This window comes from Azospirillum mesophilum (assembly GCF_053470405.2).
On the sequence record NZ_JBPXMQ020000021.1, the window covers coordinates 1 to 55,970 of the forward strand.

General features: G+C 68.8%; 48 protein-coding genes, 5 tRNA genes and 1 rRNA gene (1 of these 54 running past the window's edge). 27 read left to right on the plus strand and 27 right to left on the minus strand.

Annotation, left to right across the window (positions count from 1 at the left end):
• Window positions 1–103: ribosomal RNA gene (locus ACSVC7_RS19760) — 23S ribosomal RNA — on the plus strand; the annotation flags it as partial.
• Window positions 104–301: 198 nt separating this feature from the next.
• Here ACSVC7_RS19760 and ACSVC7_RS19765 read toward each other — a convergent pair.
• From ACSVC7_RS19765 to ACSVC7_RS19815, 11 genes are all read right to left on the minus strand, one after another.
• Window positions 302–1,408 (minus strand): GNAT family N-acetyltransferase, encoded by a 1,107-nt coding sequence (locus ACSVC7_RS19765; RefSeq protein WP_483508555.1) that lies wholly within the window; start codon window positions 1,406–1,408, stop codon window positions 302–304.
• Entirely contained in the window at window positions 1,405–2,412 is a 1,008-nt protein-coding gene (gene nadE, locus ACSVC7_RS19770; RefSeq protein WP_448206191.1) for an NAD(+) synthase, read from the minus strand. Before nadE ends, ACSVC7_RS19765 begins: the two co-directional genes overlap by 4 nt.
• Window positions 2,413–2,482: 70 nt before the next feature.
• A complete protein-coding gene (gene asnB, locus ACSVC7_RS19775; RefSeq protein WP_448206190.1) occupies window positions 2,483–4,498 on the minus strand; it encodes an asparagine synthase (glutamine-hydrolyzing) in 2,016 nt (671 codons plus the stop codon).
• Window positions 4,499–4,627: 129 nt separating this feature from the next.
• Entirely contained in the window at window positions 4,628–6,196 is a 1,569-nt protein-coding gene (locus ACSVC7_RS19780; RefSeq protein WP_448206189.1) for a class I adenylate-forming enzyme family protein, read from the minus strand.
• Between the two features lie 35 nt (window positions 6,197–6,231).
• Window positions 6,232–6,525 carry an acyl carrier protein gene (locus ACSVC7_RS19785; RefSeq protein WP_448206188.1) on the minus strand — a complete coding sequence of 98 codons (294 nt, stop codon included), beginning with the start codon at window positions 6,523–6,525 and terminating at the stop codon, window positions 6,232–6,234.
• A gap of 633 nt (window positions 6,526–7,158) precedes the next feature.
• The gene (locus tag ACSVC7_RS19790) at window positions 7,159–8,070 is read right to left on the minus strand and encodes a polysaccharide deacetylase family protein (protein WP_448206187.1); all 912 of its coding nucleotides are present in this window, start codon (window positions 8,068–8,070) and stop codon (window positions 7,159–7,161) included.
• A gap of 53 nt (window positions 8,071–8,123) precedes the next feature.
• Window positions 8,124–9,260, minus strand: coding sequence for a glycosyltransferase family 4 protein (locus ACSVC7_RS19795; RefSeq protein WP_448206186.1), 1,137 nt, complete (start codon window positions 9,258–9,260; stop codon window positions 8,124–8,126).
• 225 nt (window positions 9,261–9,485) lie between these two features.
• Window positions 9,486–10,670 (minus strand): glycosyltransferase family 4 protein, encoded by a 1,185-nt coding sequence (locus ACSVC7_RS19800; protein ID WP_448206185.1) that lies wholly within the window; start codon window positions 10,668–10,670, stop codon window positions 9,486–9,488.
• A gap of 14 nt (window positions 10,671–10,684) precedes the next feature.
• Entirely contained in the window at window positions 10,685–11,617 is a 933-nt protein-coding gene (locus ACSVC7_RS19805; protein WP_448206184.1) for a glycosyltransferase family 2 protein, read from the minus strand.
• A 71-nt stretch (window positions 11,618–11,688) separates the two neighbouring features.
• Window positions 11,689–13,020, minus strand: coding sequence for an O-antigen ligase family protein (locus ACSVC7_RS19810; protein ID WP_448206183.1), 1,332 nt, complete (start codon window positions 13,018–13,020; stop codon window positions 11,689–11,691).
• Between the two features lie 261 nt (window positions 13,021–13,281).
• On the minus strand, window positions 13,282–14,727 hold the full coding sequence (locus ACSVC7_RS19815; protein ID WP_448206182.1) for an exopolysaccharide biosynthesis polyprenyl glycosylphosphotransferase: 1,446 nt from the start codon (window positions 14,725–14,727) through the stop codon (window positions 13,282–13,284).
• A 636-nt stretch (window positions 14,728–15,363) separates the two neighbouring features.
• Here ACSVC7_RS19815 and ACSVC7_RS19820 point away from each other — a divergent pair.
• Entirely contained in the window at window positions 15,364–16,845 is a 1,482-nt protein-coding gene (locus tag ACSVC7_RS19820; protein ID WP_448206181.1) for a lipopolysaccharide biosynthesis protein, read from the plus strand.
• A 325-nt stretch (window positions 16,846–17,170) separates the two neighbouring features.
• Here the strand turns inward: ACSVC7_RS19820 and ACSVC7_RS19825 are convergent, their stop codons facing one another.
• Entirely contained in the window at window positions 17,171–19,678 is a 2,508-nt protein-coding gene (locus ACSVC7_RS19825) for a cellulase family glycosylhydrolase (protein WP_448206180.1), read from the minus strand.
• 424 nt (window positions 19,679–20,102) lie between these two features.
• Between ACSVC7_RS19825 and ACSVC7_RS19830 the strand changes: the two genes are divergently transcribed.
• Window positions 20,103–20,498, plus strand: coding sequence for a hypothetical protein (locus ACSVC7_RS19830; protein WP_448206179.1), 396 nt, complete (start codon window positions 20,103–20,105; stop codon window positions 20,496–20,498).
• 77 nt (window positions 20,499–20,575) lie between these two features.
• Here ACSVC7_RS19830 and ACSVC7_RS19835 read toward each other — a convergent pair whose 3' ends face one another.
• Window positions 20,576–23,752, minus strand: a complete 3,177-nt coding sequence (locus ACSVC7_RS19835) for a carbohydrate-binding domain-containing protein (RefSeq protein ID WP_448206178.1) — start codon at window positions 23,750–23,752, stop codon at window positions 20,576–20,578.
• Window positions 23,753–23,984: 232 nt separating this feature from the next.
• On the opposite strand from ACSVC7_RS19835, the gene ACSVC7_RS19840 reads away from it, so the two are divergent.
• Window positions 23,985–24,458 (plus strand): RT0821/Lpp0805 family surface protein, encoded by a 474-nt coding sequence (locus ACSVC7_RS19840; RefSeq protein ID WP_448206177.1) that lies wholly within the window; start codon window positions 23,985–23,987, stop codon window positions 24,456–24,458.
• Between the two features lie 182 nt (window positions 24,459–24,640).
• Here the strand turns inward: ACSVC7_RS19840 and ACSVC7_RS19845 are convergent, their stop codons facing one another.
• On the minus strand, window positions 24,641–25,963 hold the full coding sequence (locus tag ACSVC7_RS19845) for a protein arginine N-methyltransferase (RefSeq protein ID WP_448206176.1): 1,323 nt from the start codon (window positions 25,961–25,963) through the stop codon (window positions 24,641–24,643).
• Window positions 25,964–26,169: 206 nt separating this feature from the next.
• Here ACSVC7_RS19845 and ACSVC7_RS19850 point away from each other — a divergent pair.
• From ACSVC7_RS19850 to ACSVC7_RS19880, 7 genes are all read left to right on the plus strand, one after another.
• A tRNA-Thr gene (locus ACSVC7_RS19850) sits at window positions 26,170–26,244 on the plus strand.
• A 1-nt stretch (window position 26,245) separates the two neighbouring features.
• Window positions 26,246–26,321, plus strand: a tRNA-Ala gene (locus tag ACSVC7_RS19855).
• Between the two features lie 115 nt (window positions 26,322–26,436).
• Window positions 26,437–26,513 (plus strand) — tRNA-Asp (locus ACSVC7_RS19860).
• Window positions 26,514–26,537: 24 nt separating this feature from the next.
• Window positions 26,538–26,612: transfer RNA gene (locus ACSVC7_RS19865), tRNA-Val, on the plus strand.
• Between the two features lie 3 nt (window positions 26,613–26,615).
• Window positions 26,616–26,689, plus strand: a tRNA-Gln gene (locus ACSVC7_RS19870).
• Window positions 26,690–26,858: 169 nt separating this feature from the next.
• Window positions 26,859–28,505 carry a sensor domain-containing diguanylate cyclase gene (locus ACSVC7_RS19875; protein ID WP_448206175.1) on the plus strand — a complete coding sequence of 549 codons (1,647 nt, stop codon included), beginning with the start codon at window positions 26,859–26,861 and terminating at the stop codon, window positions 28,503–28,505.
• A 172-nt stretch (window positions 28,506–28,677) separates the two neighbouring features.
• Window positions 28,678–28,938 carry a hypothetical protein gene (locus tag ACSVC7_RS19880; protein WP_448206174.1) on the plus strand — a complete coding sequence of 87 codons (261 nt, stop codon included), beginning with the start codon at window positions 28,678–28,680 and terminating at the stop codon, window positions 28,936–28,938.
• 9 nt (window positions 28,939–28,947) lie between these two features.
• On the opposite strand, the gene ACSVC7_RS19885 is transcribed toward ACSVC7_RS19880, so the two are convergent.
• A complete protein-coding gene (locus ACSVC7_RS19885) occupies window positions 28,948–29,163 on the minus strand; it encodes a SlyX family protein (protein ID WP_448206173.1) in 216 nt (71 codons plus the stop codon).
• Between the two features lie 147 nt (window positions 29,164–29,310).
• Between ACSVC7_RS19885 and ACSVC7_RS19890 the strand changes: the two genes are divergently transcribed.
• From ACSVC7_RS19890 to ACSVC7_RS19900, 3 genes are all read left to right on the plus strand, one after another.
• Entirely contained in the window at window positions 29,311–29,529 is a 219-nt protein-coding gene (locus ACSVC7_RS19890; RefSeq protein WP_448206172.1) for a hypothetical protein, read from the plus strand.
• 46 nt (window positions 29,530–29,575) lie between these two features.
• Complete coding sequence (locus tag ACSVC7_RS19895; RefSeq protein ID WP_448206171.1) at window positions 29,576–30,007, plus strand: hypothetical protein; 432 nt, start codon at window positions 29,576–29,578, stop codon at window positions 30,005–30,007.
• A gap of 105 nt (window positions 30,008–30,112) precedes the next feature.
• Window positions 30,113–30,475 carry a Gas vesicle protein V gene (locus ACSVC7_RS19900; protein ID WP_448206170.1) on the plus strand — a complete coding sequence of 121 codons (363 nt, stop codon included), beginning with the start codon at window positions 30,113–30,115 and terminating at the stop codon, window positions 30,473–30,475.
• A 44-nt stretch (window positions 30,476–30,519) separates the two neighbouring features.
• Here the strand turns inward: ACSVC7_RS19900 and ACSVC7_RS19905 are convergent, their stop codons facing one another.
• Window positions 30,520–31,299, minus strand: a complete 780-nt coding sequence (locus ACSVC7_RS19905) for an HNH endonuclease family protein (RefSeq protein ID WP_448206169.1) — start codon at window positions 31,297–31,299, stop codon at window positions 30,520–30,522.
• 402 nt (window positions 31,300–31,701) lie between these two features.
• Here ACSVC7_RS19905 and ACSVC7_RS19910 point away from each other — a divergent pair, with 402 nt between their 5' ends.
• From ACSVC7_RS19910 to ACSVC7_RS19920, 3 genes are all read left to right on the plus strand, one after another.
• Window positions 31,702–32,883, plus strand: a complete 1,182-nt coding sequence (locus ACSVC7_RS19910; protein ID WP_448206168.1) for a GNAT family N-acetyltransferase — start codon at window positions 31,702–31,704, stop codon at window positions 32,881–32,883.
• A 64-nt stretch (window positions 32,884–32,947) separates the two neighbouring features.
• On the plus strand, window positions 32,948–34,144 hold the full coding sequence (locus ACSVC7_RS19915) for a carboxylate--amine ligase (protein ID WP_448206167.1): 1,197 nt from the start codon (window positions 32,948–32,950) through the stop codon (window positions 34,142–34,144).
• On the plus strand, window positions 34,144–34,962 hold the full coding sequence (locus tag ACSVC7_RS19920; RefSeq protein ID WP_448206166.1) for a metallophosphoesterase family protein: 819 nt from the start codon (window positions 34,144–34,146) through the stop codon (window positions 34,960–34,962). Before ACSVC7_RS19915 ends, ACSVC7_RS19920 begins: the two co-directional genes overlap by 1 nt.
• Before the next feature lie 455 nt (window positions 34,963–35,417).
• Here the strand turns inward: ACSVC7_RS19920 and ACSVC7_RS19925 are convergent, their stop codons facing one another.
• Complete coding sequence (locus tag ACSVC7_RS19925) at window positions 35,418–35,594, minus strand: YqaE/Pmp3 family membrane protein (protein ID WP_448206165.1); 177 nt, start codon at window positions 35,592–35,594, stop codon at window positions 35,418–35,420.
• Between the two features lie 36 nt (window positions 35,595–35,630).
• Complete coding sequence (locus ACSVC7_RS19930) at window positions 35,631–37,850, minus strand: helicase-related protein (RefSeq protein ID WP_448206164.1); 2,220 nt, start codon at window positions 37,848–37,850, stop codon at window positions 35,631–35,633.
• Between the two features lie 124 nt (window positions 37,851–37,974).
• Between ACSVC7_RS19930 and ACSVC7_RS19935 the strand changes: the two genes are divergently transcribed.
• Window positions 37,975–38,424 carry a hypothetical protein gene (locus tag ACSVC7_RS19935; protein ID WP_448206163.1) on the plus strand — a complete coding sequence of 150 codons (450 nt, stop codon included), beginning with the start codon at window positions 37,975–37,977 and terminating at the stop codon, window positions 38,422–38,424.
• A 6-nt stretch (window positions 38,425–38,430) separates the two neighbouring features.
• Here the strand turns inward: ACSVC7_RS19935 and ACSVC7_RS19940 are convergent, their stop codons facing one another.
• Window positions 38,431–38,559 (minus strand): hypothetical protein, encoded by a 129-nt coding sequence (locus ACSVC7_RS19940; RefSeq protein ID WP_448206162.1) that lies wholly within the window; start codon window positions 38,557–38,559, stop codon window positions 38,431–38,433.
• 124 nt (window positions 38,560–38,683) lie between these two features.
• On the opposite strand from ACSVC7_RS19940, the gene ACSVC7_RS19945 reads away from it, so the two are divergent.
• Both ACSVC7_RS19945 and ACSVC7_RS19950 read left to right on the plus strand, forming a co-directional pair.
• Window positions 38,684–39,175, plus strand: a complete 492-nt coding sequence (locus tag ACSVC7_RS19945) for a hypothetical protein (protein ID WP_448206161.1) — start codon at window positions 38,684–38,686, stop codon at window positions 39,173–39,175.
• A gap of 231 nt (window positions 39,176–39,406) precedes the next feature.
• A complete protein-coding gene (locus ACSVC7_RS19950; protein ID WP_448206160.1) occupies window positions 39,407–39,697 on the plus strand; it encodes a hypothetical protein in 291 nt (96 codons plus the stop codon).
• Between the two features lie 120 nt (window positions 39,698–39,817).
• On the opposite strand, the gene ACSVC7_RS19955 is transcribed toward ACSVC7_RS19950, so the two are convergent.
• From ACSVC7_RS19955 to ACSVC7_RS19975, 5 genes are all read right to left on the minus strand, one after another.
• The gene (locus tag ACSVC7_RS19955) at window positions 39,818–40,531 is read right to left on the minus strand and encodes a hypothetical protein (RefSeq protein WP_448206159.1); all 714 of its coding nucleotides are present in this window, start codon (window positions 40,529–40,531) and stop codon (window positions 39,818–39,820) included.
• 315 nt (window positions 40,532–40,846) lie between these two features.
• Window positions 40,847–41,092 (minus strand): hypothetical protein, encoded by a 246-nt coding sequence (locus ACSVC7_RS19960; RefSeq protein ID WP_448206158.1) that lies wholly within the window; start codon window positions 41,090–41,092, stop codon window positions 40,847–40,849.
• Window positions 41,092–41,520, minus strand: a complete 429-nt coding sequence (locus tag ACSVC7_RS19965; protein ID WP_448206193.1) for a Fur family transcriptional regulator — start codon at window positions 41,518–41,520, stop codon at window positions 41,092–41,094. Before ACSVC7_RS19965 ends, ACSVC7_RS19960 begins: the two co-directional genes overlap by 1 nt.
• A 115-nt stretch (window positions 41,521–41,635) precedes the next feature.
• Window positions 41,636–42,460 (minus strand): 4-helix bundle domain-containing protein, encoded by an 825-nt coding sequence (locus ACSVC7_RS19970; RefSeq protein WP_448206157.1) that lies wholly within the window; start codon window positions 42,458–42,460, stop codon window positions 41,636–41,638.
• Window positions 42,461–42,614: 154 nt separating this feature from the next.
• On the minus strand, window positions 42,615–43,301 hold the full coding sequence (locus ACSVC7_RS19975) for a helix-turn-helix transcriptional regulator (RefSeq protein ID WP_448206156.1): 687 nt from the start codon (window positions 43,299–43,301) through the stop codon (window positions 42,615–42,617).
• Window positions 43,302–43,395: 94 nt separating this feature from the next.
• Here ACSVC7_RS19975 and ACSVC7_RS19980 point away from each other — a divergent pair, with 94 nt between their 5' ends.
• From ACSVC7_RS19980 to ACSVC7_RS19990, 3 genes are all read left to right on the plus strand, one after another.
• Window positions 43,396–43,716, plus strand: coding sequence for a hypothetical protein (locus tag ACSVC7_RS19980; protein ID WP_448206155.1), 321 nt, complete (start codon window positions 43,396–43,398; stop codon window positions 43,714–43,716).
• Window positions 43,717–43,779: 63 nt separating this feature from the next.
• On the plus strand, window positions 43,780–45,009 hold the full coding sequence (locus ACSVC7_RS19985) for an MFS transporter (protein WP_448206154.1): 1,230 nt from the start codon (window positions 43,780–43,782) through the stop codon (window positions 45,007–45,009).
• Between the two features lie 134 nt (window positions 45,010–45,143).
• Window positions 45,144–46,781 (plus strand): Na/Pi cotransporter family protein, encoded by a 1,638-nt coding sequence (locus ACSVC7_RS19990; RefSeq protein ID WP_448206153.1) that lies wholly within the window; start codon window positions 45,144–45,146, stop codon window positions 46,779–46,781.
• A gap of 32 nt (window positions 46,782–46,813) precedes the next feature.
• Here ACSVC7_RS19990 and ACSVC7_RS19995 read toward each other — a convergent pair whose 3' ends face one another.
• The gene (locus tag ACSVC7_RS19995) at window positions 46,814–47,743 is read right to left on the minus strand and encodes an NAD-dependent epimerase/dehydratase family protein (RefSeq protein WP_448206152.1); all 930 of its coding nucleotides are present in this window, start codon (window positions 47,741–47,743) and stop codon (window positions 46,814–46,816) included.
• A gap of 296 nt (window positions 47,744–48,039) precedes the next feature.
• On the opposite strand from ACSVC7_RS19995, the gene ACSVC7_RS20000 reads away from it, so the two are divergent.
• The gene (locus ACSVC7_RS20000) at window positions 48,040–48,276 is read left to right on the plus strand and encodes a hypothetical protein (protein ID WP_448206151.1); all 237 of its coding nucleotides are present in this window, start codon (window positions 48,040–48,042) and stop codon (window positions 48,274–48,276) included.
• Window positions 48,277–48,413: 137 nt separating this feature from the next.
• Window positions 48,414–50,069, plus strand: a complete 1,656-nt coding sequence (locus ACSVC7_RS20005) for an ATP-binding response regulator (protein WP_448206150.1) — start codon at window positions 48,414–48,416, stop codon at window positions 50,067–50,069.
• A 9-nt stretch (window positions 50,070–50,078) separates the two neighbouring features.
• On the opposite strand, the gene ACSVC7_RS20010 is transcribed toward ACSVC7_RS20005, so the two are convergent.
• Entirely contained in the window at window positions 50,079–50,828 is a 750-nt protein-coding gene (locus tag ACSVC7_RS20010; RefSeq protein WP_448206149.1) for a glycosyltransferase family 2 protein, read from the minus strand.
• A gap of 69 nt (window positions 50,829–50,897) precedes the next feature.
• Between ACSVC7_RS20010 and ACSVC7_RS20015 the strand changes: the two genes are divergently transcribed.
• The gene (locus ACSVC7_RS20015) at window positions 50,898–52,583 is read left to right on the plus strand and encodes a tetratricopeptide repeat protein (RefSeq protein WP_448206148.1); all 1,686 of its coding nucleotides are present in this window, start codon (window positions 50,898–50,900) and stop codon (window positions 52,581–52,583) included.
• 224 nt (window positions 52,584–52,807) lie between these two features.
• Here the strand turns inward: ACSVC7_RS20015 and ACSVC7_RS20020 are convergent, their stop codons facing one another.
• Window positions 52,808–54,973 carry a tetratricopeptide repeat protein gene (locus ACSVC7_RS20020; RefSeq protein WP_448206147.1) on the minus strand — a complete coding sequence of 722 codons (2,166 nt, stop codon included), beginning with the start codon at window positions 54,971–54,973 and terminating at the stop codon, window positions 52,808–52,810.
• Window positions 54,974–55,109: 136 nt separating this feature from the next.
• Here ACSVC7_RS20020 and lptF point away from each other — a divergent pair, with 136 nt between their 5' ends.
• On the plus strand, window positions 55,110–55,970 hold the 5' portion of the coding sequence (gene lptF / locus ACSVC7_RS20025; protein ID WP_448206146.1) for an LPS export ABC transporter permease LptF. Its footprint extends 288 nt past the window's final position; 861 of the gene's 1,149 nt are visible here — the first part of the coding sequence; its start codon is at window positions 55,110–55,112; its stop codon lies off the right edge, out of view.

A 55,970-nucleotide genomic window follows, 5' to 3' on the forward strand; every position in this document is an offset into this window, starting at 1 on the left:
TTCCCTTGAGAGCCGTGGTAGACCACCACGTCGATAGGCCGGGTGTGGACGGGCGGCAACGCCTGAAGCTGACCGGTACTAATCGCTCGATCGGCTTGATCCCCGCGCCGGAAACGGCGCGAAAAACCGAACGTCGCGTGCAGCGGCAAGCCGCTCATGCGCATCGCAGAATGCATCCTCCTTATCTCGACTTTGTCCACGAACACATGCAAACAGGGCGTCCGGACAACGGGCGCCCTGTTTGCGTTTGCCCCCTCCCTAACCCTCCCCCGCGCTGCGGGGGAGGGGATTGAGTTTGCATTTATTCGCCGAGTTCCTTGAAACCCATGTCGCTGTCGGCCGCGGTGACGAACCAGTTGCGGGGGTCGCCAAGAAGGGGGACCAGCTCCGTCCGGTCGGCGGCCGTGCGGACCATCATGCGGGTCGGCTGGCGCAAGCCGTTTTTCAGGCACAGGAAGCCCATCATCGACAGGGGGCGGGCCGCCAGCGGGTTGAGCGTGCGGCAGAGCAGGGCGGCCATCCATTCCCGTCTTGCGCGCTCGACGATCAGGGCGAAGGCGGGCGTCAGCCACCCCGGTCGGGCGAGATAGTCGCACACCACACCGACGTCCTCGCCGCGCCAGCGGTCCACCCGCAGCACCACGTAGGCCATCAGCAAATCCCCGCGCATCACGTAGAAGCGGCGGTGCCGGGCCGCGGAGGGGACGGCGTCGAAGCGCCAGTTCAGGAAGGCGTGGTCGCGGCGCGCGATGCAGAGATGCTGCGGCGCGGCGGCCTCCCACAGGCCGTCGACTCGCTTGTCGAACCGGTCCACCTCGACCAGACGGCCGCCGAATACGCGCGCCGCCGCGTTGAAGGCCAACGCGCCACCGATCATCGCCGGCTTTCCCAGCAGTGCCACCATGCGGGCAACCCCGCCGTCGTAAGGGCTGACGCGCAGGCAGCGAGGCGGGTCGAGCACGCGCAGATAAGTCGGGACGCTGCCCAGGTCCAGCCAGCCGGCCCGCTTGTAGGATTTGAAGGCGGCGTCGGTCATGCCCAGCGAGATGGAAACGTCGCTGGCCGCCGCGTGCATTTCCGACAGCCCCGGACCGACCCCGCGCAGGCGCCATTGCTGAGCGACCATAAGGTCGATCGCCCAGGAGGCCCGGCGCACCTCATCGCCGACCTTCAGCGCAAAGGGAATGCCGGCCTGCTGGCCGACGATCTCCCCCTTGCGCTTGCAGACCCAGAGCTGCATCCCGTCCGGGTCGCGCTCCGGCGTATCCTCGAACAGCCAGCGGAAGTGGGCGTCGTCGCGCTGAAGCGACTCCGCCCCGAAGGTCTCGCGCTGGAAGGCTTCCAGCGCGGGACGATCTTCCGGCTCGAACCGAGCGACTCCGCGCTGGGTCCAAGGCATGATGGTCATGCGTCGTTCCCGTCAACCTCCACGGGCTGAACGAGCGCGGCGTTGCGGAGGATGCGCGAGGAGGTGCGCCGCTTCAGCACGATGTCCTTGTAGACGCGCCGCACCTGTTCCGGCGACAGGTCGAGGGCGACCGCCGCTTCCTCCTCCGACACGCCGCGCCCGTAGGCACAGAGCGCCAGGTCCAGCTTGTCGTAGGGGATGGCGTAGTAGAACTCCTCCTGCGACTGGGGCAGGGTGTAGGTGTCGGTGCTCGGCGACTGGTTCTGGATGTCCTCCGGCAGGCCGAGGTGGGCCGCCATCTGGTAGACCTGGGACTTGTACAGGTGGGCGATCGGCTTCAGGTCGGCCAGACCGTCGCCGCCGCGCACGAAGAAGCCCAACTCATACTCCAGCCGGTTCGGCGTGCCGAGCACGGCGTAGTTCAGCCGGTCGGCGTGGGTGTATTCCATCGTCTTGCGGACGCGCTGCTTCAGGTTGGTGGCCGCGACCACCGCCAGATAGACGTCCACCGGCATGCGGCTGGTCTGGCGGTCCCCCTCCGGCGACTCCACGGTCATGGTGAAGTAGTTGACCCGGTCGGCGTCGAGCAGGCCGGCGGCCAGCCCGATCTTCTGCTTCCAGCCCGGCCCGTATTCGGGGAAGAGGCGGCGGATGGCGCTGTCGCGGCGGTCGTAGCAGCCGAGCGCGGTCAGCGGCGCCGTGATGTTCTCCATGATCGGCTCGATGCCCAGGCTCTCGCACAGCAGGCGGCCGCGCCGGGTGCTGTCGGGCGAGGACTCCTTCTCCGGCATCAGGATGGCGAGCACGCGGTCGGGTCCCAGGGCCCGCACGGCCAGCGCCGCGCAGACCGAGCTGTCGATGCCGCCGGACACGCCGAGCACGACGCCCTGGCGCTTCAGGTCATGCGCGACGGTGCGCTGGATGAACTGCTCGATCTCGCGAGCCGCGGACGCGCAGTCGAGCGAGAGGGCGTTGGCGTCGAACGGATGCAGGGCGTTCAGCATGGTGTCGGTATCCCGGTTCGCGGTTGATGCAATCGACTGTGATGAGGCGACTGTGAAAAGGACCGCCGTTTCAGGCGCGTCCGTCGTCGTTATGCTCTTCGAGTATGTGGATGGGCGTGGAGTCGAGCCGGGCGCGGAGCGCGTCGGCCCGGGCGGGCAATTCGTCCAGAACGTGACGGGCTAGCATCTGCAGGGTGAGCACGCCGACCAGCGCCATCTCCTCCCGCTCGCCGGCCATGCGGCCGTCCTGGCGGTGGGCCTTGGCGGCGAGCGCCGCGATCCCGGTGGCGTCCACCAGCCCGTAGCGGTTCAGCGCCTCCTCCGACAGCAGGTCGCGGACATAGGCCGGGGCCTGCGCGCCGAACAGCGCCGACGTCATCGGGGCGCGGTAGGGACGCTTCGGCCGGTGGAAGATCTCCGCCGGCAGCAGGCGGGAGGCAAGGCGGCGCAGGGCCAGCTTGTCGCGCAGGCCCAGCATCTTCACCCGATCCGGCAGGGCGGAGCAGAGATCGTCCACCTCCGGGTCGAGGAAGGGGTAGCGCACCTCGATGCTGTGAGCCATGGCGACGCGGTCGCCCTGGCTGGTCAGCAGGTAGGGCGTCATGAAGGCGGCCATCTCCACCCACTGGGTGCGGGCGAGCGGGCTCCAGCGCGACCAGCCGGCGGGCAGATGTGCCGCGACGGCGGCATCGAACGCCTCCGCATTGGCGGTGGAACGCACGTCCGGCGCGAGCAGGCGCTGCGTCCAGGCGGTGTTCGTCCAGCGCACGCGGTGGGCGTAGAAGGGATCGTCCGTCTCCGTCATGCCGCGCTTCCAGAAGGCCTGCCAGAGCGGGCTGTCCTTCTGGCCGTTGACGGCGGCATAGGGGTGGATGCGGCCGAGCAGCTTCGGGCGGATCGCGGAGTCCGGCTGGCGCGCCCAGAAGCGGCGGACCTTGTCTTCCTTGAAGATGTCGTAGCCGGCCAGCCACTCGTCCGCGCCCTCGCCGGACAGCACGACGCGGATGCCGCTGTCGCGCACGAGGCGGGAGAGCAGGAAGAGCGGGGCGGGCGCGGTGCGGACCAGCGGCGCCTCCCCATGCCAGACCACGTCTGGCAGGGAGTCCTGGATGTCTTGGGTGCCGCAGAGAATGTCGTGATGCTCCGTCCCGACATGGCTGGCAACGAGCCGCTGCTGCGGAGTCTCGTCGAAGGCCTGGTCGGCGAAGCGCACGCCGAAGCTGTGCATCTGCGTGGTGTCGAGCTTGCGCGCCAGCGCCGCGATCACCGAGCTGTCGAGCCCGCCGCTGATGTAGACGCCGACCGGCACGTCGGCGCGCAGCCGCAGGCGGATGGCGTCCAGCAGCTTTTCCTCAAGCCGGTCGGCGGCCTCGTCCAGCGAGATGGAGGAGAGCGCCGGGTCGCCAGACAGGTCCGGTTCCCAATAGCGGGCCTCGTGCAGGCGCAGGTCGGAATCGACGCGGATGGCCGTGGCGGGCGGGACGCTGTGCACCCCGGCGAAAACGCTGCCGTGCGGCGCGACGCTCCAGTGCGAGAAGACCTGCGCCAGACGGGCGGCGTCGAAGCGTGGTTCGATCCGGCCACCGCCGAACAGGGCCTTGGCCTCCGACGCGAAGGCCAGATGGTCGCCGCTGCGGGCGTAGAACAGCGGCAGGATGCCCAGCCGGTCGCGGACCAGCCACAGCTCCCGCTTCACCGTGTCCCACAGGCAAATGGCGAACTGGCCGTTCAGCTTGGCCCAGGTGGCGGGGCCGTATTCCTCGAAGGCGTGGACGACGACCTCGGTGTCGGTCTGGGTGTAGAAGCGGTGTCCACGCGCTTCCAGGTCGCGCCGCAGCTCGACATGGTTGAAGATCTCGCCGTTGAAGGAGATCCAGAGCGTCCGCTCCTCGTTGTGGATCGGCTGGAAGCCGCCGGCCAGCCCGACGATGCTTAGGCGCGCGTGCGCCAGCCCGATCCGGCCGTCGCGGTAGAAGCCGTAGCCGTCGGGGCCGCGATGACCGATCATGGCGATCATGCGCTTCAACTCGTCCAACGCGGGCGGCTCGGCACGCGGCCCGGCGAGAACACCGGCGACACCACACATGCGGATGCTCTCCTCAATTAAGACCCTGTAGGTTGGGTTGAGCTGCAGGCGAAACCCAACACAGGCGGTATCGGGACAGCGTTGGGTTTCGCAGGTGCTCAACCCAACCTACGAAGCGTCGGTAAGGACTCAGGCGATGTCGGCCAGAAGGGCGCGCTTGATCTTTCCGGACTCGGTCTTGGGCAACTCGTCGCGGATCTCGACGAACTTCGGGACGAGATGGCTTTCCAGACGGCCGCGGCAGTGCTGCCGGATGATGGCTTCGGACAGGGCGGCGCCGGCGCGCGGCACGACGTAGGCCTTCACCGCCATGCCGTCGGCCGCGTCGGGCACGCCGACCACCGCGGCCTCGGCGACGGCATCCAGCTCGTAGAGGGCGTTCTCGACCTCCTTCGGGCTGACCTTCTCGCCGCGGCACTTGAAGACGTCGTCCTTGCGGCTGACGAAGTAGAGATAGCCGTCGGCGTCGGTGGTGAAGAGATCGCCGGTGTACAGCAGCGTCTCGCCCAGCGGGCCGGTGCGCAGGCGCTTGGCCGTCTCCTCCGGGCGGTTCCAGTAGCCGCGCATCACGTTGGCGCCGCGCACCACCAGCTCGCCCACCACGCCGGGGGTGGCACGCTGCCCGTGCTCGTCCACCACATAGGCCTCGCAGTTGGGGATGGCGCGGCCGACCGACGCGGTCTTGGCGTCGAGATCCCTGGGGTCGAGGTAGCAGATGCGCGTGCAGCACTCCGTCATGCCGTACATGGAGTAGAAGGCGGCGTCGGGGAAACGCTCGCGCAGGCGGTTGATGTGGGCGGTGGCCATCGGGGCCGCCGCGTTCGTGACGTAGCGCAGGGACGACAGGTCGGCCGACTTCAGCGCTTCCATCCCCAGCAGCGTCGAAAAGAAGGTCGGGACGCCCGGCAGGCCGGTGACGCGGTGCTTCACCATGCGGGCCAGCGTGTCCGCCGGAAAGGCGAAGGAGCGCTCCAGGATCACCGTGAAGCCCACCCGCGCACCGGTCAGCACCTGCGACAGGCCATAGCCGAAGGTCAGCGGCAGCACGCACAGCACCACGTCGTCCGGCCGGTTCTCCAGGTAGGTGGAGATCGACCAGGTGGTGTTGACGAGGTTGGCGTGGCTGAGCATCACCCCCTTGGGGCGCCCGGTGGTTCCGGAAGTGTAGAGGATGGCGGCCAGGTCCTGGTCGATCAGGCCCCGGTCGATGGGAAGGCGATCAATGGGGGTGCGGTCGGTGGAATGAAGGGCGGCCGACACGACGTCGGTGTAGGAGAGCCCGCCGGCCCCGGCCGGCACGGCGGGCCCGACCCACAGCGTGGTGACGAGGTGAGGCACCTCGCCCACCGCCGGCACCACCTGCCGGGCCAGCGCGGCGGGGGCGATCAGCGCCCGCACGTCGGCGTCGGTCAGGATGTAGGCCAGCTTGTCCGCCTTCGTGGACGGGTTGACGGGAACATACACGGCGCCGGCCTTCAGCGCGCCGAACAGGCCGGCGACATACTCGATCGAGTTCTCCAGCATCACCGCCACGCGGTCGCCCCGCATCACCCCGGCGGACTGGAGCGCCCGGGCGATCGCGTCGCTCTGGCGGTCCAGTTCGGCGAAGGAAACGGTGGCGTCACCCGACACCAGCGCGGTGCGCTCCGGGGTGCGTGCGGCGGTTTCGCTGAGGAACTGGTGAACCAAGTGGGCCATGTGGCGTCCCCGTTGCTCGTCGCGTCAGGCGGCTGTCAGGCAGCGTCCTTCAGGGCCTGCTTGCGCTCGACGTAGGCGGAGATGAGGGCGACCGACTCAAGGTTGTCGGCCACCATGTCCTCGTCTTCCACGACGATGCCGAAGTGCTCTTCCAGGAAGGCGACGACGTGCATGATGCCGGTGGAATCGATGATCCCCGTCTCCAGCAGGGACTCCGAGCTGTCGAAGCCGGAGTCGTTCCCAAGCAGGAAGTTCTCCACGATGAAGGCGCGGATTTCCTCGATGACAGGGGCGGTCAGAGTCGTCTCGGTGGTGATGGCGGTCCGCATGTCGCTGGCAACTCCTGTGGGTTGGTCGTCGATCCTTGGCCGGCAGATCGTGACGGAAAGCCGTGGCGCCCCTGTTGGCTTAATCCAAAGGCGCCTGCCGGGCCGTCTTGTGTTGCCGCCTCCTGCGCAAGGACCGGGGAAGCAGCGCCCCCCGCTCGTTCCGAAGTGCGACGGCAACGTCGCCGAGTACGTCATTCTTTATTGCATTCGATGTCGGTGTTTTCGAGAGGGCAAAGGATGGTTGGAACCTAAAGACAATGGTTAGCCACTCAGAGACATTGCATCTTTTCGAAAAACACACTTGCTTACTATTGCCGGACTATGACGCGACGACAGTGTTAGAACCGACCTAGGCGTTGGCGCCGCCCCGCTCGGCGGGCAGGGTCGGCCCTGCACGAACGATCGAAACGGAAAGCCATCGTCCGGTCGGTACGGCGTGCATGGATCCCGTGGGTGCGGTAAGCGACTGATTTGCAAATAGAAAGCCCCTCTCCCTTGAGGGGAGAGGGGTTGGGGTGAGGGTGGCGCCGGCGAATGCCGGCTGGAAACTGAATTTTTCCGCCCTGCCGGGCGTAACTATCCCTCATCCCAACCCTTCTCCCCCAAGGGGAGAAGGGCTTCGACCTGTTGCGCTCACGCCGCGGGGAGCGGCTGGCCGTGGGAGGGGGCGGGGGTCGTGGGGGCGGCGTTGGTCTTGCGCATGCGCAGCCAGGCAGGCACGCCGGTGACCTGGACCGCCAGCCAGTCCACCGGCGCGTCGTCGGAAACCGGGACAGCCTTCAGGCGCAGCGGGTCGGCGTGGGGGCCGTTCCAGCCCGGCTGGATGGTGCGGGCGGTGCGGTAGCCGGCGCTGCGGATGATCTCCACCTCGCGCTCGCTGAAGTCGCCGTTGGGAAAGGCGAAGTGGCGGCAGGGCTGGCCCAGCGCCTCTTCCAGCTCGCTCTTGCAGAGCGCGATCTCCTCCGCGCAGCGGGTGTCGTCGCATTGCAGAAGGATCGGGTGGGTGCGCGTGTGGGCGCCGTAGTCGGCGACGTCGGTCAGCCTTTTCACCTCGTCCCAGGTCAGGGACTGGCGCGCGCCGGTGTCGCGGTCGGGGTCGTCGCCCGCTTCGGCCAGAAGGCGGCGGCGCTCGCCGTCGGGAACGCGCTTCAGGGTTTCCACGCCGATCCGGTCGGCCGCCGGGGTCTTCCACCAGTAGGGGCGGGTGGTGCCGACCACGCGGCTGCACAGGTAGATGGTCGGGCGCACGCCGAACTCCCGCAGGACCGGGGCCAGCGCGGCGTTGTTCTTGTGCCCGTCGTCGAAGGTCACCACGAGCGGGTAGGGCGGCAGGTCCCCCCAGCGGCCGGTCTCCAGGGCGTTGGTGACCGCGTCCAGCGTGGTGAAGCTGTAGCGCTTGGCGTACCAGGCGAGGTGCTGGCGCAAGGTCTCCGGGTCCGGGTCGTGGTAGACCACGATGCTCACCCGGCGGCGGGCGAACAGGACGCGGAGCATGGTGCCCAACCCCGTCCAGCGAACGATGCCGGCGGCCAGCGCTTGATTCATGATGGGTCTCTCTCCCTCTCTGTATCGGCCGGGTTCGTATTGTTTGAATGCAGTCAGCCCGAACGGGCGCTGCGGGCGCGGATGGAGGCGGCGGGGGCCGCCGGCATCGCGCCGTCCAGCCAGACGCGGGCGTTGCGCCGGTAAATCTCGATGATCCGTTCACGATAGACGGCGATGTCGAACTGCTTCTCGAAGCGGGCGCGGGCGCCGTCGCCCAGACGACGGCGCAGGTCCGCACCATCGATCACGCGGGCCAGCGCCTCGGCCAGGGCGGCGCGGTCGCCGGGCGGCACCAGAAGGCCGGTCTCGCCGTCGGCGATGGCGTCGCCGACGCTGCCGACCGGGGTCGCGACGATGGTCAGCCCGTTCGCCATGGCTTCCAGCACCGACATCGGCAGCCCCTCGAACAGGGACGGCTGCACCAGAACATGGGCCTTCACCAGCTCCCGCCCGCAGCCCTGCTGGTCGAGCCAGCCGGTGAACCGGACCCGGTCGCCGAGACCCAGCGCCGTGGCCTGCCCGCGGTAGGTCTCCAGGTCGCCGTCGCCGGCGATGGTCAGGTGCCAGGGCTTGCCGCGGCAGACGTCCGAGGCCAGGGCGTCCAGCAGCACGTCGATGCCCTTCAGCGGGATCAACCGGCCGAGGAACAGCAGGCGCACCGGTCCGGCCGCGTCGCGCTCCGGAATCGCCTCCGGACCCGGAACGGCGTTGTGCAGCAGGGTCACGCGGCGCACCTCCGGGAAGGTGGTCGCCACCCACTCACGCCAGTATTCGCCCAGCACGACGACCTCGCTGGTCATCGCCATGATCCGGCGGATCGCCCAGCGGGAGAGCGGGCGGGCGTTCGCGAAATGCTTGGGGAAGCGGCCGCCGTGCAGGTGCAGGACGACCGGGACATGGAACAGCGCGGCCAGGGCGATGATCAGGCCCTTGCGCAGCACGCTGCCGTATTCCGCCATATGGATGTGGAGGAGCTGCCCCTTGCCCAGCGCGAAGCAGCCGGCAAGCCGCAGGAACGCCGCCAGGAAATAGAAGGGCATCAAAAGGAATTTGCCGTTCGGACCGTAGGAATCGACCACCTCGAAGCGCAGCTGGGGGCAGTTCTGGCGCAGGTCGGTCGTGAAGTTGTCGACGATCCGACCCATGCCGCCCTTCTCGCGGGTGCCGCCGGGTGAGACGATGTAGATCATATCCACTCCTGATCTTGTGCCGCGCCCATCGGCACGCTTCGTTCAGGATGCAGCGGTCGCCAGGACCGAACACTCACGCTGCAGCCGAAAGTACCCTCAAGGAAAAAGGCCGGCAACGGCACGGGCGTGTTATAGGGTGACCCGAGTTCGCTGCGGCTACGGCGATTTGAACGAAGCTTCGACGGTCGCGGTAACCCAAACTGTTTCCGGTGAATGTCTTAGGTGTTATTGACGGCTCGCCCGGGTGAGGGACGGCTTTGCCGCGGCGGGATCCGGCAATGGTCCCAGCTGCGGGCGCCGGACTTCGTCCGGGCGGTCCAGTTCGGCGTAAATCTCCGCCAGCCGCCGGCCGTAGGCGTCGATCACGAACTTCTCCAGGAACAGGCGCCGGCCCTCGGCCGACAGGCGCGCGTAGAGCGCGGGGTGGCGTGCGAGATCGGCGACCGCGCGGGCCAGCGCCTCCGGATCGTTGACCGGGACGATGCGCGCGGTCTCGTCGTCGGTCAGCACCTCGGGGATGGAGCCCACGGCGGTGGTGACGACCGGCAGCCCCGCCGACAGCGCCTCCAGGATCACCATGGGCAGCCCCTCGTGCGTGGAGGGCAGCAGCAGCATGTCGTGCGAGCGGATGTGGCCGTGCGCCTGCTCGCGCCCGATCCAGCCCTGGAAGCTGCACTCCCCGGCCACGCCCAGCTCCGCCGCCATCCGGCGGTAGCCGTCCACGTCGCCGCCGCCGCCGATGGTCAGGCGGAAGCGGAAGCCCTGTTGCTTCAGCAGGGCGCAGGCGCGCAGCAGCGTGCCGATGCCCTTGCGCTCCGACAGGTTGGCCAGCACCAGCAGCGACACGATGGCGCCTTCCGGCGGGGCCGCGCGGGCGGGCTGGTCGGCGCCGATGTCGGGCACGGCGTTGTAGAGGACGCGCACCTTGTGCGGGTCGACGCCGACCTCCTGCACCAGAAAGCTGCGCCAGTTCTCACCCAGCACCAGCGCGATGTCGCAGCGGCCGAACAGCCAGCGGCTGATGGCGCGCGAAAAGAGGCTCTTGCCGAAATACTGCATGAAGGTGGCGCCGTGCAGGTGCACCACCGTCGGGCAGGAGAACAGGCCGGCGACGAGCTGCACCGCCGCCTTGCGCCACACGCTGGCGTTTTCCGACACGTTGATGTGGATGACGGACGGCTTGCCCCGCAGCAGCAGGCCCGTCAGCCGCGCCAGCGTGCCCGCCATGTAGACGGGCGACATCAGGGCGCTGCCGTCGCCGCGCGTGTCGAGCACGATCGTCTCCGTCGCCGATCCGGCGGTCCGGAAGTAATCGACGATGTAGCCGGTCATCCGCCCGATGCCGCCGCCGCCGTCGAGGGCGCCGGGAGTCGCGAAGACGATGCTGACCTGGGAAGGCTTCTTGCGCATGAACCTCATCTTCTTCAAGCGGCACCGGGGGCGGAGTAGATGGCCTGACGCAGCCGGCGCCGCAGCCCGACGGGCATCAGCGAATGCATCAGGAAGGTGGCGAGCGCCATCGGCGTCGGCGATCCGTGGCGCAGGGCGGACCGCAGGATGCGCCGCCGCACCGCCGCGGAGCGCGCCGCCTGCTCCCCACCCGTCGCCTGCAGGAGAAGGCTGGCGTAGGCGCGCGGCGACAGCAGCGGGCGCATGGACTCCGCCCAGGTCAGCGCCTGGTCGATGTTGTGGCAGGTGGACAGCGTGACCCGGTTGTTCTCGGTGTAGTGGACGGCCAGCACCTCCGGCACGGTGACCAGCGCGCAGCCCTCCACGCGCCCGCAGGCGATCAGCCATTCCCAGTCGTCGAAGGGCGATTTCGGGATGGGCAGGCGTTGCAGAAGCGCCTTTGGCGCCAGCAGGGTGGTGGTCGGGGCGAAGGTTTCGCCCTTGAACAGGCCGTGCCGGACGAACAGGTAGTCGCCGATCTGGTCCCGCGGCGTGCACAGCCGGCGCGGCCATTCGAAGTCGCCGCGGGCGGTCACCACCTTGCACCGGCAGCTCATCACCGGGTAGCGCACGCCGGGCGGGCGCGCGGCCATCTGCACGGCGACCTTGCCCGGCATCCACTCGTCGTCGTCGTCCAGGAACGCGATCCAGGCGCCCCGCGCGCGCTCCACCGCCAGATTGCGGGCGCCGGCGGCGCCGAGGTTCTTGTCGAGCGCGATCACCACAAGCCGCGGGTCGGCCAGCGAGGCCAGCCGCTCCTGCGTGGCCGGGTCGGGACCGTCGATGACGACGATCACCTCAAGGGGGGCATAGGTCTGCGCCAGCGCGCTTTCCACCGCCCGCGTCACCATGTCGGGCCGGTTTCGCGTCGGGATGACGACGGTGACCATCTCGTGCGAGGACGTCATGACGAATGCCTTTTGTCGCGACCGGAATTCAGGGTGGGAAATCCTTCGGAAAGGGCCATGGGGGCGGGCGCCTAGCCGGGGCGCCCGGTGCCGGTCCATCCGGCGGAGGGTGGGGCGCCGTAGGAGCCTCCGTACGGCGAGGGGCTGGCGAAGGCGGTCCGCTGCGCCTCGCTGTGCAGGCGGGCCTGCATCCGCGCCCAGCGGCGGCGCTGCACGAGGCGGGTGACGCCGACCACCATCACGATCCAGTTCAGGGAATGGCGCTCCACGAACACGCTCTCGGAGATCGAGATCAGCAGCAGCGCGCAGCCGACGGTGAAGATCCAGGCGGGCTCACCCCGGTTCCGGCTGTAGCGGATGGCCATGAAGCCCTGGATCAGCATGCGGCCCAGCAGCATGGCGACCAGCACCACGCCCGGCAGGCCCAGGTCCAGCCACGCCTCGATCCAGCCGTTGTGGGCGGAGTTGATGCCCCAGTCGTGGGTGAAGGTGCTGCCCGGACCGTAGGCGCCGTACCAGTAGGCCGCGTAGCCCCAGCCCAGCAGGAAGCGGTCCTGGATCGACATCAGCGTGTGTTCCCACAGCACCGTGCGGCCGGTCAGCGTCGGGTCGCGGCCCAGCATGTAGAGAATGTCGTGCCAGAAGGTGGTGCCGCTGGTCAGGCCGATCACGGCGACCAGCAGGATGAAGGCCATGCTCGGCGCGAAGCTGCGGATGCCGCCGCGCACGAAGCTGCTGGAGAACAGCAGCCCGGCGACCACGATGGAGGTGACGAGGCCCGTCCCCGACCGGCTCATCACGATCAGCAGCAGCGCCAGCGCCAGCAGCGGGCGCACCACCCACTTCTTTCCCTCGCGCATCCAGTCGAGCCAGAGCAGGCACAGCGTCAGCCAGACCATCATGCGGCCGGTCACGTTCTTCTGCCAGAAGACGCCCTTCCAGGCGCCGACGTGCTGCTCGTGGTCCAGCCCCACCTCCGGCATCAGGAAGACCGAGGCGAAGGACAGGAACATCAGGATCGACAGGCCGGTCGCCAGCATCCGGATGATCTCCGGAAAGCTGTAGCGCAGGGCCAGATAGACCGCGAAGGCCGTGGTGAACAGGAAGGCCACCGACCGGCGCAGCGTCACATCCGGATAGATCGACCAGAAGGCCGACAGGAAGGCCAGGACGACGATCAGCGACACCGCCGGGCTTCCCATCGGGATGCGGAAGGCGAGGCTGGGCCGCGACCCGATCAGCATCAGGATCAGGACATAGACCGCCGTGAAGTACATCACCGCGCCCGGCGCGTCCGGATCGGTGCTGCCGCCGCCGGTCAGCAGCGCCGGCAGCACCGATCCGCCGAAGGAGACGATGCAGAAGACGGTGATGCTCTTTTCCAGAACTTCCGAGACTTTCATGAGGTCGCCGTTCCGGTGGAAAGGGCTGTGACGGGCGTGCAACGCCCGTCGGGCGCGTGATGCTTCGTGGACAGAAGATGCCCACCCGATGGCTGACCCGTTAGCCGTGCGGGGGCGGTAGGCCGAAGGAGGTCTTCCCTAAAGGGGGTGGTCATCGACCGCGCCTCCTCTCCCTTCTTGCGGGCGCCGGGCCGGGGTCTCTGAAACGCGCAAGACCCCCCTTCCGCGCGGGAAGGGGAGCCTTGTGGGACGTCTCGGTCATCATGACCCGTCGCCCTTCAGGACGAGCAGCGCCGTCTTGCACAGGATGTAGAAGTCGAACAGCAGGCCGCAGTTGCGGACGTAGAAGACGTCCATCGACACGCGCTCCTGAAAGGTCGTGCGGTGCCGGCCCGACACCTGCCAGTAGCCGGTCAGGCCCGGCCGGACGGAGCCGATCACCGCCGCGGCCTCGCCCACCTCCGGCAGTTCCTTCGGCATGTAGGCGCGCGGGCCGATCAGGCTCATGTCGCCCATCAGGATGTTCCAGAGCTGCGGCAGCTCGTCCAGCGAGGTCTTGCGCAGGATGCGGCCGAAGGGGGTGATGCGCGGGTCGATCGTCAGCTTGTGGTAGGTCATGTACTCTTCGCGGATCGTCGCGTCGCTCTCCAGCAGGCGCTGGAGCTGCTCCTCCGCGTCGAGGTGCATGGAGCGGAACTTCAGCAGGTCGAAGGTCCGCTTGCCGCCGGCCCAGCGCTGCTGGCGGAACAGGACCGGGCCGGGGCTGTCCAGCTTGATCGCCACGGCGATGGCCAGCATCAGCGGTGCGACCGCGATCAGCATCAGCGAGGCCAGCGCGATGTCCAGCGCCCGGCGGACGCGCAGGTAGGCGGTCGGCGGACGGACGGAGACGCGCAGCGCCAGCGAGCCGTGCAGGTTGTGGTAGGTGGCGTCCACCGCGCTGACGTTCCCCTCGCCCAGCAGGCAATAGACCTGCTTGAAGGGCAGCTTGCGGACCAGTTCGGTCAGTTCCGCGCCGTGGCGGCCGATGTCGGCGATGATCGCGGCCTGCGCCTGCTGCGCGTAGGCGGGCGTATCCGTCAGCCGTTCGGTCGGGCCGACCACCGGCAGGTCGGCGACGCGGGTCTGCCACAGGGTTTCGTCGTCGTCGAAGAAGCAGACCGGCTCCATGCCCAGCCATGGCAGGCGCTTCAGCTTTTCCGCGATGGCCGCACCCTGGGGGCCGGCACCGACGATCACCACCGGCGTGCGCCAGTTCAGGGCGCTCGCCATCAGGCCGTGCACCACCAGCAGGTCGGCCGCGTAGGTCACCGCGAAGCCGAGCAGCGCCACCGACAGTGATTCCACGAAGAAGGATCGGAACCCGTCCATCACGATGAAGGGAACCGCCAGCACCGCGGCGGACAGCAGCGCCGCCTGGACCGTGCGGCGGGTCCGCTCCAGATAGTCGAACCGTCCCAGCGAGTAGATGCCGAACACCGACTTGACCAGCGGCACCAGCATCAGCCCGGTGACCAGCGCGCGTTGGGACAGATCCGCTTCCGCGGAGAAGGAAGCGTGCCCGAAGATCTGGAGTGTGGTCCAGCCGAGCAGGGCGAGCATGAAACCGTCCGACAGCGCCAGCAGCAGCCCCGGTCCCAGCGCCGGCATGACCGCCTTTTTCGCCGGAGCCAGGTTTATGACCGCTTCAGGGTCCAGTTTGCTCATTACAGGTCCCATTATGAGTGAAATCGAATACCGGCCATCTCGCGCCTTCCCAACGCTTGGCGGCGGGAGATGTCGGCTCACCAGCTTTATTTTTTGGGGCTCCCTGTGTTCCGACCGTCACACGAGCATCAACAGTGTGACCCGTAAAACGATCAAGACCCAGGGCCGGTTGCGTCGTACACGAATTAGGATAGACGGTGCCGATAAGCAAAGAATCGCAAGGGGACGCGCCCCCTGTTTGGGCTAATCCAGCGCCTTCAAAGGATTTCTTGCGGTGAATATTTCGGGTGCTGCGGAATAGGCGGATTCTTGCTGCGGATTAATGCTTTCGGCAGTGATTGGCGTTCAACGCTCATCCGAGGACACCGGCCGTCCGCCGCAAATTGGTGGTAGGCGGTGGAGGTTCCCTCTCTCCGTCGGTGGGGAGAGGGGTCGTGCGGAGGAGGGGATCTCCGGCCCGTTTGCCGCCGATGGCGCCGCGCATGGGTGGCGTATCCCATCCGGTCGCACGCAAACGATTCCGGGTGAAGGAACGGCTCCAACGCACCGTTGAAGGGGCTGAAACGGGCCAACACCTTGACGGGGATGCGGCTGGCCGGGATACGGCCCCGGGGAGCCGCCCTTGCGGAGTTGACGATGGCGTCCGAAGCAGCGACGATCTTGAAGCACGGTTGGCTGTTCATGCTGGCCAACGTGGTGAACCGGGCCGCCGGTCTCCTGCTTCTGCCCCTCTACACGAAGCTTCTGGTACCGGCCGAGTTCGGCGTGTACGCGCTGGTCGTGGTGGTCAGCGACCTGCTGGCGGTCATGCTGATGATCGGCATGAACAACGCCTTCACCGCCGTCTATTTCGAGCATTCGGACGAGGAGGGCCGCCGCCGCGTGGTCAGCACCTGCCTGCTGGCCCTGGTCGGGGCGGCGGTGGCGATGCTGGCGCTGGCCTACCCGGCGGGCGTGGCGGCGAGCTGGGCGATGTTCGGCTCGGCCGAGCACGCGGCGGTGATGGCGGTGGCACTGGGCAGTGTGGCGTTGACCACGCTGTTCGAATTGGCGCTGGCCTATTACCGGGCGCGCAAGCGGTCGGGGCTGTGCCTGGGCGTGTCGCTGGCGAAGGTGGTCGCGCTGCTCGGCTTCAACGTGGTGTTCCTGTGGGGGATGAAGCTGGGCGTGGCGGGCATCTTCCTGGCGAACGGCGCATCTTTCGCCGCGCTGGGGGTGCTGCTGCTGGTGGCGATCCTGAAGGACACGGGTGTCGGCTTCTCCGTCCCGGTTCTGCGCCGGGTGACGGCGCTGGGGCTGCCCTACATGCCGCAGTCGCTGCTGGACATCGCGAACAACTTCGTGTCGCGCTGGCTGCTGAACATCCTGCTGTCCACGGCGGCGGTGGGGCTGTTCGCCTTCGGCATGCGGCTGTCGCAGATCCTCTACATGTTCCTGACCGCCTCCTTCCTGCAGATCTGGTCGGTCAGCCGGCTGGAAGCGCAGCACGGGGCGGCGGACCACGCGCAGGCGGACTTCGTCTTCCATCTGTTCATCGTGCTGCTGACCGGGGCAGGCCTGGGGCTGGCGCTGACCGCGCCGGAGATCCTGTGGCTGATCGCTTCCAGCGACTACACGCCGGTGCTGCCCTGCATGCCCTTCCTGGTGCTGGCCTTCGTGCTGCACGGGGTGCGCATGAACCCGGAGGTGGCGATCCTGAAGGCCAAGCGCGTCGGCGTCCTGCCCTGGATCTCCGCCGCGAGCCTCGCGGTCGGCACCGCGCTGGCCGTGGCACTGGTCTGGCCATGGGGCCTGCTGGGCGCGGCGCTTGCCAACCTCGGGCGCGAGGTCTTCCAGATTGTGGTGACGGAGACGGCCCGCCGGCGCCTTTGCCGCGACGAGCCTCCGCTGAGCGCGGCGCGCATCGGCTGGATCCTGGCGCCGGCGGCGCTGGCCTACGCCGTGGGCTGGTTCTGGTTCGGCACGGCGGTGGATCCTGCCCTGACCGCGCAGAAGGTGCTGCTGGTCATGCTCTTCCTGGTGGTCGCCGTGTTCGGCCCCGGCCTGGGACCGGACGGGCGGAGCATGCTGGCAAAGCTGCTGTCCGGCGGCTTCCGGCGCATGCAGTCCGCATCCTAAAGCAAGTTGAAGGCCCCTCTCCCCTTGGGGGAGAAGGGATGGGATGAGGGGTCGTTACCGCTCGAAGAGCGGGAAAAGACCAGCCGGCTCTGCCGGCGCCACCCTCACCCCAACCCCTCTCCCCTCAAGGGAGAGGGGCTTTTCCAACGCTCCATCAACCACTTACCGCGCCAGCGAAATCCGTGAATGCCGTAGCCTCGTGGGAGTGGGGGAAACGTCGGCATCGTGAGACCTTTCCGGCCTTGCGGCCGCCCCCTCATCCCAACCCTTCTCCCACACAGGGGAGAAGGGCTGCTTCCCGGACCCGCTTGCGCGGGGCGGCGGGTCAGTAGCCGCTCGCGGTGTCCAGGTCGTGGTGCAGGGCCGCGAGGTGCGCCAGGTCGAGCGCCGCCGTGGCCGTGGTCGTGACCGGGTGGATGTCCACCGACTGGACGGCCGCCACGTCGGCTGGGTGCTGCGTCACCGTGTGGTTCCACAGGTCGACCGAATTTGACAGGGCCTGGGCGGTGGCCGGCGCGTTGATGGTGCCGGTGCCCGTGCCGTCGGCGATGATCGCCGCGGTCGGGTTGGAGAGCTTCAGGCTGAAGGTCTCGGCCCCCTCGGTCACCGTGTCGGACAGCACCTTCACGGCGATCGTCTTGCTGGTCTCGCCGGCCGCGAAGGTCAGCTTGCCGCTGGCCGCCGTGTAATCGGAGCCGGCCTTGGCCGTGCCGTCCGCCGTGGCGTAGTCCACGGTGACCGACTGGCTGTAGGCCTGCGACAGCTTCACGGTGAAGACCGCGTCGGCGGTGGCCGTGCCGCTGCTGGACGAGCCGCTGAACATGGCCGGCTTCAGCGCGTTGACCTTGGTCCAGTTGACCGAATAGTCGTCGTTCAGGATGCCGCCCGTGTCGCCCGAACCCGGGCTCCAGGCCCAGTAGGTCCAGCTCGCCCCTTCCTTGCCGGCGGCCAGGTCGATCTTGCCGTCGGTGTTCCAGTCGCCGTCCATGTACTGGACGAGCTTGGGCAGCCACTGCTGGTCCTTGTACTGCTCCAGCCGCGTGCCGAACTCACCCACCAGGACCGGGTGCTGGTCGTTCTGGATCAGGCGGCCCCAGGCGGAGGTCCACTTGGACGCCATGTTGTTCGGGAAGCTGCCGTCGTTGAACCAGCCGAAGCCGGCCATGGACGGCGGGTAGTCGTGGGCCGAATAGACCAGCTTGTCCGGCGTGTTGAAGGTCACCTCGTGGTTCTTCTGGCCGTCGAGGTTGCCGCCCCACCAGTAGTTGCTGCCGTTGTACTGCTCCACGCCCTCGACGACCATCAGCCACTTGTTGTTGACCGACTGGATGGCGTTGCCGATGCGCTGGGCGGCGGCGGCCCAGTCGGTGGACTGGTTGCCGTCGCCCCAGGTGGCGCCGGCGTGCGGCTCGTTGTGCAGGTCGGCGGCGACGACCGACGGGTTGTTGGCGTAGCGGGCCGCCAGCATCTTCCAGTTGGCGATCATCGTCGATTCCGGGTGCGACGAGGTGTACCACAGCCCGTTCTCGTTGGCCGAGGCGCCGTCGTCCGACCGGTGGTGGTCGAGGATGATCTTCATGCCGGTCTTGTCGGCGTACTGGATGATCTTGTCGAACACCTGGAGGGCGTTCAGGCCCTGGAGGTCCGGGTTCTTGGAATAGTCGATGCCCGTCGGCATGCGCCCGCCGCCGTCCAGCATCGCGTCCGACCAGGGCAGGCGGATCGTGTTGAAGCCCAGCGACTTCATGTTGTCCATGTGGTGCTGGTAGCTGTCGATCCACAGACCCTGCGGGGCGAAGGCGTAGCCCTCGGCGCCGAACCAGTTGACGCCCGTCAGCTTCACGGCATGGCCGGCGCTGTCGATGATCTGGCCGCCCTGGGTGTGCAGCGGGCCGTTGGCGATGCCGTTCACCGTGGTGGTGCCCGTCGGCTCCGTCACCGAGGCGTCGCTGACCGTCAGGGTCGGCTGGGACGGCGACGGGGTGGGGGGCAGCGGCAGACCGGGCGACGTGGTCGCGCCGGGGAACCAGCTCTTGTCGGCGTTGACCGACAGCGTGCCGTTCCACCACAGGCCGGACTGGCCCTTCACAACGTCAAGACCGTCCAGCGCGCCCTTGTCATAGGTGACGTTGGCGTCCGTCGGGTTCACGCCGTGGCCGTTGATCGTCACCTTGTTGACGATCAGGTTGCGGTCCTGGCCGTTGATCGTGGCGTCGTTGTCGTATTGGATCTGGATCTTGTGCGCCTGATCGGTCGTCACATTGGTGCCGAAGGCGAAATCCTTGGCGGTCGTGCCGGCGATGCCCTCGCCGACCTTCTTGCCGTCGATCAGCAGGTTGAAGTGGGCGTTCTCGCCGCCCGCGGCGTTGCCCTGCAGGTTCAGGACGATCTGGGCGTTGCCGGCCGGGGCGGTCGGGGTCGGCACCGGGAAGTAGTCCTTGGTCAGCGCGAAGTTCAGCGCGCCGTTCCACCACATGCCTTCCTGGCCGGGGATCACGTCCTGGCCGTCCAGGGCGCCCTTGTCGTAGGTCACCAGCGAGCTGGTGGCGTTCACGGCCTTGCCGTTGATCTCCAGGGACTTGACGATCAGGTTGCGGTCCTGACCGTTCACGAAACCGTCGTTGTCGTAGACGATCTGCACCTTGTGCGCCTGGTCCGGAGCGACCTTGGCGGCGAAGGTGTAGCGGCCGGCGCTGGTCGAGCTGACCGTCGCCTGACCCAGATCGACGCCATCCAGGCGCAGCTTGAATTGCGGCCAGATCCCGCCGGCAGCCTGACCCGAGGCGTTGACGACGAAAGTCGTGTCGACGAGGCTCGAGGTGGTCGTTGCCATTGGAGGATACCTTCTGTTCGTTTTGGGTAGGCCGAGGTTCCATCCAACTGGTTAACGAGGTATTTCGCATTTTAGCGAAATGCGCCCTAAAAGCCACGCTCCTCTGTGAAAAGAATGGGCTGCGGGAATCCCGCTTTGCTGCGGCTCCGCTGCAACAGTGGGGATGTGCGGCCACAAAAGTTTGATTTCGCTGTGAAATTTATCGGCCGCCGACGGAAAGCCCATGACAAAAGAGCGCGCAAACGTCCCTCGCCGTCGGGCGCCCAGGACCGTTGGAAGAGCCGGTTCTATGGTGAATGGTTAACAAGCGGACGCTTTGCCCGACCGTATACGGTCTGAAGGGCAATGGTCGGAACGGCGCTTCGGCCGTCGGGTTGGAACGGACCCGGGAGGTTCTCCCATACCCAAGCAAGGCTGAGGAAACATGGCTTCCAAGGACAACGCCGAGAGCGGTCACCAGGGGCGCGTGAAGGACCCCGAACACGACGGCCGCCTGAAGGGTCACAGTGGCAGCGAACGGGGCGGCAGCGAAAAGGGCGGCGCCCAAAAAGCGTCCGACAAGGCGTCCGGGCAGAAGGCATCCGAATCGCATTCCGGGGAGCGCCGGTCGGAGTCCGCCCATGGCGGCGGCCAATCCTCCGGCCAGTCGTCGGGAAAGCAGCGGGATGACGACCGCGGCGGCCGTCAGGAGGCGGCGGGTGGCGACGACCTGAAGCAGCGCGAGTACCGCGACAAGGACGGCAACATCCACCACCACACCAAGACCTACATGGAACAGCACAAGGGCGAGAATGGCGAGAAGGGCGGGAACGACCGGTAGCGCTCCGACCCTTCCAAACACGAAAGGCGGTGCCGGGGGGCCATCCTCCCCCGGCACCGCTTCCTCGTCCGGTCCGATCAGGCCAGCAGGCCGATCTGATCGGTCGGCAGATGCTCGAACCCATGCTGGTAGACAGGGGAGTCCGCCGCCAGCGTGTATTTGTCCTGGGCCGCGTTTACGAAATGCGGGTCCAGGGTCAGCGAGTCCTTGTCGTAGCCCGCCCCCTGCCAGTCCGACAGCCGGCCGGCGTAGCCGCTGGCCATCACCTGCGGCCAGGCGTGGAACAGCTGCGCGTTGGCATCCAGCCCGGCGTAGAAATTGCCGTGGAACTTTGCGGCGCTGCCCGGACCGTTGAGGTCGACCGCCGGGCCGTGCGCGGTGTCGAAGATGTTGTCGGAAACGTCGTTGTTCGCCATCACCGCGCCCTTCCAGCCGCCGGCCCCGACGCTCTGCTGAAGGCCGATCTGGTGGCCGGTGTTGTTGGCGATGATGTTGTTGGTGACCGTGTTGTTCCAGCCGCCGTGCAGGAACACGCCGCCGACGTTGCCGTGGACGAGGTTGCCCTTCACCGTGACGCCGCTGGTCCAGTCGTCCAGATAGATGCCCCAGCTGACCAGCTTGCCCGGATCGAGGAAGGTGGGCGACACCGCACCGTCCCAGGTCACGTTGCCGAAGGCCTTGGTGCCGGTCACCTCGTTGTAGGCGATGACGTCGCCGGTCAGGTTCTGCTGGCGGTTGATGACGTAGATGCCGCCGCCGTCGCTGGTCTCCAGGTTGGCGTTGACGACCTCGTTGTGGGTGATGGAGACCCGGTAGGTCTCGTCGCCCGAGGTCTCGACGGACCCGACGGCGATGGCCTTGCCCGGCGTGTCCTCGATCCGGTTGTGGGTCACCGCGATGTCGGAGCTGCCGTTCACCGCCACCGCGTCGCCGCCATGGTCCACGGTGCCCGCGTGCTGGACGAGGTTGTCCGACACGGTGGTGAAGTTGGACCCCGCCTTGACGAAGACGGCCTCCCGCCCGGTGTGGTCGAAATGGTTGCCCGCGACGGTGCTGTTGGCGCTGCCCTGCACCGTGATGCCGTAGCCGCCGTTGGCGACCGTGTTGTTCTTGAAGGTCAGGCCGGGCGCGTTTTCGGCGTAGACGGTGTGGCCGTCCGGCCCGGCGTCGGTCAGGGTCAGCCCCTCGATCGTGACGTTCTTGGCCCCGCCCAGCCCGATCATCATGTCGAGTTGCGAGGCGACCAGCTTGTGCCCGGCCGGCGTCCCGCCCTCCGGCTTGAACAGGATCTGGTTCGACGCCTTGTCGTAGAACCACTCATGCGCCGCGTCGAGCTGGTCGCGGGAATTGTACAGGTAGAAGCGGCTGCCGGCGCCGAAGCTGTCGTAGGTGCCCTCGGCCAGCGTGATGGTGTTGGTGGCGTAGTCGATGCTCTTCACCGGCACGTTGATGTTGTCGTAGCCGTGCTGGCTGAAGACGCTGGCCATCATGCCGTCGGTGTTGCCGTAGGTGGGGATGGAGCCCGCCTTGAAGCCGAACTGGGTGGACGGGTCCGGCCCGGCCTTCGTCGCGATCACCCAGCCGCCGTCGATGGGATGGGTTGGGTCGGCGTTCGGCGTGCGGGCGATCGTCTGCCGGTCCCCGTCCATGGACAGGTCCAGCACCGGCTTTGCGCCGCTGGGAAGCTGGGCGCTGTAGAGGCCGTCGCCGTGCGACACCCAGTTGGTCACCAGCGAGCCGCCGTGGAACACCGGCTTCTCGCTTCCGTAGGCGGCGAAGCGCACGCCGCTGTCCTGGCCGTCCAGCCAGAGCATGTCCTTCATGGTGTAATCGCCGCCGCGCACGTAGGTGACGTCGATGTCCGGGTTCGCGCGCATGGCGTCGCGGGCGCCCAGCAGAGACGCCTTCGGGCCGTCGGTGTGGTCGGCGTTGGGCGCGGCCAGCTTGCCGGACCACGCGTCGTTGCCGTTGGTCGCCACAAAGATCGCCGGGCCGGTCGGCGCCGGGGTCGGGGTGGGGGTCGGGGTGGGTGTGGGGGTGGTATCGACCGGGAACCAGCTCTTGTCGGCGCTGACCACCAGCGTGCCGTTCCACCACATCCCCGACTGCCCCTTGACCACGTCCAGCCCGTCCAGCGCGCCCTTGTCGTAGGCGACGTTGGCGTCGGTCGGGTTCACGGCGTGGCCGTTGATCGTCACCTTGTTGACGATCAGCGAACGGTCCTGCCCGTTCACCAGCGCGTCGTTGTCGTACTGGATCTGGATCTTGTGGGCCTGATCCGGCGTGACGTTGGCGGTGAAGGCGTAGTCCTTGGCCGTCGTACCGGCGGTGCCCTCGCCGACCTTCTGCCCGTCCACCAGCAGCGTGAAATGCGCGTTCACGCCGCCGGCCGCGATGCCCTGCGCGTTCAGGACGATGGTCGAGGCTGGGGCGGCGGGCGCGGTGGGGGCGGCCGGGAACTCCGACGCCGGGGCGGCGACGGCCAGCGTGCCGTTCCACCACATCCCCGACTGCCCCTTGACCACGTCCAACCCGTCCAGCGCGCCCTTGTCGTAGGTGACGATGCTCTCGGTCGGGGCGTGCGCGTGGCCGTTGATGGTGATCGCGTTGACGATCAGCGAGCGGTCCTGGCCGTTGACCACGGCGTCGTTGTCGTACTGGACCTGCACCTTGTGCGCGGCGTTGGGGGCGGCGTCGACCGTGAAGGCGAAGTCCTTGGCCGTGGTGCCCGCCGTGCCCTCGCCGACCTTCTTGCCGTCGACCAGCAGGTTGAAATGCGCGTTCACGCCGCCCGCCGGGTTGCCCTGGGCATTGACGATGATGGTGGACTTGGAAGCGCTGGCGACCGGGGCCGGGTAGTAGGTGGCGGGCGTGCTGAAGTTCAGCGCCCCCTGCCACCACAGGCTTTCCTGCCCGGTGATGACGTCCTGGCCGTCCAGCGCGCCGCGGTCGTAGCTGGCCTGGGTCGGCGACAGCGTGTTGCCGTTCACCACCACCGAGCGGACGAACAGGTTGCGGTCCTGCCCGGCGGCGGCGCCGTCGTTGTCGTAGGCGATCTGCACGCGGTGTGCCTGGGCCGCGGCCACGGGCACGGTGAAGCTGTAGGCATTCGGGCTGGTCGCGCTCACGGTCGCCTGACCGGCCTCGACACCGTCGATCAGCAGGCGGAAGTGCGGCCAGACGCCTCCGGCGGACTGCCCATAGGCGTTCACGACAATCTTGGCGTCGGTCAGGCCCGTGGTGGTCGTAGCCATCGGTTGGTTCCCCTCTTGTGTGCTCAACAGAGACGAGCATGAACGGGGATATCGGACATTTGTGCTACATTTTAGTAACAGGCGTCGGCACCGCCTTCTGTGGTTCCATCCGCGCCGCCGACCCGACGGGAGACGGGCGGCTCTCGGGCCGATGCGCGTGATCCCGCGCGCGTTGGTGCACCAAGAGGCCCTTTCACCTGTTGAAGGCCTACACGGAACCAAGAGGCATTTCATGAAGAAGATCGCTGTTACCGCCCTTATTGCCCTGTCCCTGGCCGGCTGCGCCCAGAGCGGCGAGGGCTATGGAACCAAGCAGACCGTCGGCGCCGTGGGCGGCGCGGTGGCGGGCGGCGCGCTCGGCTCGCGGTTCGGCGGCGGCACCGGCAAGCTGATCGCGACCGGCATCGGAACCCTGCTCGGCGCCTACGCCGGCAGCGAGTTCGGCAAGTCGCTGGATCATGCGGACGAGGGCTATGCGCAGCAGGCGGCCAGCCAGGCCTATTCGGCGCCGCTCGGCTCGACCATCCAGTGGAACAACCCGCAGTCGGGCAACCGTGGCACCATCACGCCGGTCCGCGACGGCTACGCCAACAACGGCTCCTACTGCCGCGAGTACCAGCAGACCGTCTATGTGAGCGGCCGCGCCCAGCAGGCCTCCGGCACCGCCTGCCAGCAGCCCGACGGCTCCTGGAAGATCGTGTCGTAAGAAGGTAACTAGAGCGAACTTCCGTTCGCTCTAGATTCAAATGGCCTCACTTGCCGGCTCTCAGCGGATGCCTGTGGCATCCGCCTGCCGCCAGCGGGAACTTCGTTCCCGCGAGAGGCCGGGCTTCGGCCGCATGGGCGGCCGGGACCGCAGTCGCGGTCCAAAGCGGATTAAAATCCGCTTTATCCCATCGCCGTCAGCCGGATCGCCACCTGCTTGGTGAAGGGGCTGACGGCGATGACCTCGTAGGACGCGCGGTGTTCCCCGGCGTATTCCTGGAACGCCTTGTACTCGTCCTCGCGCCAGCTCCGGTTGCCGATGAACTCGTCGAAGACCAGCACCGTGCCCGGCCGGAAGCGGGGGGCGAGCGCCGTCAGCACCGTCTTGGCCGAGGAATAGATGTCGCTGTCCACGTTCACGACGCGCACCGGCCCGTCGTGAGCCGTCAGGAAGGGCGGCAGCGTGTCCTCGAACCAGCCCGCGTGCAGGACGACGTTGGGCCGTACGTCGGGAAGCTGCTTGCCGGTGGTCAGCACGCCCTGCGGCTCGTTCACCCAGGCCTCGGGCAGCCCTTCGAAAGAATCGAAGCCGTGGACGGTCTGGTTCGGCACGGCCTCCGCGATCTGGTTGACCGAAGTGCCGCGGCGCACGCCGAACTCCAGCACGAGACCGGGCACGGTCGCCTGCTCCAGAGCGAAGCGCAGCACCTCCGCGCCCACGCCGAACAGGCGCGCGTCCGGGGCGAGATGCGGGCGGATGGCGGCGACCGACTCCACCAGCGGCAGGCGCTTCGGGTTGCCGGCCAGCTTCGCCTCATGCAGCGCCCGCGCTTCCTCGTCCTGTCCCAGCAGCAAGTGGTAGGCGCACAGATAGCCCCAGTATTTCCCGGCGGCCCCGGGGCAGGCGGCGGCCCGGCGCAGACGGCGCAGCGCGTCATCGATGCCGTTCAGGCCCAGCGCCGCCGCATGGCTGCCGAACCAGGCGGCAGCATGGTCCGGGTCATCGGCCAGCCGCTCGTCGTAGGTCGCCAGCGCTCCGGCGGCGTCGCCGAGATGGGCGAGGCTGATCGCCCGCTCATAGAGGATGTCGGCGCTGCGGTTGCCTTCGGCAAGCGCCTCCCCGGTCACCCGGAGGGTTTCGCGGTAGAGCGCGTCGCGGCGGTAGGCGCCGGCCAGCGCCTCGCGAATCTCGGGATAGCCGGGGCAGGCGGCGGCCACCCGCTCGAACTGACGGACGGCGTGCAGCCGGTCGCTGACGGCCAGCGCCGCGTGGCCGATGTGGAACAGCGTCTCCAGGTCGCCCGGCTCCTGCACCAGGGCGCGGCGCAGGAATCGCAGCGCCGCGTCCGGATCGCGCCGGCCCAACTCCGCCATGCCGGTCAGCCGGTCACGCTCCGGCCCGGCGGTGTCATCGGCGTCGTTGCCGGTGGCCGCCAGCAGGCGCAGCGCGCGCTTGTAATGCCGCGCGGCCAGCAGTTGGCGCGCCGCGCTCAGGACATCGTCCACGGGAAAGCCCATCGCAGTATAAGGAAGACCGGCCCGACAGATGCCGCGCCGCAGGTCGCGGATGCAAGCGTTGATGCGCGCGCTGCTGGGCACCCCGGAGCCGCGAATGGGGGCTGTCCGGAGCGCGTCGAAAAAAATTACCCCTTCGGTGTTTTTACCCTTTGACAGGGAGGGCGGCGGATTGCTATTCACCCGCTCCCGCCGATGCTGCCGTAGCTCAGTGGTAGAGCACTCCCTTGGTAAGGGAGAGGTCGAGAGTTCAATCCTCTCTGGCAGCACCATGGGGCCGTAGCTCAGCTGGGAGAGCGCCTCGTTCGCAATGAGGAGGTCAGGGGTTCGATCCCCCTCGGCTCCACCAACTTCTTCGGCGGTTGGTTTGGTGACTTGGTAAGTTAAGTTGGTAGGTTCGGTTTTTTCTTGGTTTTAGTGCTTGCTTCTGCGGTCTTTGTTCGATAGAAGATCGCTCACACGATGCGGGTGTAGCTCAGTTGGTTAGAGCGCCGGCCTGTCACGCCGGAGGCCGCGGGTTCAAGTCCCGTCACTCGCGCCATGTGCTTGGTACGTTGCTTGGTATGGTCCTGTAGCTCAGCGGGAGAGCACTACGTTGACATCGTAGGGGTCACAGGTTCAATCCCTGTCGGGACCACCATATTGGGGGATCGTCTAGCGGTAGGACAGCGGACTCTGACTCCGCCAGCCTAGGTTCGAATCCTAGTCCCCCAACCACTCTTCCTAAAAAATCTCCCTTCGAAATTCTTCATATCAGAGACATTCTCGGTCTCTGACTTTCCTCCGAGTGGAAAAATCGTTGTGGGTATGCGAACGTAACGCCGCCCACGACGGTGTGGCGCACGCATTGCTGCGTGCGGCGAATTTCGGGAGGATGCCTCAGCCAATGCCCAAGGAACGCGGTCTCAGAACGACGGTGGCGCTGACCAGTGCTGCGCTGGTGCTGGGCGTGTCCGTGGTGCTGGCCGGGCTGACCGGCATGCGCTCGCGTGAGCGGATCGAGACCGAGATCGGCCATTCCCTGTCCGAGGCGGCCGACCAGATGGCCGACAAGCTGGATCGGTCCATGTGGGCGCGCTCCAGCGAGGTCGCGATGCTGGCGAAGTTCGCGGTGGCGCCCGCGCTGGGCGACCCGGCGGCGATGCGCCGGCTGCTGGACGACTTCAAGGCGACCTTCCCGACCGTGTCCTGGATGGGCATCGTCGATCCCAAGGGTAAGGTGCTGGCGGCCACCGACGGCATTCTGGACGGGGCCGACATCTCCGCCCGCCCGGTCTACCGCAACGGCCTCGACGGGCTGTTCGTCGGCGACGTGCACGACGCCGTGCTGCTGGCCAAGCTGCTGCCGAATCCGAGCGGCGAGGCGATGAAGTTCGTGGACATCTCCACCCCGGTGCGCGACGCGCGGGGGCAGGTGGTCGCCGTGCTCGCCACGCATCTCAGCTGGGAATGGACGCGCGAGATGCGCCGCTCCCTGATGGCGACGATGCAGGACCGCAAGGGGCTGGAGCTGTTCATCGTGGCGGCGGACCGCACCGTGCTGCTCGGCCCGCAGGAGATGCTGGGCTCCAAGCTGGAGACCGAGGCTGTCCGGCGCGCCCAGCGCAAGGGCCACGGCTGGACGGTGGAGAGCTGGCCGGACGGCCGCGACTACCTGACCGGCTACGCCTTCGGCGACGGGCACATGAGCTACAAGGGGCTGGGCTGGAGCGTCATCGCCCGCCAGCCCGTCGACGTCGCCTATGCCCCGGCGACCGCCCAGGCGGTGGAAACGGCGGCGGCCGGCGGCGCCATGGTGCTGCTGTTCACCGCGCTGGCCTGGCTCGCCGCCGGGCGGGTCACCCGGCCGCTCAGCCGAATCGCCGAATCGGCGGAGCGCATCCGCGCCGGCGACCACACGGAAGGCATGCCGGTCATCCACGGCTCTCCCGAGATCACGTCGCTGTCCGAAACGCTGCGCGATCTGGTGGACGGGCTGATCCACCGCGACGCGGCGCTGGTGCGGCTGGAGGACATCGCCTACCAGGACCGCCTGACCGCGCTGCCGAACCGCCGCTATTTCGAGCAGTATGTGGAGGCCTCCACCTCCGGCAACGGATCGGCCGTCTTCCTCTACATCGACCTGGACGGCTTCAAGCCGATCAACGACCGGCTGGGGCACGACGTGGGCGACGTCGTGCTGCGTCAGGTCGGCGGGCGGCTGGCCTCCTGCTTCCGTGGCGACGACGTGGTGGCGCGGCTGGGCGGCGACGAGTTCGCGGCGGTGCTGCCCCTGCGCGCGGACGCGCAGCCCCCGGACCTGGACGAGCTGTCCGCGCGCATCATCGCCGCGGTGAACGAACCCGTCGTGGTGCGGGGCGAGGCGGTGCGGGTGGGCTGCTCCATCGGCATCGCCCAATGGCCGGAGGACGCCGGCGAGGTGGCGGACACCCTGCGCTTCGCCGACCAGGCGCTCTATCAGGCCAAGCGCGACGGCCGCAACCGCGCCGTCCGCTGGTCGCCCGATCTCGCCTCCACCGCCGGCGCCGCGTAGCCGCATCCGCTCCACCATGAGTGGAACCGCGTCCGGCACGGGGCTGGAAAGCGGTGGGTAAGGCGCTTGACCAATGGAGCCTCCGGCCCGTCTTGCCGTTTCATGTCCATGTGGGATCGAACGGATTCGGATCGAAAGGACCCGGATCCACTGGACAGGGCGGGAGGATGGCATGAGCCTCGACAGTAAGGGACAGCGCGCCCGGATGCTCCGTTTGCTTGCCGTGGTCGAGCATTACGAACGGAACAGCGCCGTCGGCGCGCAGCTCATGCGCGGCACCCGCTACGAACTGGCGGTCCAGGCGACGGACGTGAACGGCGACCGCTGCCTGTTCCCCGCCTGCGGCTGCTCCGGCGCCGACTGCGCGCGGCGTCCCCCCGCCGGTCCCCAGATCACCTGGGGCGGCCCCCGCAACGGCTGGCGCCTGCGCTGAGGCGACTCATCAATAGTGCGGGGGCGGGGGCTCGTCCTGCGGGGCACGGGGCGAGCCGGATTCCAGTTCGGCAACGCGGTCGCGAAGGCGGCGCAATTGCGCCGTCAGCAAGTCGATGGTCCGCCCCTGCTCGAACATCACCGAGGACAGTTCCTCGGCCATACGCTCGTGATGGGCAAGCCGCGATTCCAACTCGGTCAGGCGGCGTTCGGCGTCGTCGTCCATAATTGACCCTTGTGTGGTGATTCCTTTTTGCCGATGCAGCTTCTAAATTATTCCGCATCCGATTTCTTGCCCATTTTTGTTCCACAACCTCCCTCGCGCCCCAAGGTTACAGTCGGTGCAACGAACCGACAAAACGGCGAGGGAACCATGTTGGGACTTGGAACGAAGGTCCGCCATCAGGGGCGTGAGGCGATGGTGATCGCGCGGACGCTTGGCGGCAGCCGTTACTACGACCTGCGGCTCATCGACGGCACGATCGTGAAATACGCCGCCGAGGAGGATTGCGAGGTCATCGCCCCCGGCGGCAGCGGCTTTGCGCCGTCCCCCTCCGCATCCCGGTCCTTCCGGCCGCAACTGCCGAGCTGAAAAAGCGGGCGTTGCCCAAGCCGCGCCGTCCGCGCAATATCGCGCGATGGAACGGCTGGACGAAAACGAGCGCCCGAACCGGCGCTGGCGGGTGATAGAAGGTGGCGGCGGCGGTGGTGCGTCGGAGGAGACGGCCCGCCCCGTCCCGGAGGACTATGGCCTCACGCCCGCCGACCTCCGCATCTGGTACGCCCCCGGCCGGGTCGGGGCGCTGCTGGCGCTGGCCGCCACGGCCGGCATGGCCGCGCTGCAGGCCTATGACGGTGCCCGCGTCTCGGACCCCTGGCTTCTGGGGGCGTTGGGCGGCCTGCTGTACGGCGCGCTGATCGGCGGTTTCGCTGGGCTCGGCCTTCTCGTGCTGGTCCACTGGTGCGACCCCATGGTCGGCTGGGCGTGGCCGGTCTACGCGCGCCTGCGCCGCTACCGCGAGGCGCTCGCCGCCGCCCGCGCCGCCGAGCGGACGCAGGAGGGATCCTGACGTCAATCGTCTACCATTGGTAGAAGTTGTTGGTCCTATTCCTTTGGAACGATTGTGTTTCGGCCGGCGCCCCCAATCTGCTTAGAAGCAGACAGGAGGCACGCAGTGAACAGATTCGACGAGAAAGTCTATCGCGTTCCGAAGCGCAAGGACGGGCCGAGCCTCGCCGATCAGAAGGGGCAACTGGTCCGCCTGAAACAGGATCTGGAACAGTTCCGGGCAAGGCAGGCGGGCGCCGCGGTGGTGGGCACTCTTCAGGCGCGCATCCGCGAACTGGAAGCGTCGATTTCCCGTGCCGAAGCCGCGCGCATGATGGACCGCCAGTCCCGCCGCCCGGACAGCGATGACGCGACTACCGGTGATGCGGGCGGTGATGCGGGTGGCGATGCCTCCGCGGCGCCGGCCGGCGGGATGCGCGCCACCTCCAGCCGCTTCCCGCCGCGCGGCCGGCCGGGCCGCACTCTCTGAGTTGGGACATCTCGGGGAAAGGCGCGGGCTTTCGGGTCCGCGCCTCAGTGCCGCCCCCGGCAGTCGGCGAGGATGTTGCCGACCGTGACGCGCTCCCGCTCGTCCATGGTGAGCTGCCAGCGCGCCTTCACGGCGATCCAGTCGGCCACATAGGCGCAGATATACTCCTGCCGGGGTGGCAGCCAGTCCTCCGGCCCCTTGGAGCCTTTGGCGCGGTTGGCGGCGGCGGACACGGTGACCAGCGTCAGCGGGTCGCTCAGGTCGTTGGCGTAGGCGGCCCTCTTCTCGCGGGGCCAGTCGTAGCCGCCGCTGCCGTAGGCTTCCTCCAGCGGCACGCGGTGGTCGATGTCCACCTTGTGCGGATCGGTGAAGGTCTCGCCCGTGTAGGGGTCGTGCCAGACGCCCGCCAGGACGGAGCAGCCGTTGGCCGACAGGGTGACCGGCTCGGCGGAATCGCGGATCAGCGCCTGTTCGCGGGTGTTCAGGCATTTGCTGTCCAGCGTCAGCCAGTGCGGCCATTCCTCGCGCACATAGCCGCGCCGCACCTCCGGCTCCACCCGGATGCCGTCGAGCTGGGCCGCCACGGCGGCGTAGTCGATGGTCGCGTCCGGGGCGGGGCGGGGCGGGGGACGCTGCGCGGTGCGCTCCCGCTTGGGCGGTGTCTGCTCCCAGCCGATGAGGTGGGCCAGCGTTCCGCGCGGCAGCAGGTGGTACCGTTCGGCCATATAGACCCCGAACAGCACCAGCAGGACGGCGACCAGCCCGCCCAGCGTCAGCGGACGGCCGCGCCGGCCCCGCTGCGGCCCCGTGTTCCATCGCGCCATGCCCATCCCCTCCATCTTGGCCGGACGCATGTCTAAGGCGGTTCGGCACCCCTCTTCAACGATCCGGAAAAGAACGTGGCACGGGCGGGGTGTCTGGGGATCATTTGCCAGCGTCCGGTGGCCGTACGTCCAGGTGGGCAGACGGACATCCACTTCCCCCGAATTCCTCCCCGCCCGATACCCCGACCGACTCCGAAGGGTTCCCCCACCGGATTGCCGCAACCCGTCTTTCGCAACAGCGTTCTAAGGATCGACGTTTGTGCATAATGACCATGGCAGGTCGGAAAGCGGAGAATATATGTGAAATCCAAGGTTTCATGCCGCTCCGTCGCAACGCCTGCCCTGTAAGAGCCTTCGTCGCCTTTTCCGCCAACGCACGCCGGAAAGACCGCGCACATGGATATGAGGACTCTTATTGAGGCCGACGGCGACATCATTGACATCGAACTGGTACCAACGGACCGCATCGACAACCTCAAGGCGCTGTGGACGGAGCTTGAGTCCCGCGCCGACGGATCATTTTTCCTGTCCTGGCAATGGATCGGACACTGGCTGGACTCTCTTCCGCGCAAGACGCGCCCGCATCTGCTGATGGCGACCCGCCAGGGCCGGGTCGTCGGGCTTGCCCTGCTGTGCCCGCGCACGCTCTGGCGCTTCGGCCTGCTGCGCACGCGCTGCTGGCTGCTGCACGAGACCGGCGAGCGGATCTTCGACCGGCTGTTCGTCGAATACAATGGCATCCTCGCCGACCGGACCTGCGCGCCGGAGGTGCTGACCGCCTGTTTCGAATGGCTGGGCCGGCGGCTGACCAATTGGGACGAACTGGTGCTCGGCGGGCTGGAGCCGGCGGCGGAGGCCGCCGTCCGGCGCGTCGCGCAGCGGCTGGGCCACACGCTCCAGATCCGCGTCGCGGACAGCGCCCAGTGGGTGGACCTGGACGGCGTGCGGGAGCGGGGCCGGGATTACCTGTCCAGCCTCGGCAAGAACACCCGCGCAGCGGTGCGGCGGGCCATGCGCCTGTACGCCGAGCGGGGCCGGCTGGAATATCGCGTCGCCGGAACCGTGGAGGAGGCGCTGGCCGACTTCCGCGCCATGGAGGTGCTGCACCAGTCCACCTGGGTCGCGCGCGGGCAGTCCGGCGCCTTTGCCAACCCGGCCTTCCGGCCCTTCCACGAACGGATGATCGCCACCGGCGTGCCGACCGGGGCGGTGCGGCTGTGCCGGGTCTCCGTCGGCGGGCGGCCCATCGGGTTTCTCTACAACTTCGTCTATCGCGGGCGGGTGATGAACTACCAGGGCGGATTTTCCTACGAGGCGGACAAGCGGCTGAAGCCCGGTCTGGTCAGCCACGTCCTGGCCATCGAGGACACGCTTGTGCGTGGCGAGCGCTGCTACGACTTCATGTCCACGCCTGCCGGGCACAAGCCGCTGCTGTCCAACGCGGAGCAGCCGATGAACTGGATCGCGCTCGGCCCCGACCGGCTCACCCGGCAGATCGACGCCCGGCTGCGCCAGGCCAAGGCCGGGTTGATGGACCGGCTGAAGCGGCTGCCGCGCAGCCCGCTGGAGCCGATCAACCGCTGACCGTTCATACACATCTTATGGCCCAAGTCTTATGGCCCAAGCATTTTCGGCGGAGAGCGCCAACATGAAAGACGCGTTCGGCGCATCGGCCCTGGCCTGCGTCATGGGAGACCTGGACATGGTGCGGCCGCTGGGCATGGCGGGGGTGCGCTGCACCGTGGTGGCCTATCCCGGAAGCCCGGTCCTGCATTCCCGCTACGTCCAGGACGCGATCATCTGGGACGATGCGTCCCGCGACCCGGACGGTCTGGTGGACGCCCTGCTGCGCCACGCCGGCACCCAGGCGGAGCCGCCGGTCCTCTTCTTCCAGGACGACGCCCAGCTTCTTCTGGTGTCGCGCAACCGCGACCGTCTGGCGCCGGCCTTCCGCTTCGCGCTGGCCGACGCGGAGCTGGTGGAGGATCTGGTGGACAAGGGGCGGTTCCAGGCCCTGGCCGAACGGCTGGGCCTGCCCGTCCCGGCGACCCGGCGCTTCTCCCCGACGCGAGAGCCGGCGCCGGCCTCCATCGATCTGCGCTTCCCGGTGATCGTCAAACCGCTGACCCGCCGCAAGGCCTGGGACGAGGCGGAGGGCTTCGGCAAGGCCGTGCAGGTCGACTCACTGGACGAACTGCGCGCCCTCTGGCCGCGCCTCGCGGCGGTCGGACTGGACCTGCTGGTGCAGGAGATGATCCCCGGCCCGGAAACCCGGATCGAGAGCTATCACGTCTACGTCGATGACGCCGGCCGCGTTGCGGGGGAATTCACCGGGCGCAAGATCCGCACCTACCCGCTGGCCTATGGGCACAGCACCGCCCTGACGATCACCGACGAGCCGGACGTGGCCGCACTCGGCCGCAAGCTGGTGGAGCGGCTTGGGCTGCGCGGCCTCGCCAAGTTCGATTTCAAGCGCGCCCCGGACGGCGGGCTGCACCTGCTGGAGGTCAACCCGCGCTGCACCCTCTGGCACCATCTGGGGGCGGTGGCCGGGGTGAACCTGCCGGCACTCGTCTGCGCCGACGCGCTGGGCCTGCCGCGCCCCGCCATGGGCAAGGCGCGGGCCGGCGCCTGCTGGTGCCACGTCACCATGGACCGTCTGGCCGCCCGCGAAAGCGGGGTCTCCATGGCCTCCTGGCTGCCCTGGGTCCTGCGCTGCGAGGCGAAGTCCATCGCGCTCAGCGACCCGATGCCCTTCCTGAAGGGCACGCTGGGCCGATGTCTTCCCGCGGGCCGGCGGGCGCACACCACCCCCAACCACGACACCATGCTGAAGGCGAAGTGATGAAGATCGGCATCCTGTCGGACATCCACGCGAATCTGGAAGCGCTGCAAGCCGTCCTGGCCGACATGGCGGAGGCGGGCGTGGACCGCATCGTCTGCCTGGGCGACACGGTGGGCTACAACACCGACCCGGCGGAATGCGTCGCCCTGCTGCGCAAGGTTGGGGCGCTGTGCATCGCCGGCAACCACGACCGCGCCGTGACCCGGCAGATCACCACCAACGGATTCAGCGCCCGTGCCATCCGCGCGGTGTCGTGGACGCGCAAGCGCCTGCCGGCGGACGTGGTCGACTGGCTGGCCGGGCTGCCGCTGAAGGCCAATGTGGAGGACCATCTCGTCGTCGTGCACGGCGCGCTGCACCCAGAGACGGGCTGTGAACTCGTCCGGCTCGACAACGACGAGGCCCGCGTCCTGACCGCCAGGGCGCTGATGGCCCACCCCTCGGGCGCTCGGGTCTGCGCCTACGGCCACACCCACCGCCCGGTCATCCACGAATACCGCGACGGAGAACTGCGGGCGCATGAGGGTGACGAGGTGCGGCTGCGCGAGGGCTCCCACTACCTGATGAATCCCGGCACGGTGGGCGAGCCGCGCACGGCGGAGCGCCGGGCCACCTACATCGTCTTCGACACGGTGGAGCGCGTGGCGCGCTTCCGGCGCGTGGCCTACGACGATTCCATCCCCTTCGAGAAGACCCGGCGGGCCGGCATCAAGGCGCGCCGCCTGCTGTCCATCCCCGCCCCGATCCGCTCCCGGCTTCAGGAGGCGCTCCAGCGGATCGGCCTCTACGACATGGTGCGGCGGGTGCTGAATGCGTAATTCCCCTCTCCCCGCAGGGGAGACTACGGTATGCACATATTTCGCGCTTGCGGTAAATTACTGACGCTACTCGTTTTTTCGTCATCCCCGCGAAGGCGGGGATCCAGACGCCCGTCTGGGCGTCATATGAGTCGATCCTCGACTCATGTCGCCGCTGATTGCGGCTCTTGCTGGATTCCCGCCTTCGCGGGAATGACGGAAAAGCACAGGTGCATCAACACGATGCCACGCAAGCGAGATCCGTGCATATCGTAGCGCCCGAGAGAAGGAACAGGCGGTTTGCTCAGTGCACGGTCGCGAGCATCAGAAGCGACGCGGTCAGCGGCAGCAGCGCGAGCAGAAGCTTGAACATGGTTACGGTCCCTGGTTCCCATCAGGTGTCCCTGACGGGCGGGACCATAACCGTGCTGCGCGACAAATTCTGTGACAAAGGCCACAACCGTCGCGCATTCCGGCTATGCCGGGTAACGGTCCTTGTACTTCACGATGACGTACAGGGCATGGATGATGCCGGGAATGTAGCCGAGCAGGGTCAACAGGATGTTGATCCAGAATTGAGCGCCAAACCCCACCTGGAGGAAGACGCCGAGTGGCGGCAGAAGCAGCGCCAGGATGATGCGTATCAGGTCCATGCCCATAGAACACGCCGCACCGCCTCCGGTTCCCCCTTACCGGCGCGGTCCGAAGCGCCGCCTCGGCGCGCCCCGGAAGCCGGCCTTGGGCGGCGGGTCGCGGCGGGCCGGGCCGGCGGAGCGGGCGCCGCGCGTGGCGAGCAGTTCCGCCAGACGGCGGCTGACCTCGGTGCGGCGGGTGCGGACGGCTTCGCGCTCCGGGAACAGGGCGGGGAACTTGCGCGCCGCCCAGTAGTAGAGGTCGCAGGCGCGCGACAGCCCCTCCAGCGCCGCCCCGTCCAGCCCGTCGAGCCGCGCCGGGACGAAGCGCCCGATGGGCATCGCCTCCCGCGCCTCCACCGCGCCGATGATGGTGGCGAGGATGCGGGCCTCCGCCTCCTCGTCCAGGTCGGCGGGGGCGAGCAGCAGGTCCAGCTTGCCGGCCAGCGCGATCCGCCGCTCGTCCAGCATCACCGCCAGCCGCCGCATCGGCGACAGGTCGCCGACCCGGTAGGGCGATCCCGCCGTGCGCGCGTCGGCGAAGCAGTCCACCAGCAGGACGGTCTCCTCCGTTCCCAGGTAATCGGCCAGCCGGGCGAGCATGCCGCGCGTCGGCCGCACGGTCAGCGGGGCGGTGGGCAGGAGCCGCGCGTCCCCTTTCTCCAGAAGCTGGCGCAAGGCCTGCGGCGTGCCCCGGCCGACCACGCCGAACTCCCCGGATTCGTAATGGCCGAAGCGGCCGGCGCGGCCGGCGATCTGCTTCACCTCCGTCGCGGTCAGCGGGCGCACGCTGCTGCCGTCGAACTTCTCCAACGCGGTGAACAGCACGCGGCGGCAGGGCAGGTTGAGGCCCATGCCGATGGCGTCGGTCGCCACCACCACGTCCGCCTCGCCGGACAGGAAGCGCGCGGCCTCCCGCCGCCGCACCTCCGGGGCCAGGGCGCCGTAGACCGCCGCGACGGACAGACCCTTGGCCTTCAGCGTGTCGCGAACGCTGTGCACCTCGCGCCGGGAAAAGGCGATCAGGGCGTCGCCGGGCTCCACCTCCTCCCAGTTCAGGCGGCGGTCGAGCATGGTCAGCGGGACCTTGCGCTCCAGCTCCACCACCTCCAGCCGCTCGCCCAGATGCTCCGCTGCGCGTTCCACCATCGGACGGGCTTCGGGCGCGCCCAGGATGTAGACGGTCTCCGCCGGCGCGCCCATCAGCGCCGCCGTCCAGGCCCAGCCCCGGTCGGGGTCGGCAAGCATCTGGATCTCGTCGATCACCGCCACCTCCACCGGCCGGTCCGGGTCCATCATCTCGATGGTGGAGGCGGTGTGGCGCGCGCCGGGCTTCGGAATGGCCTCCTCCCCCGTCAGCAGGGACGTGGGCGTGCCTTCCGCGTTCAGCCGCTCCATCACCTCCAGCGCCAGCAGGCGCAGCGGGGCAAGGTAGACGCCGTCATAGGCGCCCTTCAGCGCCTCGATGGCGTGGTGCGTCTTGCCGGAGTTGGTGGGGCCGACCACCAGCACCAGCCGTCGCCCCAGCCCGCGCGCCACGGGGAACAGCCGCTCGAACCGGGCGAAGTCGAAATGCCGGTCCACATAGGCCCGCCCGCGCGCCTCCGCCCGCTCGCGCCGCCACGCGTCGAACTCCCGGTCCCAGCGGTCGAGCAACTCGTCCACGCCGTGCCGGTTGCGGGCGGCGCGGAACAGGCGGTCGGCGAGGCCGGCGAAGCCCCAGCCGTCCTCCGCCTCGCCCGCCTCCCCGGCATAGCGGCGCAGGCGGGCGGCGGTGCGGGACAGGGCGTCCTCCAGCGCGGCGGCCAGGGCCGGGTCGCCCTCCAGCCGGGCGGCCAGCTCCTCGTCGGTCAGGTCGGCCAGTTCCAGCACGTCCAGCGTGCGCGACACCTGAAGGCGCACCGGCGCCGGCAGGCCGGGCCAGGGCAGTTCGTCGGCACGGGTGGCGCGCACGCGGGTGCGGTCGTCGGCGGTGGTCAGGGCGGTGGACCGCCCCTCCAGCGCGCGGCGCCCCTGGGCCAGCAGGTCGTTGCGCCGCCGGGCGCGGTCGAGCTGCCCCTGGATCTCCAGCAGGATGGCCTCCCGCCGCTCCGCCGGGACGAGCAGGTCGCGCTTGCCCTTGGGCAGCGGCAGGCCGAGCGGGACGAGGCCCATCCGCTCCGCATGCTCAACCCGCGCCACGCCCACGGCGGCCGGGGTCACCACGTCCGGGTGCGCCGAGGCCAGTTCGTGAACCAGATGCGGGTCGGCGGCAGGACCTTCTTCGGAGAGGGACATTTCGGTTCCGTGCTTGAGGCTGGGCATGAGGCAAGTTTTTCGAAAAATCACACTGGCGGTCCGCGCCCATCCGTGTCATGAGCCAGACCCCGCCGGGCATCGCGCCCCGGCCAGGCATCAAGCCATGACCAGACATCCTCGCGCAAAGATTCTGAGACCCGATCTCGACCCGGCTGACCGCAAGGGGCAAGCCGGCGAGAACCGCTGCCGCTGCTGCGGCCGGCCGGGCGGCGCCGTCGTGCGCTGCCTGCCGGACGGGCGCTGGTACGACGCGGCCGACCAGACCTGGCGCGACGGGCGCGGGCGCCGGGCCGCTTGGCCCGACGTGGTGGAATACGCCCAGACGCGCGACCTGCGCGTGGTCGTCCGCCCGCTGCGCCCGTCCGGCAACCCGGACGCACGGCCGAAAAATCTTTGCCAGCGCTGCCACATGCAGGAGGAAGCGCTGCGCAACGCCATCCGCGCCCGCATCCGCGCGCGGATGCGCCGGGCGCTGGGCGACCTGTTCCTCGGCGACTACTCGTCCCCCGGCATCCTGGAGCGGGCGATGGCGCTGTACAAGCGCAAGCCGTAAGACCGTTCAGAAGGGATCCTGGGGCTCTCCGGGTGTCGGCGGCACGTCGGGAGGTTCGTCCGGCGGCGCGTCGGGGGGCAGGGGCATGGGGATCGGGACGTCGGGATCGGGGTTGGGCGGCGGGTAGGGGCTCATGCTCGGCCTTTCGCTGGCGGGGTGTTCGCCGTGACAACAGCGGTGCGGCGCGCCCGGCACCTGACCGAAATCAACGCACCGCCGCCTTTCCTGGGCAAGGATGCCCGCGAAAGGACCGCCGCCCATGCCCAAGAGCTTCATCGTCGCCCCGCTTCCCAAGACCCAGACCGACCAGGCGCTGCCAGTCGTGCAGGTGCTGCACCGGAACATGACGCTGGAGCAGTGGCGCGACGTGGCGGCCCCCTTCCTGGAGCCCGACCCGGAGCGTGGCGTGATGGCCTGCTCGATGAGCGACGGCCACATCCGCGGGCTGTTCTGCTGGGTGGTGCACCAGGATGGCGAGGCGCGGGTGCTGAACATCCCCACCTTCATCGCGGTCGGCCTGTTCGATGCCGCGGTGACCAGCGCCGCGCTGATCGAGGCCATTGACGGGCTTGCCCGCCAGTTGGGATGCCATGTGGTGGAGGTCGAGCGGCAGGGCTGCGTGGTCGCCGCGACCGCACCGGCGCAGGACACCGCCGGTCTGTTCGCCCGGCTGGGCTATCACGCCGACCGGGAACTGCTGGTCAAGGATATCGGGGCGGCGGCCGACTACCCCGTGGCGGGCGTGGCCTGAGGCCGGCCTTCACCAGCTCAGGAACAGGCCCACGTCGCCCGGCATGCCGCCGGGAAAGTCGAGGATCTGCGCGCGGATCTTGTAGCCCAGCGGGCGCAGCCGCGATTCGTAGGCATCGTACAGTTCGCGCGCGTAGCCGGTCAGGCTGTCGGGCCAATCGTCGGACAGGGTGTTGATGGCGCGGCCGCCGTCGCTGCACCAGTCGCTGGGAAAGCGCAGGGCCAGGATCTCGTGCTCACCGCGCTTGGCCGCCTCGCGGACAAGATGGTTGAACCGCTCCTCAGAGTGCGGGTCGAGGTGCCGGTGCAGGAAGGCCTCGTGCCGCTCCTTCAGCTCCTCGTCGTGCTTGAGGTCCAGCTCGTGGGCGTGGTGCAGGGCTTCCCGCTGCTGCTAGGTTATCTCGCGGAGGCTTTCCGGACGCAGCAGGTCGGCGGCCATTGGCGCTCTCCCCTGAAGGACAGGATGAACACCGTCAGTCCAGTGGCACGCCAGACGGATTCTTACGTTTGTAGAACGGAATGATCCGTCTAGTTCGGCTGAGCAGCAGACGATTTTTGGTAAAATTTACGTTGGTATTGCTCGATAATCTGCAACAATCCTACAGCCGCCGCGGCGCTAATTCAGACAGAACTGCAAGGTAGTCTACATTTGGCATCGCTTCTTGCAGGCGGACAAAATATCATAAAGTGGTCTGCAATTTGCGTCACCCTTGCATTGCCTATGACCCGCGCGGAATTCGTCATCGCATGCGGAGTTGCACATCCCCACATCTCTGCTGGGAGGCGGAGGTGCCATTTGGGGAACAGTCCTGCCAAGCATCTCGGCAGCTGCCCTCATCTGAATTTGGCCCCTAACAGATTCTAATTTCTTACGCTGAGGCTCAGAAAGGCCAGACAGGTCGGTCTGCATTACATAATTTTTGAGCTTGTTTCGGAGGTTTTGATCAATGGCCTTGGAAAGGTTTGGCATCCATCTCGTTTCCCAATCCGAAACATCAACCAATGTGCTGCCTTTATTCTTAATGAGATTTTCGTTAACCAATGCAACCACTTCCGCCGCTGTCTCATCGAACCACTGACCTAATTTTTCGCGAGACACCCCGATATCACCAACGACTTGATCGATTTCGCGCGCAAGCGCGGAGATGAATGCTGGCTTGGATTTTTCAAAATATCCTGTGAGCAAATCCTTTGCTTCTTTTTTGTCTTCTGCTGACGCCGATTCCAGAAAGCTGGTATTTCTGCCTAAGACTACGCCGCCGCCTTGCCAGAAAGAGGAGGAATGAGCCTCCTTGATATTGGCTAACGCAATGTTCATTGCGAAAAGTATAACGCACACAGCCGAAATTGCCCGCATGATGTTACGTTCCGATTGATGCGATCCATTCAGGGTAGTGTGAAGGGCACCATTCACTTCAGCAAGCACATTTTGTGGCAAAGCGGACTTGCAGCGGGACCCCTGGCTAGTGAGCCGAATCAGACGGATGGCATCGTTTGTACGTCCGTAGACCCGAGGCGTCCTGCGGACTACGGCAAGCTATATACACAACGGTCCGTTTGGATCGCACCACTAGGAACCCGGAAGGCTGTTGACGAGCCATTCTTTGCTGCAATGCGGCGGCCGATGGTCGCGCCGGCCCATCGTCGCGACGGGGCGTCAATGCCCAGAGCATCAATGCAGGACATTGCCAGCGACCCAGCGTTCGACGATCTGCTGGGCCTCCGGGGTGGGCAGTTCGGGGTGATGCCAGCGCAGGACGACCGTGGCGGCCTCCAGCGCGTGGCGGTTGGGCCGGCCGCAATCGACCAGTTCGCGGTAGGCGCGTTCCACGATGGGACGGCAGCCGCACACCGCCGCCTCGCAGGCGGCGAAGCGCGCGCCCGGATCCTGGCTCGCCCTGTTGTTCTCCGCCGACATCAGGCCGGCTCCGTTCCCTTGCGTTTGATGCGCCGCCCGAAAATTTCCAGGCGCTGACCGATCAGATCGAAGCCCAGGTCGCGGGCGATGCGGGCCACCGCCTCTTCCAGCTCGCCGTCCTGGAACTCCACCACCTCGCCCGATTCGATGTCGATCAGGTGATGGTGGTGGTCGCCCCGCGCCTCTTCATAGCGGGCGCGGCCGTCGCCGAAATCGTGGCGCTGGATGATCCCGATTTCCTCGAACAGCCGCATGGACCGGTAGACGGTCGCGAGGCTGATGCCCGCGTCGATTTCGGAGGCGCGGCGGTAGACCTCCTCCACGTCGGGATGGTCGGCGGATTCCGAAAGGACGCGCGCGATGATCCGGCGCTGGCCGGTCATCTTCAGCCCCCGCTCGGCGCACGCGCGTTCCAGCCGCGACGGCAGGGCTTCTTCGGGCGAAGTCACAGCCTGTTCCTTTCCGCTTCCATCCCAGGAACAAGGAAATGGCAAGCGCGGGGGACCGTGGCAACACCCGAAGAAGGGGACCCGAAGCAGCCGCTTACTTGAAGGACGGCTTCAGCAGCTCGACCTTCGACACCAGATCGCGCACCGCACCGGCCTCCAGCACGGGCTGCTGCGGCGGGACGGCGGTCGGGAAAGCCTGGGCGATGCGGTCCATGTCGGCCGACAGCGTCTTGAAGCCCTCGGCGTTCTTGGCGCCCAGGCCCTTGGCGTGGTGGGCGACGTAGGCCCGCGCCGCGGTGACGAAGCCGCGCCCGTCCTGATACTCCACGGCGTTGGTCAGCTTGCCGTCGACGAAGGCCTCCTTGTACTCCTCCGCCGCCTGCGACAGCACGCCCGGCGCCACGGTCATGACGAAGGACGGGGTCTTCTTGTCGGCGGAAACCAGGGCCTTGTTCAGCTTGGCGATGACGGTCTTCTGCTTGGCGAAGACGTCGGCGGCGGGCTTCTTCTGCTTCACCAGGCCGGCCAGGGCCTTCAGGTCACCCTCGAACTGGCCCAGCTTGCGCTTCGCCATCTCGTCCTTGATCAGGGCGTAGATTTCCTCGGTCGGGTGGAAATAGTGCGGGGCGGCATCGTCCAGGCGGCCGGCCTGATACAGCTCCTGCCCGACCATCAGGTGGCCCTTGATCATCAGAAGACGCCCGACCAGGGCTTCACCGGCGGGGTATTCGGTGAAGATGTCCTGCTCCTTCGCCTCGCCCTCTTCGCCGTGCTGGTGCGCTTCCTCGGCGACCTGGATGGGGGCCTGACGGCCATGCCCGTGCCCGCTTTGCCCATGCAGGTCCGCGGCGTGCGCGCCGGCGCCCAGCAGCGCGAAAGAGCCGATACCCATCCAAAGCGAGAGCGTCTTCGTGTTCATGCCGGGAGCCTTTGCAGTGTGGTGTTTCCGGTGGGGGCGGTGCCGCTATGCCCAAAGGCTATACTGAAAATGCGAAGCACTCGCAACACTGGATCCGCGAGTGGCTCCGGATTTTGTGAACCGGCGCGCGTGACCGGCGCTGCCGTCGCTCGCGTCATGCGCCGGAGAGCGTCCCGAGATAATCCTCGAACCGCTTTCCGGCCTCCGCCTTGAACCGCTGTCCTACGCGCTCGGCGGTGCGGATGCGATCGACGCGCAGGTTTCGGAAATCCTGCCGGGACTCGCACCAGACGGTCAGCAGCCAGACGGCGTCGAACACCGTCAGGCCCAGCGGGCGGGCGATGCGGCGGCTTTCGCCGCCATGCAGGTCCACATAGCGGATGTCGAGCAACGCACGCTCCCGGACCGCCTTCCGCAGGAAGCCGAGCCACGCGCCGGCCTTCTCCTGCTCGTCGGACCGGCGCGACACCGCCCTCAGCGGCAGGCGGCGGTAGGCGTCGCCGTCCTCGTCGTCCATGACGGCGCTGATCTTGTTGGAAACGCGCCGGGATGCCTCGGCCAAACCGCCGTCGCCGCGCGCGGCGATCAGGCGCATGCCCAGCATGATCGCGTCCAATTCGTCCGCGTCGAAGTGAAGCGGCGGAAGGAAATACCCCTTCTCGAACTGATAGCCGACGCCGGCTTCGCCCCGGATCGGCGCGCCCATCGCCTGAAGGGCCGCCATGTCGCGGTAGATGGTCCGGACGGACACGTTCAGGGCAAGGGCCAGCGTGTCGGCCGACACCGGTTGCGACCGGCCGCGCAGATGGTCCAGCAGGGCGAAGAGGCGCAAGGTTCGCATGGGTCCGTGCCGGACAAGCATCCTGACCGAAACTGTCAGGGGCATGATGGTACCCCGGGGGCTCCACCGCAACCACGAGTTCCAAGGAGGTTCCATGCCCATTCCATCCCCCTCGCTCCCCCTCGCCGCCGGAGAGGGTGTCGAGTTCGGCCGCTTCCGCCTGAAGCCGGGCGTCACGGAGGAGGCGATGCGCCAAGCCCACGCCGTGATGGTCGAGCGAACCCTGTCGAAGCAGCCGGGCTGGCGCGGCCAGCATCTCGTCAAGCTGGACGACGGGCTGTTCATCGACCTGGCCTTCGCCGACGCCCGCGCGACCGCCGAGGCGATCTGCGCCCGGTGGGTGGGCCAGCCCGATTGCGACGCCTTCCTGGCCCTGATCGAGCCGGACGGGATGAGCTTCGGTAGCATCTTGTAAGTTCGGGCGGAGGCTGGCCTTCTGTGCGTCCAAACGACGCATGGCATTACAGGACCCGTCTCCGTGACCCTCTCCCAATCCGCCGCAAACGCCGGCCCGGAAAAGCCGCCCGTCTCCTTCGCGCTGCTGCTGGCGGAGGTGACGAGCGTGCAGGCGCTCGCCACCCTGTCGGTGCTCACGCTGGCGACCGTGGCGCCCCTGGCTGCCGCGGCGCTCGGCGTGGGGGCGGAGGCGGTCGGCTACCAGATCAGCATCATCTACGGCGCCGCCGCGCTGGTGTCGGCCGTGGCCGGACTGGTGGTGCGGCGCTGGGGGGCGGGCACGGTGGGGATGGCGGCGATGCTGCTGGGCCTCGCCGGCTGCCTGGGGCTCGCCACCGGCCTGCTGACGGTCGTGGCGCTGGCGTCGGTGCTGATCGGCGTGGGCTACGGGCTGGTGAACCCGTCCTCCTCCCACCTGCTGAACCGCTACACCCCGCCGGCCCGGCGCAATCTGGTCTTCTCGCTGAAGCAGACGGGCGTGCCGCTGGCCGGCGTGCTGGCGGGGCTGCTGCTGCCGGGCGTCGGGCAGGTCGCGGGCTGGCGCGGGGCGGCGCTGCTGGTGGCCGCGCTGTTCGTGGTGATGCTGGCCGTCTTCGGGCCGGGGCGGCGCCTGTGGGACGACGACCGCAACCCCGGCCTTCCCCTGCGCGGCAACCTGATGGAGGGGCCGCGGCTGGTCTGGCGCGCGCCGGCGCTGCGCGGCTTCGCGCTGATGGGATTCTGCTTTTCGGCGATCCAGCTGTCGCTGATGGCCTTCACCGTGACCATGCTGGTCCACGACCTCGGCTGGTCCATCGTCGCGGCGGGCTTCGCCGTGTCGGTCGTGCAGGCGGCGGGGGCGGCGGGGCGCATCGGCTGGGGGCTGCTGGCCGACCGGCTGCGCTCCGGCGTGGCGGTGCTGGCCGGCATCGGGCTGTTGTCGACGGCGGCGGCCTTCGTCACGGCGCTGCTGGGGCCGGAATGGCCGACCTGGGCGGTCGTCGCCGTGCTGGCCGTGTTCGGGAGCGCCGCGATCGGCTGGAACGGCGTCTTCCTGGCGGAGGTGGCGCGGGTCGCACCGCCGGGCACGGCCAGCACGGCGACGGGCGGGGCGATGATGCTGACCTTCGCCGGCGTGGTCGTCGGGCCGGCGCTGTTCGCCACGCTGTTCACCGCGACCGGCCACTACGGCGTGACCTTCGCCGCGATGGCGGTTTTCCCGGTGGCCGGAGCCATCGCCGTGCTGCGCGCCGCGCGCGATCGAAGGAGGTAGCACGTCGGCGCGGGATCGTCCGTGCGCCCGGGACTGTTACGGTTTTATGAAGCCGTCATCGTGAACCCGGGAGAGCCGCCATCGCGCCCACCGCCCTGTCCCCCACGCTGGTCCTGATCGACATCCTCGGCGCCGTGGCGCTGCTTTTGTGGGGCTTGCGCCTTGTGCGCACCGGCGTGTTCCGATGCGGGGGCGCGGCGCTGCGGCGCTGGGTGGGGCAGGGGACGCGCAACCGCGTGGCCGCCTTCGCCGCCGGCATGGCCGCCACCATCGCCCTACAGAGCAGCACCGCGACCGCCCTGATGACCGCCGCGATGGTTGGGCAGGGCTACATCGCGTCGGCCATGGCGCTGGCCGTCATGCTGGGCGCCGACGTCGGGACGAGCCTCGTGGCGCGGCTGCTGGCCGCCGACGTGCATTGGCTGTCGCCGAGCCTCCTCCTGCTGGGCGGCGCGCTGCACGCGCTGGGCGGGGAGCACCGCAACCGGCGGGCGCTGGGGCGTATCCTGGTGGGCGTCGGGCTGATGCTGCTGGCCCTGCGCCTGCTGGGGACGGCGACCGCACCGGTGCGGGAATCGGGGCTGGTGCAGGCGATGCTGGCCGCGCTGGGCGGGGAGCCGCTGTTCGCGCTGGTGGTCGCGGCGCTGCTGACGGCGGCGGTCCACTCCAGCCTCGCCACGGTGCTGCTGATCGGCTCGCTGGCCGGGGCGCGCGTGGTCGATCCGGAGCTTGCGGTGGCGCTGGTGCTGGGCGCCAACCTCGGAGGCGCCGTGCCGGCCGTGCTGGCGACGCTCCGCGACACGGCGGCGGCGCGGCGTGTGCCGGTCGGCAACCTGCTGGCGCGGGCGGCCGGCGCGCTGCTGGCGCTGCCGCTGATCCCGCTGGCGGTCGAGGCGCTGAGCGGCATGGCGCCCTTCACCGCTGTTGTGACTGCCCATGTCGGCTTCAACCTGGCGCTGGCGCTGCTCTTTCTGCCGCTGGTCGGCCCGCTGGCCGGGATCGCCGAGCGCCTGATTCCCGCCGACGAGAGCGCGGAGGACGCCGCGCGTCCGCGCCATCTTGACGAATCGGCGCTTGAGACACCCTCCGTCGCCATCGCCGCGGCGTTGCGCGAAACCTTGCGGCTGGGCGACCTCGTGGAGGACATGCTGTGCCGCAGCCTGGAGGCGCTGCGCCACGACGACGAGCGCGCCATCGCCGGGATCAGCCGCACCGACGATCAGGTCGACCGCCTGCACACCGCGATCAAGCTGTACCTCGCCAAGCTCGGCCGAGGCCCGCTGGACGAGGCGGAATCGCGGCGCGTCAACGACATCATGGCCTTCGCCATCAACCTGGAACACGTCGGCGACATCATCGACAAGAGCCTGCTGGACCGGGCCGCCAAGCGCGCCCGCCACGGCCTGCACTTCGCCGCCGAGGACTTCCGGGAGGTGGAGGAGCTGCACCGCCGCACCGTGGAGAACCTGCGCACCGCGCTCGGCACCTTCATCGCGGAGGACCGGCGGCTGGCCCGGCAGCTGATCGCCGGGAAGGACGCGGTGCGGGCGCTGGAACGCGCGGCGACGGTCCACCACCTCGACCGCGTGCGCCGGGGTGACGCCGACAGCATCGAGACGAGCGCGCTCGTCCTCGACATCCTGCGCGACCTGAAGCGCATCAACGCCCACGTCGCGGCCGTTGCCCACCCGATCCTCGATCAGGTGGGCGAACTGCGGGAAAGCCGCCTGAAGGTCGTCGGGCTGCCCCGTCTGGAGCAGCGGGACGTCTGAGGGGGATGTTTGAAGGTGCGCGGGGGCCGCCTTTACGGCATCTCCCCCGTCAGGGTCGCGCCCAGCCCTTGCAGCAGGCCGACGCGGCAGCTTTCGCCGAAGGCGGTGCGCAGGCGGGAGGGGTCGCCGATGGACACGCGGATGTCGCCCGCCCGCGCCGGCCGGTGATGGCGGCGCACCCGGCTGCCGCACAGCTCCTGCAGCACGTCCAGCAGCATCAGCAGCGAGGTCGGGCGGCCGGTGCACAGGTTGAACACCTCCGCCCCCTGGGGCTGCCGCTCCATGGCGCGGGCGAGATAGCGCACCACGTCGCCGACGAAGACGAAGTCGCGCACCTGCAGGCCGTCGCCGTGGATGTCCACGTCCTCGCCCCGCGACACCCGGCGGGCGAAGATGGAGATCACGCCGGAATAGGGCGAGTTCGGATCCTGGCGCGGGCCGTAGACGTTGAAGAAGCGGAAGCCCACCGTGGGCACCCCGTGGATTTCCCAGGCCACCCGCGCGTGCAGCTCGCAGCCCAGCTTGTCGGCGCCGTAGGCGGACAGCGGGCGGGTGGCGGCGTCCTCGCGCAGCGGGGTGGCCGTGTTGTCGCCGTACACCGCCGCCGAGGATGCGTAGACCACCGGCACCGGGTCTCCGTTGCGGGCGGTGCGCGCCGCCTCGAACACGGTGATGGTGCCGGACAGGTTGGTTCGGTGCGTTTCCGCCCACAGCTCCCGCGAGCGCTGGACGGACGCGACGGCCGCCAGATGGAAGACGCCGTCCACCCCCTCCATGGCGTGGCGCACGGCCTCCGGATCGGCCACGTCGCCGACGACGAGGCGCGCGAGGGTCGGTTTGTTCTCCAGCTTCCCGGTGGACAGGTCGTCGAGAATGGTGACCCGGTGCCCGTCGGCGATCAGCCGGTCGGCCAGATGCGACCCGATGAAGCCGCAGCCACCGGTCACGAGATAATGGGCCATGCGTCGTCCTTTCCGGATGTCCCCGCCTTGTGCCTGAAATGTTGACGATGGTATGCCGCCCGAACAGACCATCTTCGGGATAAGGCGGGGCGCAGCGGGTGACGGTGCATCGCCGGACGGGCGACCTCCGCCCGATTCGGGCTTATGGGAAGGGACGGGCGCGCCGGTCAGGCGGGACCGCTTGTTCAACAGGCTTATCCACGGCCTTATGCACCGTTCTGTGGATAAGTTCGGTCAAGGCCGCCGAGGGGGCGGGGCGCCTTGCCGGTATCCGGGATTTTTGGTAAACGAATCCCATGGTCGAAACCCGACGCACGGGCGAACGCTCGAACGAACCGATCCGCTCCGATCCCGGCGGTGGGCGCGTTGCGCCGCCGGGTCCCGTGGGCGTGCGCAATCGGGCCGACGCCGTCGGCAGCGGCGGGCGCCAGCGCATCCCGTCCGTTCGCGAACTGGCGAGCCTGCTCGTCAACGGAATCCTGACCCTTCCGCGCAATTACCGCCGTGGCATGTACCTGGACGTTCAGGTCTAGGCGGCGGGTCCGGGGCACTGTCCCTTTCGAAAGAAGAGCGCGAACCTCCGGAAGGACACTTGCTCCCGGCCTCCTCCGGTGCGAAGCTTTGGTGCCATACGGGAGTATTCCTACGCATACCACGCGGTAGGATCGCCATGAGATTGAACCGGCGATTTGCGTTGCGGCTGCAGGATATCCTCAGCCGTGTACGGGAGCAGCGCGCTGCTTTCCTGCTCGACGTTTTTCAGGACAACATCGCTGTCTTGGACACGGCGGGCACGATCATTCGTGTGAACCGTTCCTGGCGGGACTTCGCCCGCGACAACGCCCTTTCCGACGCCGACGCCGCGGTGGGCGAGAACTACCTGGCGGTGTGCGACCGCTCCGCCGTGGCGGGGGACGCGGTGGCCGCGGAGGCCGCCGCCGGCATCCGGGCGGTCATGGTTGGCGAGCGGAGCGCCTTCCACATGACCTACCCCTGCCACGCCTGCCAGGAACGGCGCTGGTACAACCTGTATGTGTCGGCGGTAAAGGGACCCGGGCGGGCGCGGGTGATCGTCCGGCACGCCGACACCACGGACCTCGTCCTCGCCGCGGCCGAGCAGGAGCGGGCGCGCGCCGCCGCCGAAACGGCGGAGGACGCCAGCGCCGCCAAGTCGCGCTTCCTCGCCATGGCCAGCCACGACCTCCGCCAGCCGATGATGGCGCTGCGCCTGTTCCTGGAGGTGTTGAACCACCGCGTCGGCGACCCGGCCCTGCGGCCGGTGCTGGACAGGGCGAACGAGACTCTGTCCGCCCTGACCGACCTGTTCGAATCGCTGCTCGACCTTTCCCAGTTGGAGACGGGAAGGCGCGCCGTGCAGGCGATGCCGATCCCGGTGGCCGAACTGATGGACCGGTTGAGCGACGAGTTCGGGATCCTGGCCCAACAGAAGGGCCTGTCCTTCCGCACCGCGCCCTGCCGGCAGGTGGTGTACGGCGACCCGATGCTGGTGGAGCGCATCCTGCGCAACTTCATCGCGAACGCCATCCGCTACACCGAACATGGCGGGCTGCTGGTCGGCTGCCGCCGCGTCGGCCAGCGGCTGCGGATCGACGTGATCGACACCGGCGTCGGCATCGCGCCGGAGCAGACATCGCTGATCTTCCAGGAATCCTACCGGGTAACCGGGGCCGCGCATGGCGCGGACCATGGCTCCGGTACCGCGCATGGCGCGGACCATGGCTATGGCCTGGGGCTCGCCATCGTGCAGCGGGCCGCGAACATGATGCAGGTTCCGGTCGAGGTCTCCTCGCTTCCGGGGAAGGGGTCGCGCTTTTCCATCCTGCTGCCGATCGTCGGCGGTGTGGAGGCGCACCCCCGGCGGTCCGCCGTCGCCAAGCCCCGCGACGACGGCGACCGGCGGTGCCTCGCCGTGCTGGTGGAGGACGACCCTATGGTGGCGCTGGCCGTCCGCCTGTTCCTGGAGGATTTCGGCTGCTCCGTCCTGGCCGCCGCCGATACCGGGGAGGCGTTGCGGCTGGTCGACGCGTCGCCCCGGTGTCCCGACGTGATCATCGCCAACTACCGCCTCGGCGTGGGCGGCAACGGCATCGAGGCCATCGCCCGGCTGCGCGGGCTCCTTCGGACCGAGATACCGGCCTGGCTCATCACCGGCGACGTGTCCAGCGAGCTGTACCGTCTGGCCCGCACGCACCGGGTCGGCTATCTGCGCAAGCCCGTCCGTCCGGAGGAGATCCAGGCCTGCATCCTGTCCTGCCGGCGTGACGAAGGGGCTGCCCGGCCGGCGGAGCCGCGGCAGTTGCGGTGACGAACGCGGTCAGCCCCCCACATACGCCCGCACCTCCGCCCCGAACAAACGTTCCAGCAGCACCGGCGGCAGTTCGTATTGGGGCAGGCACAGGCTGGTGCTGCGGGCGTGCAGCGTGTGCAGGCATAGCCCCTCCGCATCCGGGAAGGCGGCGAAGCGGAAGCGCTCGCGTGCGGCCTTCATGAAGGGGGCGTCTTCGCAGGCGTTAACCGGCGGGAAGCGCACCGCCTCCCACACCGCGCGGCGGTAGGCGTAGGAGAAGCCGTAGCCGACGAGGTTGTCGTCGGCGAGGGGCGTGTCGGGCGCGTCCACATACTGCCGGGTGGTCCGGCCCCAGCGGTGGTGCGCGCCGCCGCGCGCGGTGTCCCAATAACCGAAGGCGCCGTGCACGGCGCTGTGCAGGAACCAGCCCGACAGCTTAACCGCGTCGTAGCCCTGCTCCAGCCAATCCACCAGCCGCTCCACATAGCTGGGGGCGTAGAAGTCGTCGTCGTCGAAATGCACGATGATGTCGCCGCGCGCGTGCTCGGCCAGGATGTTGCGCTTCTCGCCGATGGCGTAGCGGCTGGGCGAGTAGACATACTTCAGGCGCGGCCCGGCCAGAGGCTGGAGGTAGGCGGAGGGGGCGGGGCTGTCGTCGAAGACCAGCCACTCGATCTCCGGCCAGGTCTGGGCGGCCACGCGGGCGTGGCACAGCGGCAGGAAGTCCTCGCGCCCCCAGCTCGGCGTGATGATGCTGACGAGCGGCCGGTTCGACATGAATGAGGCTCCTTCGGCGGGGTGCGTCCGGCCATGGACGAAGGCCGGGGGCGCGTGTAGACAGGCGGCATGGTCACAATTCGGGACGCCCTGGCCGCTGCGGTCGGCCACCATCAGGCTGGCCGCCTCGACGAGGCCCGGCCGCTCTATCTTAGCATCCTCCGCAGCCAGCCGGGCCACCCCGACGCGCTGCATCTGCTGGGCGTGCTGGAAGGCCAGCAGGGGCGCCCGCAACGCGCCGTGCCGCTGCTGCGCCGCGCCGTGGCCCTGCTGCCGGGGGATGCGGACTACACGGGCAATCTGGCGCTGGCGTTGCGCGCGGCCGGCGACGCGGCGGGGGCGGCGCGCTCCTTCGGCCATACGCTGGCGCTCGACCCCGCGCAGGTCCAGGCGGCCTTCAACCTCGGCGCCCTGCTGCTGGCCAGCGGCGATGCAAGGGGTGCGGCGGAGCGCTTCGGGCAGGCTCTGGCGCGGCGGCCCGACTTCGTTGAGGCCCGCATCAACCGCGCCAACGCCCTGGCGGCGCTCGGCCGGGGAGAGGACGCGGCGCGGCTGCGACGGCAGGCGGTGGCGCTGGCCCCGGCGCATCCCGACGCCCTGCACAACGCCGCCGTCAGCGCGATGGACGAGGCCGGGCTGAACGGCAAGATCTCCTACGGCAGCAGACTCGACCACGGACGGGTTGCGCGGGCGGTGCGGTGCCTCGGCCATGCATTGACGGCGGACCCGAACCACGCGGCGGCGGGGGACGCGTTGACCGGGACGGCGCTGGCGCTCGTCCAGGCCGGGCAGGCGGAGCCCTGGGTGTTGGACCGGGCCGCGCGCGCCGCCCTGACGGCGCTGCGGCGGAACCCGAGGGACACGAAAGCGGCGGCGGTGGTTGCCTACCGCTTCTACCGGCGGGGGCGCCTCGACCTCGCCTCCCGCTTCATGCGGCGCTTCACCCGGCGCTTCACGGCGGCGGAGGTCGCGGCGGATTTCGAGCTGCGCCTGTGGTCCATGATTCAGGCCGGGCGCGGCGCTCTGGACCGCATTCCGGCGGCGGACGGGCTGCTCGGTGATTTCGCGCCGCTGGAAAGCCTGTTCGAGGTTCCCGCCGGGGACGGGCCGATTCTGGTCGTGTCCTCCGACGACGGCTACTACCGCCGCTTCGTCGGGAACCTGCTCGCCTCGGTGGAGGCGCTGGGCGGGGCGGGGGGGCATGTCCCGGCGGTTCATGTGCATGTGGTGAACCCTTCGCCGGAGACGGAGGCCGACCTCGCCGCGTGGCGCGCCCGTATCCCGCTGGGCGCCAGCCGGGAGCGGGTGGACTTCACCGGCTGGGACGACCACCGGCGCACCACCTACTACGCCTGCATCCGCTTCCTGCGCTGGCACCAGCTGCTCGGCCGGACGGGGCGGCCGTTGGTGCATGTGGACGCCGACTGCACGCTGGCCGCCGGGCTGGAGACCCTGGCCGATTCGATGGCGGGTTTCGACGTCGGGCTGCTGTGGGACCGGCGCTGGCGCGGGCCGACGCGGGAGATCACCGTCTGCTTCGCGTGGTTCCAGCCGACGGTGCGCGGCCGGGCCTATCTGGAGCGAACGGCGGCCTACATCGGGCATTTCCTGCGCCAGGGGCGCGGCTACTGGATGCTCGACCAGGCGGCCCCCCTCTGTGTGCTCGACGGGCTGGCCCGGCGCGGGGAGGAACCGCGGATCCGCCGCTTCGACTTCGTGGACTTCCCCTGGGTGCGCTTCATCGGGGAGAAGTGATTTCTACCCTCCCTCGTGCCTGCGCTCAAAACCCCTCGCCCAGCCCCGCTGGGAGAGGGAGGGACCCGCGCCGAAGGCGTGGGAGGGTGAGGGCAAGGTTGCCCCGAGAATCCAGATGAAACGCAGGAAGGATTCTTGGAAAAACCTTGCCCTCACCCTCCCATGCTGCGCATGGGTCCCTCCCTCTCCCGCCGGAGGCGGGCGAGGGGTTGTGGTGGGAGCCATTACCCTATCCGTTCCCGCCACAAGTCCCGCAATGCCCGCGCCAAATGCTTGGCCAGCAGCGCCCCGTCGCACAGCGGGCTTGCCGCCATGCGGGCGCGCAGGGTTCGGCGCAGGTCCGTCAGGCGGGCGGGATCGGCGGCCCAGCCGGCGGCCAGTTCCACGTAATGGGCGGGGTCGCGGGCGACGCAGCCCTCCACACCCGCCACCGTCAGGAAGGCGAGCGAGTGGCGGCTGGAGAAGGTCTCGCCGGGCAGGGTGATCACGGGCACGCCCATCCACAGCGTCTCCAGCGTCGTGGTGCTGCCGGCGAAGGGGAAGGGGTCGAGCGCCACGTCCACCCGGGCGCACCAGCCCATATGGTCCAGGCTGTTGGTGGCACCGACCATGGTCACCCGCCCCGGCGCGATGCCGAAGCCGGCGATCCGGTCGCGCCACAGCGCCGCCGTGACCGGGCAGGACAGCGCCTTGGTCTTCAGCAGCAGGCGCGAGGCGGGCAGGCGGGCCAGCAGGGCGGCCCAGGTCGCCAGAACTTCGTCCGTCAGCTTGGTCAGGATGTTGAAGGCGCCGAAGGTCACCGGCGCGCCCGTCATGCAGGGCGGCGGGGTGAGGTCTGGCGCATCGGCGGGCGGGTCGTAGGCGATGAAGGCGCCGGGCATGCGCAGGATGCGCTCCGCGTAGAAGCGCTCCGCCCCTTCCGGGACGTGGTGGGCGTCGGCGACCAGCCCGTCCATGGCCTCCATGCCGGTCGTCGCCATGTAGCCGGACCAGGCCACCTGCACCGGCGCCGGCTTGCGCGCGAAGACGCCCAGCCGCCCGCGCGCGTTGTGCCCGGCGAGGTCGATCAGCACCTCCACGCCGTCAGCCCGGATGCGGTCGGCCACGTCGGCGTCGGACAGGCCGGCGACGGGCACCCAGCGTTCCGCCACCGCCTGGAAACGGGCGGTCAGGTCGTCGGCTTCCGTCTGGTTGGCGTAGAGGAACAGGCGCACGCCGTGGGCGGGCAGCGCCTCCACCGCGCGCACGGCGAACTGCCCCGCCGGGTGGCGGCGGAAGTCGCCCGACAGGATTCCGACGGTCAGTGGACGGCCGGGCTCGCCCGCCACCGGGTGAGGCCGCCAGTTGGCGCGCAGGGGCGCTCCGTGCACGGCGTCCCAGGCCCGGTGGGCCTTCAGCACGCGGGCGAGCGTCACGCCGGGCCGGAACAGGTCGAGATAGGCGAGGTTGGAGCGCACCTCCGCCAGATCGGGCCGCAGGGCCAGGGCGCGGCGGTAGCCGCCCTCCGCCCCGTCCAGGTCGCCCTGCGTCTGGTGCACGAGCGCGAGGTTCGCGTAAGCCTGCGCCAGATCGGGGCGCAGGGCGACGGCTTTTCGGTAGCCGCCCGCTGCCTCGGCCAGCCGGTTCAGCCGATGCAGCGCGTCGCCCCGGCGCAGGGCGGCCTCCGCGAAGTCCGGGCGCGCGGCTTCGGCCCGCCGGGCGGTCCGGGCGGCGGCCTCGGCCGGGCCGGCCGCCAGCAGCGCCGCCGACAGATTGGCGAGCGCCGTCGCGTGATCGGGGCGCAGGGCCAGCGCGCGGCGCATGCACGCCGCCGCTTCCACGGCTTGGCCGCGTTGCAACATCAGCGCGCCGCGGTTGGCGTGCGCTTCGACGAAGCCGGGATCGTCGGCCACCGCCGCGCGGTAGGCGGAGTCGGCCTCCTCCGCCTGCCCGAGCGCGGCCAGCGTGTTGCCGAGATTGAAACGCGCCCTGGCGTAGCCGGGCCGGTGGGCGGCGGCCTGCCGGTAGGCGTCCGCCGCCTCCTCCAGCCGGCCCAGCGTTTCCAGCGCGTTGCCGAGGTTGTAGTGCGCCTGGGCGAAGCCGGGGGTCAGGCCGATCGCGCACCGGTGGGCGTCCGCGGCCTCCTCCGGCCGGCCGAGAGCCCGCAGCGCGCTGCCCAGATTGTCGTGGTAGTCGGCAACGCCCCCGTCGGCGCGGATCGCGGCGCGGAGCCGCGCCTCCGCCTCCGCCGGGTGGCCGGCCTGGAGATAGGCGACGCCCAGCAGGTTCAAGGCGTCGGGATGGTCCGGCACGGTGTCCAGCACGGCCTGATAGCGCGCCGCGGCCTCGCCCAGCCGGCCGGCCCGGTGGTGGGCCAGCCCCTCCGCCAGCACGTCCTTGATCGTCGCCATGCCGCCCTGTCTAGAGCATTTGCCGGCCCCGGAGAAGGGCGGGGTGCGCGCCGTGCCGCAACTTCTTCTCCGAACAACACTTGACCCGGAGCCTTTAGATCGTCAGCTTCTGCCGGTCTTTCCTTGATGCACGCTCATGAACCGACTGCAACGGTATCTTTTCCGCAACCTGCTGATCGCCACGCTGTATTCCACCGCCGGCCTGACGCTGACGATCTGGCTGAGCCAGTCGCTGCGCCTGATCGAGATGGTGGTGGAGGCCGGCGCGCCGATGCGCATGTTCCTCTGGCTGCTGGTGCTGACGGTGCCGACCTTCCTCGGCATCGTGCTGCCGCTGGCGCTGGTGGGCGCGGTGCTGTTCACCTACAACCGGCTGGCGGCCGACAGCGAGCTGTCCGTCATGCGGGCCGCCGGCGTCGGTCCCTTCGCCCTGGCGCAGCCGGCGATGGTGCTGGCGCTGGGCGTGATGGGCATCGTCTATGTGCTGAACCTGTGGATCACGCCGGCCGCGCACCAGGAGCTGGTGCGCATGGAATACGCCGTGCGCAGCGACTATTCGCAGCTGTTCCTGCGCGAGGGCGTGTTCAACGAGGTCGGCGACCGCTTCAACGTCTTCCTGCGCGAGCGGGACAGCGAAGGCAACCTGCACAACGTGGTGATTCACGACGGCCGCACGCCGGAGAAGCCCGTGACCATCCTGGGCGAGCGCGCCGTGATGGTCACCGGGACGGACAACGCGCGCTTCGTCGTCTTCAACGGCAACCGGCAGGAGCTGGACCGCAAGACCAACCGCCTGTCCCAGCTGTTCTTCGAGCGCTACGCGGTGGACCTGAAGGTGCTGACCAGCGCCGGCGGGGAGCGCTGGCCGGACCCGCGCGAGCGCTCGACCGACGAGCTTCTGCACCCGCCGCCGCAGGTGGCCGGCAACGCGAAGATGGTGCAGGACCTGCTGGCGGAGTTCCACCACCGGGTGTCCTCGCCGCTGCTGACGCTGGCC

Bases quoted from the DNA above. Each gene is read 5' to 3' on its own strand.
- ACSVC7_RS19765 (WP_483508555.1), bottom strand. From the start codon at position 1,408: ATGACCATCATGCCTTGGACCCAGCGCGGAGTCGCTCGGTTCGAGCCG.
- nadE (WP_448206191.1), bottom strand. From the start codon at position 2,412: ATGCTGAACGCCCTGCATCCGTTCGACGCCAACGCCCTCTCGCTCGAC.
- asnB (WP_448206190.1), bottom strand. From the start codon at position 4,498: ATGTGTGGTGTCGCCGGTGTTCTCGCCGGGCCGCGTGCCGAGCCGCCC.
- ACSVC7_RS19780 (WP_448206189.1), bottom strand. From the start codon at position 6,196: ATGGCCCACTTGGTTCACCAGTTCCTCAGCGAAACCGCCGCACGCACC.
- ACSVC7_RS19785 (WP_448206188.1), bottom strand. From the start codon at position 6,525: ATGCGGACCGCCATCACCACCGAGACGACTCTGACCGCCCCTGTCATC.
- ACSVC7_RS19790 (WP_448206187.1), bottom strand. From the start codon at position 8,070: ATGAATCAAGCGCTGGCCGCCGGCATCGTTCGCTGGACGGGGTTGGGC.
- ACSVC7_RS19795 (WP_448206186.1), bottom strand. From the start codon at position 9,260: ATGATCTACATCGTCTCACCCGGCGGCACCCGCGAGAAGGGCGGCATG.
- ACSVC7_RS19800 (WP_448206185.1), bottom strand. From the start codon at position 10,670: ATGCGCAAGAAGCCTTCCCAGGTCAGCATCGTCTTCGCGACTCCCGGC.
- ACSVC7_RS19805 (WP_448206184.1), bottom strand. From the start codon at position 11,617: ATGACGTCCTCGCACGAGATGGTCACCGTCGTCATCCCGACGCGAAAC.
- ACSVC7_RS19810 (WP_448206183.1), bottom strand. From the start codon at position 13,020: ATGAAAGTCTCGGAAGTTCTGGAAAAGAGCATCACCGTCTTCTGCATC.
- ACSVC7_RS19815 (WP_448206182.1), bottom strand. From the start codon at position 14,727: ATGAGCAAACTGGACCCTGAAGCGGTCATAAACCTGGCTCCGGCGAAA.
- ACSVC7_RS19820 (WP_448206181.1), top strand. From the start codon at position 15,364: ATGGCGTCCGAAGCAGCGACGATCTTGAAGCACGGTTGGCTGTTCATG.
- ACSVC7_RS19825 (WP_448206180.1), bottom strand. From the start codon at position 19,678: ATGGCAACGACCACCTCGAGCCTCGTCGACACGACTTTCGTCGTCAAC.
- ACSVC7_RS19830 (WP_448206179.1), top strand. From the start codon at position 20,103: ATGGCTTCCAAGGACAACGCCGAGAGCGGTCACCAGGGGCGCGTGAAG.
- ACSVC7_RS19835 (WP_448206178.1), bottom strand. From the start codon at position 23,752: ATGGCTACGACCACCACGGGCCTGACCGACGCCAAGATTGTCGTGAAC.
- ACSVC7_RS19840 (WP_448206177.1), top strand. From the start codon at position 23,985: ATGAAGAAGATCGCTGTTACCGCCCTTATTGCCCTGTCCCTGGCCGGC.
- ACSVC7_RS19875 (WP_448206175.1), top strand. From the start codon at position 26,859: ATGCCCAAGGAACGCGGTCTCAGAACGACGGTGGCGCTGACCAGTGCT.
- ACSVC7_RS19880 (WP_448206174.1), top strand. From the start codon at position 28,678: ATGAGCCTCGACAGTAAGGGACAGCGCGCCCGGATGCTCCGTTTGCTT.
- ACSVC7_RS19885 (WP_448206173.1), bottom strand. From the start codon at position 29,163: ATGGACGACGACGCCGAACGCCGCCTGACCGAGTTGGAATCGCGGCTT.
- ACSVC7_RS19890 (WP_448206172.1), top strand. From the start codon at position 29,311: ATGTTGGGACTTGGAACGAAGGTCCGCCATCAGGGGCGTGAGGCGATG.
- ACSVC7_RS19895 (WP_448206171.1), top strand. From the start codon at position 29,576: ATGGAACGGCTGGACGAAAACGAGCGCCCGAACCGGCGCTGGCGGGTG.
- ACSVC7_RS19905 (WP_448206169.1), bottom strand. From the start codon at position 31,299: ATGGCGCGATGGAACACGGGGCCGCAGCGGGGCCGGCGCGGCCGTCCG.
- ACSVC7_RS19910 (WP_448206168.1), top strand. From the start codon at position 31,702: ATGAGGACTCTTATTGAGGCCGACGGCGACATCATTGACATCGAACTG.
- ACSVC7_RS19915 (WP_448206167.1), top strand. From the start codon at position 32,948: ATGAAAGACGCGTTCGGCGCATCGGCCCTGGCCTGCGTCATGGGAGAC.
- ACSVC7_RS19920 (WP_448206166.1), top strand. From the start codon at position 34,144: ATGAAGATCGGCATCCTGTCGGACATCCACGCGAATCTGGAAGCGCTG.
- ACSVC7_RS19925 (WP_448206165.1), bottom strand. From the start codon at position 35,594: ATGGACCTGATACGCATCATCCTGGCGCTGCTTCTGCCGCCACTCGGC.
- ACSVC7_RS19930 (WP_448206164.1), bottom strand. From the start codon at position 37,850: ATGTCCCTCTCCGAAGAAGGTCCTGCCGCCGACCCGCATCTGGTTCAC.
- ACSVC7_RS19935 (WP_448206163.1), top strand. From the start codon at position 37,975: ATGACCAGACATCCTCGCGCAAAGATTCTGAGACCCGATCTCGACCCG.
- ACSVC7_RS19940 (WP_448206162.1), bottom strand. From the start codon at position 38,559: ATGAGCCCCTACCCGCCGCCCAACCCCGATCCCGACGTCCCGATCCCC.
- ACSVC7_RS19945 (WP_448206161.1), top strand. From the start codon at position 38,684: ATGCCCAAGAGCTTCATCGTCGCCCCGCTTCCCAAGACCCAGACCGAC.
- ACSVC7_RS19955 (WP_448206159.1), bottom strand. From the start codon at position 40,531: ATGCGGGCAATTTCGGCTGTGTGCGTTATACTTTTCGCAATGAACATT.
- ACSVC7_RS19960 (WP_448206158.1), bottom strand. From the start codon at position 41,092: ATGTCGGCGGAGAACAACAGGGCGAGCCAGGATCCGGGCGCGCGCTTC.
- ACSVC7_RS19970 (WP_448206157.1), bottom strand. From the start codon at position 42,460: ATGAACACGAAGACGCTCTCGCTTTGGATGGGTATCGGCTCTTTCGCG.
- ACSVC7_RS19975 (WP_448206156.1), bottom strand. From the start codon at position 43,301: ATGCGAACCTTGCGCCTCTTCGCCCTGCTGGACCATCTGCGCGGCCGG.
- ACSVC7_RS19980 (WP_448206155.1), top strand. From the start codon at position 43,396: ATGCCCATTCCATCCCCCTCGCTCCCCCTCGCCGCCGGAGAGGGTGTC.
- ACSVC7_RS19995 (WP_448206152.1), bottom strand. From the start codon at position 47,743: ATGGCCCATTATCTCGTGACCGGTGGCTGCGGCTTCATCGGGTCGCAT.
- ACSVC7_RS20000 (WP_448206151.1), top strand. From the start codon at position 48,040: ATGGTCGAAACCCGACGCACGGGCGAACGCTCGAACGAACCGATCCGC.
- ACSVC7_RS20005 (WP_448206150.1), top strand. From the start codon at position 48,414: ATGAGATTGAACCGGCGATTTGCGTTGCGGCTGCAGGATATCCTCAGC.
- ACSVC7_RS20010 (WP_448206149.1), bottom strand. From the start codon at position 50,828: ATGTCGAACCGGCCGCTCGTCAGCATCATCACGCCGAGCTGGGGGCGC.
- ACSVC7_RS20015 (WP_448206148.1), top strand. From the start codon at position 50,898: ATGGTCACAATTCGGGACGCCCTGGCCGCTGCGGTCGGCCACCATCAG.
- ACSVC7_RS20020 (WP_448206147.1), bottom strand. From the start codon at position 54,973: ATGGCGACGATCAAGGACGTGCTGGCGGAGGGGCTGGCCCACCACCGG.